Origin of the sequence: Pseudomonas sp. TYF_14, assembly GCF_043105275.1 — a bacterium.
GTDB lineage: Bacteria > Pseudomonadota > Gammaproteobacteria > Pseudomonadales > Pseudomonadaceae > Aquipseudomonas > Aquipseudomonas alloputida.
On record NZ_JBICLK010000055.1, the window covers coordinates 1 to 55,297 of the forward strand.

Annotated in this window: 53 protein-coding genes, 1 other RNA gene and 1 pseudogene (1 of these 55 cut by a window edge); 18 read left to right on the forward strand and 37 right to left on the reverse strand. The window is 62.7% G+C overall.

What is annotated here, in order from left to right; translation table 11 throughout:
- Window positions 1-20: 20 nt before the first annotated feature.
- On the reverse strand, window positions 21-497 hold the full coding sequence (locus ACF8O8_RS14650; RefSeq protein ID WP_392509897.1) for a DUF4399 domain-containing protein: 477 nt from the start codon (window positions 495-497) through the stop codon (window positions 21-23).
- Window positions 498-720: 223 nt separating this feature from the next.
- On the opposite strand from ACF8O8_RS14650, the gene ACF8O8_RS14655 reads away from it, so the two are divergent.
- Complete coding sequence (locus ACF8O8_RS14655; protein WP_104886929.1) at window positions 721-1,209, forward strand: transporter substrate-binding domain-containing protein; 489 nt, start codon at window positions 721-723, stop codon at window positions 1,207-1,209.
- A 119-nt stretch (window positions 1,210-1,328) separates the two neighbouring features.
- Here ACF8O8_RS14655 and ACF8O8_RS14660 read toward each other — a convergent pair whose 3' ends face one another.
- Window positions 1,329-1,832, reverse strand: coding sequence for a DUF523 domain-containing protein (locus tag ACF8O8_RS14660; protein ID WP_350298458.1), 504 nt, complete (start codon window positions 1,830-1,832; stop codon window positions 1,329-1,331).
- Window positions 1,819-2,451: a 2OG-Fe(II) oxygenase gene (locus tag ACF8O8_RS14665; protein ID WP_049588366.1), complete on the reverse strand. Its 633-nt coding sequence runs from the start codon at window positions 2,449-2,451 to the stop codon at window positions 1,819-1,821. Before ACF8O8_RS14665 ends, ACF8O8_RS14660 begins: the two co-directional genes overlap by 14 nt.
- 113 nt (window positions 2,452-2,564) lie before the next feature.
- On the opposite strand from ACF8O8_RS14665, the gene ACF8O8_RS14670 reads away from it, so the two are divergent.
- The gene (locus tag ACF8O8_RS14670; RefSeq protein ID WP_010955691.1) at window positions 2,565-3,317 is read left to right on the forward strand and encodes a DUF2059 domain-containing protein; all 753 of its coding nucleotides are present in this window, start codon (window positions 2,565-2,567) and stop codon (window positions 3,315-3,317) included.
- On the opposite strand, the gene ACF8O8_RS14675 is transcribed toward ACF8O8_RS14670, so the two are convergent.
- Entirely contained in the window at window positions 3,318-4,244 is a 927-nt protein-coding gene (locus ACF8O8_RS14675; protein ID WP_049588323.1) for an alpha/beta hydrolase, read from the reverse strand.
- A gap of 142 nt (window positions 4,245-4,386) precedes the next feature.
- Between ACF8O8_RS14675 and ACF8O8_RS14680 the strand changes: the two genes are divergently transcribed.
- Complete coding sequence (locus ACF8O8_RS14680) at window positions 4,387-4,956, forward strand: DUF6436 domain-containing protein (protein WP_010955693.1); 570 nt, start codon at window positions 4,387-4,389, stop codon at window positions 4,954-4,956.
- Here the strand turns inward: ACF8O8_RS14680 and ACF8O8_RS14685 are convergent.
- Window positions 4,935-5,501: a sugar O-acetyltransferase gene (locus ACF8O8_RS14685; RefSeq protein WP_004575846.1), complete on the reverse strand. Its 567-nt coding sequence runs from the start codon at window positions 5,499-5,501 to the stop codon at window positions 4,935-4,937. The two genes, ACF8O8_RS14680 and ACF8O8_RS14685, sit on opposite strands and share 22 nt — an antisense overlap.
- An 86-nt stretch (window positions 5,502-5,587) precedes the next feature.
- Here ACF8O8_RS14685 and ACF8O8_RS14690 point away from each other — a divergent pair, with 86 nt between their 5' ends.
- The gene (locus tag ACF8O8_RS14690; protein WP_392509898.1) at window positions 5,588-7,954 is read left to right on the forward strand and encodes a penicillin acylase family protein; all 2,367 of its coding nucleotides are present in this window, start codon (window positions 5,588-5,590) and stop codon (window positions 7,952-7,954) included.
- A 119-nt stretch (window positions 7,955-8,073) separates the two neighbouring features.
- Here ACF8O8_RS14690 and ACF8O8_RS14695 read toward each other — a convergent pair whose 3' ends face one another.
- From ACF8O8_RS14695 to ACF8O8_RS14745, 11 genes are all read right to left on the reverse strand, one after another.
- Window positions 8,074-8,859 carry a MetQ/NlpA family ABC transporter substrate-binding protein gene (locus ACF8O8_RS14695; RefSeq protein WP_010955695.1) on the reverse strand — a complete coding sequence of 262 codons (786 nt, stop codon included), beginning with the start codon at window positions 8,857-8,859 and terminating at the stop codon, window positions 8,074-8,076.
- Between the two features lie 175 nt (window positions 8,860-9,034).
- On the reverse strand, window positions 9,035-9,865 hold the full coding sequence (locus tag ACF8O8_RS14700; RefSeq protein WP_010955696.1) for a sigma 54-interacting transcriptional regulator: 831 nt from the start codon (window positions 9,863-9,865) through the stop codon (window positions 9,035-9,037).
- Between the two features lie 64 nt (window positions 9,866-9,929).
- A complete protein-coding gene (locus tag ACF8O8_RS14705; RefSeq protein ID WP_010955697.1) occupies window positions 9,930-10,511 on the reverse strand; it encodes an alpha/beta hydrolase in 582 nt (193 codons plus the stop codon).
- Between the two features lie 210 nt (window positions 10,512-10,721).
- On the reverse strand, window positions 10,722-11,711 hold the full coding sequence (locus ACF8O8_RS14710; protein WP_003248965.1) for a sulfate/molybdate ABC transporter ATP-binding protein: 990 nt from the start codon (window positions 11,709-11,711) through the stop codon (window positions 10,722-10,724).
- 3 nt (window positions 11,712-11,714) lie between these two features.
- Window positions 11,715-12,587, reverse strand: coding sequence for a sulfate ABC transporter permease subunit CysW (cysW, locus tag ACF8O8_RS14715; protein ID WP_010955698.1), 873 nt, complete (start codon window positions 12,585-12,587; stop codon window positions 11,715-11,717).
- Between the two features lie 11 nt (window positions 12,588-12,598).
- Window positions 12,599-13,417 (reverse strand): sulfate ABC transporter permease subunit CysT, encoded by an 819-nt coding sequence (gene cysT, locus ACF8O8_RS14720; protein WP_003248961.1) that lies wholly within the window; start codon window positions 13,415-13,417, stop codon window positions 12,599-12,601.
- Window positions 13,418-13,601: 184 nt separating this feature from the next.
- Entirely contained in the window at window positions 13,602-14,609 is a 1,008-nt protein-coding gene (locus ACF8O8_RS14725) for a sulfate ABC transporter substrate-binding protein (protein ID WP_350298456.1), read from the reverse strand.
- 50 nt (window positions 14,610-14,659) lie between these two features.
- Window positions 14,660-14,842 (reverse strand): sulfur starvation response protein OscA, encoded by a 183-nt coding sequence (gene oscA / locus ACF8O8_RS14730; RefSeq protein ID WP_003248957.1) that lies wholly within the window; start codon window positions 14,840-14,842, stop codon window positions 14,660-14,662.
- A 233-nt stretch (window positions 14,843-15,075) separates the two neighbouring features.
- On the reverse strand, window positions 15,076-18,129 hold the full coding sequence (locus tag ACF8O8_RS14735; RefSeq protein WP_010955701.1) for an efflux RND transporter permease subunit: 3,054 nt from the start codon (window positions 18,127-18,129) through the stop codon (window positions 15,076-15,078).
- A complete protein-coding gene (locus ACF8O8_RS14740; protein ID WP_010955702.1) occupies window positions 18,126-19,193 on the reverse strand; it encodes an efflux RND transporter periplasmic adaptor subunit in 1,068 nt (355 codons plus the stop codon). Before ACF8O8_RS14740 ends, ACF8O8_RS14735 begins: the two co-directional genes overlap by 4 nt.
- Window positions 19,190-20,278, reverse strand: coding sequence for an efflux RND transporter periplasmic adaptor subunit (locus ACF8O8_RS14745; RefSeq protein WP_010955703.1), 1,089 nt, complete (start codon window positions 20,276-20,278; stop codon window positions 19,190-19,192). The genes ACF8O8_RS14740 and ACF8O8_RS14745 overlap by 4 nt, the downstream gene beginning before the upstream one ends.
- A gap of 253 nt (window positions 20,279-20,531) precedes the next feature.
- Here ACF8O8_RS14745 and ACF8O8_RS14750 point away from each other — a divergent pair.
- Window positions 20,532-20,986 (forward strand): annotated as a pseudogene (locus tag ACF8O8_RS14750) (transposase).
- 106 nt (window positions 20,987-21,092) lie between these two features.
- On the opposite strand, the gene ACF8O8_RS14755 reads toward ACF8O8_RS14750, so the two are convergent.
- The 7 genes from ACF8O8_RS14755 to ACF8O8_RS14785 form a co-directional block, all read right to left on the reverse strand.
- Window positions 21,093-21,986, reverse strand: a complete 894-nt coding sequence (locus ACF8O8_RS14755; protein WP_010955705.1) for an ABC transporter permease subunit — start codon at window positions 21,984-21,986, stop codon at window positions 21,093-21,095.
- Window positions 21,983-22,903, reverse strand: coding sequence for an ABC transporter permease subunit (locus ACF8O8_RS14760; RefSeq protein ID WP_003253736.1), 921 nt, complete (start codon window positions 22,901-22,903; stop codon window positions 21,983-21,985). Before ACF8O8_RS14760 ends, ACF8O8_RS14755 begins: the two co-directional genes overlap by 4 nt.
- Window positions 22,900-24,042 (reverse strand): polyamine ABC transporter ATP-binding protein, encoded by a 1,143-nt coding sequence (potA, locus tag ACF8O8_RS14765; protein ID WP_010955706.1) that lies wholly within the window; start codon window positions 24,040-24,042, stop codon window positions 22,900-22,902. Before potA ends, ACF8O8_RS14760 begins: the two co-directional genes overlap by 4 nt.
- Before the next feature lie 71 nt (window positions 24,043-24,113).
- Complete coding sequence (locus ACF8O8_RS14770; RefSeq protein ID WP_010955707.1) at window positions 24,114-25,208, reverse strand: polyamine ABC transporter substrate-binding protein; 1,095 nt, start codon at window positions 25,206-25,208, stop codon at window positions 24,114-24,116.
- 156 nt (window positions 25,209-25,364) lie between these two features.
- Window positions 25,365-26,462: a polyamine ABC transporter substrate-binding protein gene (locus ACF8O8_RS14775; RefSeq protein WP_392509899.1), complete on the reverse strand. Its 1,098-nt coding sequence runs from the start codon at window positions 26,460-26,462 to the stop codon at window positions 25,365-25,367.
- 168 nt (window positions 26,463-26,630) lie between these two features.
- Window positions 26,631-27,992, reverse strand: a complete 1,362-nt coding sequence (locus ACF8O8_RS14780) for an aspartate aminotransferase family protein (protein ID WP_392509900.1) — start codon at window positions 27,990-27,992, stop codon at window positions 26,631-26,633.
- A 48-nt stretch (window positions 27,993-28,040) separates the two neighbouring features.
- Complete coding sequence (locus ACF8O8_RS14785; protein WP_010955710.1) at window positions 28,041-29,399, reverse strand: glutamine synthetase family protein; 1,359 nt, start codon at window positions 29,397-29,399, stop codon at window positions 28,041-28,043.
- A 41-nt stretch (window positions 29,400-29,440) separates the two neighbouring features.
- Between ACF8O8_RS14785 and ACF8O8_RS14790 the strand changes: the two genes are divergently transcribed.
- Together ACF8O8_RS14790 and ACF8O8_RS14795 are read left to right on the forward strand one after the other, a co-directional pair.
- The gene (locus tag ACF8O8_RS14790; protein ID WP_350298453.1) at window positions 29,441-29,701 is read left to right on the forward strand and encodes a hypothetical protein; all 261 of its coding nucleotides are present in this window, start codon (window positions 29,441-29,443) and stop codon (window positions 29,699-29,701) included.
- A gap of 272 nt (window positions 29,702-29,973) precedes the next feature.
- Window positions 29,974-31,350 (forward strand): glutamine synthetase family protein, encoded by a 1,377-nt coding sequence (locus ACF8O8_RS14795; protein WP_010955711.1) that lies wholly within the window; start codon window positions 29,974-29,976, stop codon window positions 31,348-31,350.
- Window positions 31,351-31,502: 152 nt separating this feature from the next.
- Here ACF8O8_RS14795 and argA read toward each other — a convergent pair whose 3' ends face one another.
- Together argA and argE are read right to left on the reverse strand one after the other, a co-directional pair.
- Window positions 31,503-32,801, reverse strand: a complete 1,299-nt coding sequence (argA, locus tag ACF8O8_RS14800) for an amino-acid N-acetyltransferase (protein ID WP_003253723.1) — start codon at window positions 32,799-32,801, stop codon at window positions 31,503-31,505.
- A gap of 124 nt (window positions 32,802-32,925) precedes the next feature.
- Window positions 32,926-34,068 (reverse strand): acetylornithine deacetylase, encoded by a 1,143-nt coding sequence (gene argE, locus ACF8O8_RS14805; RefSeq protein WP_392509901.1) that lies wholly within the window; start codon window positions 34,066-34,068, stop codon window positions 32,926-32,928.
- 116 nt (window positions 34,069-34,184) lie between these two features.
- Here argE and ACF8O8_RS14810 point away from each other — a divergent pair, with 116 nt between their 5' ends.
- Window positions 34,185-35,552 carry an inorganic triphosphatase gene (locus tag ACF8O8_RS14810; protein WP_392509902.1) on the forward strand — a complete coding sequence of 456 codons (1,368 nt, stop codon included), beginning with the start codon at window positions 34,185-34,187 and terminating at the stop codon, window positions 35,550-35,552.
- A 94-nt stretch (window positions 35,553-35,646) separates the two neighbouring features.
- Here the strand turns inward: ACF8O8_RS14810 and ACF8O8_RS14815 are convergent, their stop codons facing one another.
- On the reverse strand, window positions 35,647-36,117 hold the full coding sequence (locus ACF8O8_RS14815; RefSeq protein WP_010955714.1) for an Lrp/AsnC family transcriptional regulator: 471 nt from the start codon (window positions 36,115-36,117) through the stop codon (window positions 35,647-35,649).
- A gap of 126 nt (window positions 36,118-36,243) precedes the next feature.
- Here ACF8O8_RS14815 and ACF8O8_RS14820 point away from each other — a divergent pair, with 126 nt between their 5' ends.
- From ACF8O8_RS14820 to ACF8O8_RS14830, 3 genes are all read left to right on the forward strand, one after another.
- Window positions 36,244-36,549 carry a hypothetical protein gene (locus tag ACF8O8_RS14820; RefSeq protein ID WP_350298450.1) on the forward strand — a complete coding sequence of 102 codons (306 nt, stop codon included), beginning with the start codon at window positions 36,244-36,246 and terminating at the stop codon, window positions 36,547-36,549.
- 107 nt (window positions 36,550-36,656) lie between these two features.
- A complete protein-coding gene (locus ACF8O8_RS14825; RefSeq protein ID WP_392509903.1) occupies window positions 36,657-38,330 on the forward strand; it encodes a GspE/PulE family protein in 1,674 nt (557 codons plus the stop codon).
- An 88-nt stretch (window positions 38,331-38,418) separates the two neighbouring features.
- Window positions 38,419-38,733, forward strand: coding sequence for a DUF2388 domain-containing protein (locus tag ACF8O8_RS14830; protein ID WP_003253711.1), 315 nt, complete (start codon window positions 38,419-38,421; stop codon window positions 38,731-38,733).
- 65 nt (window positions 38,734-38,798) lie between these two features.
- On the opposite strand, the gene gcvP is transcribed toward ACF8O8_RS14830, so the two are convergent.
- The 10 genes from gcvP to ACF8O8_RS14880 form a co-directional block, all read right to left on the reverse strand.
- A complete protein-coding gene (gcvP, locus tag ACF8O8_RS14835; RefSeq protein WP_064491260.1) occupies window positions 38,799-41,672 on the reverse strand; it encodes an aminomethyl-transferring glycine dehydrogenase in 2,874 nt (957 codons plus the stop codon).
- A 196-nt stretch (window positions 41,673-41,868) separates the two neighbouring features.
- The gene (gene gcvH, locus ACF8O8_RS14840) at window positions 41,869-42,252 is read right to left on the reverse strand and encodes a glycine cleavage system protein GcvH (RefSeq protein ID WP_020191591.1); all 384 of its coding nucleotides are present in this window, start codon (window positions 42,250-42,252) and stop codon (window positions 41,869-41,871) included.
- 51 nt (window positions 42,253-42,303) lie between these two features.
- A complete protein-coding gene (gene gcvT / locus ACF8O8_RS14845; protein WP_010955719.1) occupies window positions 42,304-43,386 on the reverse strand; it encodes a glycine cleavage system aminomethyltransferase GcvT in 1,083 nt (360 codons plus the stop codon).
- Window positions 43,387-43,513: 127 nt separating this feature from the next.
- Complete coding sequence (locus ACF8O8_RS14850) at window positions 43,514-45,136, reverse strand: iron ABC transporter permease (protein ID WP_274143909.1); 1,623 nt, start codon at window positions 45,134-45,136, stop codon at window positions 43,514-43,516.
- Between the two features lie 152 nt (window positions 45,137-45,288).
- Window positions 45,289-46,290: an extracellular solute-binding protein gene (locus ACF8O8_RS14855; RefSeq protein WP_004575832.1), complete on the reverse strand. Its 1,002-nt coding sequence runs from the start codon at window positions 46,288-46,290 to the stop codon at window positions 45,289-45,291.
- Between the two features lie 115 nt (window positions 46,291-46,405).
- Complete coding sequence (locus tag ACF8O8_RS14860) at window positions 46,406-47,623, reverse strand: 2-octaprenyl-3-methyl-6-methoxy-1,4-benzoquinol hydroxylase (protein ID WP_164721831.1); 1,218 nt, start codon at window positions 47,621-47,623, stop codon at window positions 46,406-46,408.
- Window positions 47,624-47,632: 9 nt separating this feature from the next.
- Complete coding sequence (locus ACF8O8_RS14865) at window positions 47,633-48,115, reverse strand: DUF4442 domain-containing protein (RefSeq protein ID WP_010955722.1); 483 nt, start codon at window positions 48,113-48,115, stop codon at window positions 47,633-47,635.
- Window positions 48,112-49,311, reverse strand: coding sequence for a 2-octaprenyl-6-methoxyphenyl hydroxylase (ubiH, locus tag ACF8O8_RS14870; RefSeq protein WP_010955723.1), 1,200 nt, complete (start codon window positions 49,309-49,311; stop codon window positions 48,112-48,114). Before ubiH ends, ACF8O8_RS14865 begins: the two co-directional genes overlap by 4 nt.
- On the reverse strand, window positions 49,308-50,642 hold the full coding sequence (pepP, locus tag ACF8O8_RS14875; protein ID WP_274143906.1) for a Xaa-Pro aminopeptidase: 1,335 nt from the start codon (window positions 50,640-50,642) through the stop codon (window positions 49,308-49,310). The genes ubiH and pepP overlap by 4 nt, the downstream gene beginning before the upstream one ends.
- A 21-nt stretch (window positions 50,643-50,663) precedes the next feature.
- Window positions 50,664-51,218, reverse strand: coding sequence for a YecA family protein (locus tag ACF8O8_RS14880; RefSeq protein ID WP_010955725.1), 555 nt, complete (start codon window positions 51,216-51,218; stop codon window positions 50,664-50,666).
- Between the two features lie 181 nt (window positions 51,219-51,399).
- Here ACF8O8_RS14880 and ACF8O8_RS14885 point away from each other — a divergent pair, with 181 nt between their 5' ends.
- From ACF8O8_RS14885 to ACF8O8_RS14900, 4 genes are all read left to right on the forward strand, one after another.
- Window positions 51,400-51,582: a TIGR02449 family protein gene (locus ACF8O8_RS14885; protein ID WP_029886233.1), complete on the forward strand. Its 183-nt coding sequence runs from the start codon at window positions 51,400-51,402 to the stop codon at window positions 51,580-51,582.
- The gene (locus ACF8O8_RS14890) at window positions 51,579-51,899 is read left to right on the forward strand and encodes a cell division protein ZapA (protein ID WP_010955726.1); all 321 of its coding nucleotides are present in this window, start codon (window positions 51,579-51,581) and stop codon (window positions 51,897-51,899) included. Before ACF8O8_RS14885 ends, ACF8O8_RS14890 begins: the two co-directional genes overlap by 4 nt.
- A gap of 17 nt (window positions 51,900-51,916) precedes the next feature.
- A non-coding RNA gene (gene ssrS / locus ACF8O8_RS14895) (6S RNA) lies at window positions 51,917-52,096 on the forward strand.
- Window positions 52,097-52,221: 125 nt separating this feature from the next.
- Complete coding sequence (locus ACF8O8_RS14900) at window positions 52,222-52,830, forward strand: 5-formyltetrahydrofolate cyclo-ligase (protein WP_010955727.1); 609 nt, start codon at window positions 52,222-52,224, stop codon at window positions 52,828-52,830.
- A gap of 22 nt (window positions 52,831-52,852) precedes the next feature.
- On the opposite strand, the gene ACF8O8_RS14905 is transcribed toward ACF8O8_RS14900, so the two are convergent.
- The gene (locus tag ACF8O8_RS14905; RefSeq protein WP_003253683.1) at window positions 52,853-53,005 is read right to left on the reverse strand and encodes a hypothetical protein; all 153 of its coding nucleotides are present in this window, start codon (window positions 53,003-53,005) and stop codon (window positions 52,853-52,855) included.
- Between the two features lie 178 nt (window positions 53,006-53,183).
- Between ACF8O8_RS14905 and ACF8O8_RS14910 the strand changes: the two genes are divergently transcribed.
- The 3 genes from ACF8O8_RS14910 to rbbA form a co-directional block, all read left to right on the forward strand.
- The gene (locus tag ACF8O8_RS14910) at window positions 53,184-53,633 is read left to right on the forward strand and encodes an EVE domain-containing protein (RefSeq protein ID WP_010955729.1); all 450 of its coding nucleotides are present in this window, start codon (window positions 53,184-53,186) and stop codon (window positions 53,631-53,633) included.
- A gap of 95 nt (window positions 53,634-53,728) precedes the next feature.
- On the forward strand, window positions 53,729-54,688 hold the full coding sequence (locus ACF8O8_RS14915) for an HlyD family efflux transporter periplasmic adaptor subunit (protein ID WP_350298444.1): 960 nt from the start codon (window positions 53,729-53,731) through the stop codon (window positions 54,686-54,688).
- On the forward strand, window positions 54,685-55,297 hold the beginning of the coding sequence (gene rbbA / locus ACF8O8_RS14920) for a ribosome-associated ATPase/putative transporter RbbA (protein ID WP_392509904.1). It continues 2,108 nt past the right edge of the window; 613 of the gene's 2,721 nt are visible here — the first part of the coding sequence; the start codon lies at window positions 54,685-54,687; its stop codon lies beyond the right edge, outside the window. The genes ACF8O8_RS14915 and rbbA overlap by 4 nt, the downstream gene beginning before the upstream one ends.

A 55,297-nucleotide genomic window follows, 5' to 3' on the forward strand; every position in this document is an offset into this window, starting at 1 on the left:
GCCCTGGTGGCCTCCCTTTTTTATTTCACTTCAACCGTGATCTTCTTCGACTCGACGCTAGGCTTGAATGGCACATGATACTGGTCACCCAGAATCAGTTGCAGGGTGTGCTTGCCCGGGGTCAGGGTAATGCTGGTTTCGGTCTGTGCCTTGCCGAAGTGCAGCACTTGCGGTCCCTTCGGCAGTGCGACGCCGGCCTCTGGCATCAGGCTGGTCGGCAGCGGCATGTCAGCCACCGGCTCTTTGTCGACATCCACCAGCAGATGGTGGTGCCCGGTGTGCGGGGTTTGGTCACCCGCAGGTTTGAGGCCCATACCCTCGATACCGAACTTGACGGTGAAGGTCTTGTCGACCGTGGCACGATCGGCGGGGGAAACGATGAAGACCTTCGCCTCCTTGGGCGGCTCCTGGCTCTTCAGGGCGTCTGCGGCACTGGCGAACACCGACGCTCCCATCAGCAGACCGGCAACGGCAGCACGCGAAAATAGGCTGTTCATTCACTTCTCCTGTGGTTCACTTATTGACCGCAGCCTGTCATCCAAACGCGGCGGTAGTTCACCTTAGTTGAAATAACCGCCAAGGTGTTCACATTGCCTGACAGAAATATTTCCGTCAGGGTTAAACAATGCCGAGGCTTGAAGGTCATAGGCTGCGCTCGATCACGGCGAGGAAGAAAGCCGTGGCGATCGATTTCAAACTGCTAAAAGAAAAGGGGCATACATGCGTTCGACCATAGGGGTACTGCTGGCAGTACTGATCAGTCCATTGGCTCAGGCGGAGCTGATCGACGAAATCGCCGACCGGGGCGAACTGCGCATTGCCGTACAGGCCGAGAACTCGCCATACGCCTTCAAGCAAGACGACCACCTGACAGGTTTCGACATCGAATTTGGCCAGGCCCTGGCCAAGGAACTGGATTTGCGCGCCGAGTTCGTCGAAGCCCCGGCTACCGAAGTGCTGGCGGGTGTCGAGAGTGGCAAGTACGACATCACATTCACCCCGTCGAGTGAATCGCTCACAGGCGACGGCCCGCTCGATGTAAGCCTGCCGATTGGCGAGAAGAAGCTGGTGATCCCGTTCCAGAAGGACAACCCGGCTTTTGAAAGTGCCGTAAACAATGCGTTGCAACGTTTGAAAGACAGTGGCCGGACTGCCGAACTTGAGCAGAAGTGGTTCAAGGGTGTGCAGGAGACTGCAGGCGGGCAGTAAGGTCTTGTTTGCAACCTGTGCTGGCCTCTTCGCGGGTAAACCCGATCCTACGGCGGCCTAGGTCCAACCCTCGACGTGTGTCCATCAGCGGGTTCACCCGCGAAAGGGCCGGCACAGGTTCAAGCAGATATATCAGCCAAAGCCCGCTGCGCCTGGTCCAGTTCCAGCTCGCTGAACACCTGCACTCCCGCCCGCCGCAGCAGCGCCGTGGTTACCCCTTCCCCCGCCACTTTCACACCACTGAAGGTGCCATCATAGGTCAACCGGTTGCCACACGAAGGGCTGCCAGACTTCAGCACCGCTACACGAATGCCATGCTGCCGCACCAGTTCCAGCGCCAACTGCGCTCCGGCCAGAAACGCGGCACTGACATCTTCACCCGTCACTGTCAGCACCTGTGTGTCACCCTCGAGCACTGCGCTGCCCTGCCCTCCCGGGATCTCCGCTGGCGGCCGTGGTGTCGGCAAGCCGCCTGCTACCTCGGGGCACAACGGCACCACGTGCCCTTCGGCCTGCCACTGCTGCAACAAATCGGGATGGCCGCTGGCCCGGCCGTCATAGCGAACTGGCTGCCCCAACAGGCAGGCGCTCACCAGCACCTTGGGCCTATCAGAACGGGTCATTGCCACGCCGCCTGAACCAGCCGGTCAATGACAGCCGCTCACGCCCGGCCGGCAGTACTTCGTGAGGCACTTCGCCCGACAGGAATACCACCAGGCAACCGGCCACTGGCTCGACATCGTGCTCGACACCGTCGGCCAGGAACATGCGCAACTGGCCACCGTCATGCGGTTGCCAGCCTTCATTGAGGTAAAGCACCGCCGAGACCATGCGCCGGTCATCGTCGCGAAAACGATCCAGGTGCCGGCGATAGAATGCCCCCGGTGGATACAGGGCAAAGTGGCATTCGAAGTCTTCCAGGCCCAGGAAAAGGCCTTGGTTGATTGCCAGGCGCAGCTGATCCATGGCCGCTAGGTACTGGTCGCAGGCCTCGGCCTGCCCCGGGTCGATCCACTGGATCTGGTCACCGCGAATGGTTTCGCGCACCTCCTGGGTAGCTCCCCGCCCAACCCCTGCGGGGTTGAGTTCGCCTTCGGCATCACGGCGCCGGCACTCGGCTGCAAGTGCGCGCACCAGGTCGGCAGGCAGAAAGTGCGCCTGCTGGGACCAGCCATGGGTGGCCAGATCGTCGACGACGGCCGCAAGCATCGGGTGTTCAGGGGATATGTGCATGGCGCGCATCATATCCATTCGCCCTGTCGCCGCACAGCGCCACTTGGCCGAGAAACACGCGGATATCTCGACAAACCGGCGCCGGGCCAAGGACAATAGCCACCTGCCGACAGGAGTCCTGAATGCGCCGTCTGTTTTCCCTGATTCTGCTGATGATCTGCACCATGCCTGTCTGGGCAGACAACCTGGATCAACTGTATAAGGCTGCCGGCTGGCCCGACCAGCGCGCCCACTTCAACGATGCCCTGACCGCTGCCCAGGAGCGCTACCGCAACAGTTTGCCACCCGCCGTGTACCAGGCGCTGGTCAACAACAGCAACCAGCGCTTCCAGGCCCAGGCGGTGGACCGTCGCGCCCAGGCAAAGCTGCGCGCCACCCTGGCCGACCCGGCACCAGCCCTGGCCTTCTTCCAGTCGCCGCTGGGGCGCAAAGTGGTGGCGGCCGAGCTCAAGGCCACCCGCAAGGACGAACTGGCCAAGAACGCCAAAGGCCTGCCCAAGATCCAGGCCAGCGACGATCGTCTGCTGATCATCGGCCACCTGGCCCAAGCCCTGCCTGCGCGGGAAGCCGGCGCCGAAGTCAGCCTTGCCATCGCCGGTGTAGCCGCCGACAGCCTCAGCTCGATGATCCCCGGCCTGTTCGGCGGCGGCCAGGCCCAGAGCCTGCTGGATGGCCAGCGCCAGCGGTTGATGGGGCAGATTGGCGAAGACCTGAACAACACCCTGCTGTACGTCTACCGCGACCTGTCCGATGCCGAGCTGGAAGCGTTCGCCACCTTTGCCGAGTCGCCCGAGGGCAAGGCTTACTACCAGGCGGCCCTGGCCGCTGTACGTGCCGGCCTGGCGGTTGGCCAGAGCACCAACGACCTGAAGTGATCAGCCCAGGCGCTGGTCGATGAAGTCGAAGTAGCGCTGGCGGATTCCCGGCAACTCGTTGGCCAGGTGGTGACGGGCTTCGGGCAGCATCAGGATCTGTGGCTCGGCAAACTTGGCCTTGAGCACTTCGAGGTTGTGGGGCCAGTCCACCGTGCCATCCGCCTCCCCCTGCACGATCAATGGCCGACGCGCACTGCGCGGCGCGGCCTCGATGCGTTTGACCCAGGCGATCAGTGCGCCCACCCAGGCCGTTGGCAGGCGACGCGGTTGCAGCGGGTCGGCCTCCAGGAACGGCAGAAAGGCCGGGTCGTTGGTGTTCTCACTGAAGCGCCGTTCGATGCCATTGACGAAGTGGCGCAGCACGCAATAACTGAACTTCGACCAACGCCAGGAACTTGGCCGCACCAGCGGGGCCAGCAGGATGACCTGGCCATCGACGGGGCTGCGTGCACCCTGGTGCAGCAGATGGTCCACGGCAATCGCCCCCCCCGTGCTCTGCCCACAAAGGTGCCACGGGTGCGGCAGTTGCAGCGTGTGCGCCTGTTCGAACAAGGCCTCCAGCACCTGCTGGTACACCGCGAAGTCAGTGATGCTGGCCCGCTCGCCGCTGGACAGGCCGTGGCCGGGCAGGTCACAGCTGATCACGGCGAAACCCTGCTTGAGTGCCCACTCGATCACATGTCGGTAGAGGCCCATGTGGTCGTAATAGCCGTGCAGCAGGAACAGCGTCGCGCTTGGCTGCTCGGGCAGCCATGCCTGCCCGACCAGGTCGAACCCCGCTGCCTGAAAGCTACCCAGCCAGCTGTGTGCCGGCAGGTTCAGGCCATAGAAGCGCTGGTAGTCCTGCGCTTGTGCCGACAGTGGCTGGCGAGTGGTGAACGGCGCCAGGCGGGTGCGCAGGCGGTCGGGGTGAAAGGCAGGGGGCATCGGGTACATCCACATTGATGCAAGTATTGATCTGGAATCTTCAGCTCTGGCCGGCGCCATGGCAAGCTTGCTCACCTCGAACAACCAGCATCGAACTAATTGCGGGAGCGGCCTTGTGTCGCGAAAGGGCCGCCGACTCTTCATGAATAGCCGAATCATCAAACCGCTGTGCACGGTCATCGCCTTGTTGGTCGGCGCCGTAATCCTCTGGCAGGCCTACAGCGCCTTTCAGGCTCGCTACCTGCGCCCGTTCGACAACCAGGCCACGCTATTCGACGGCAGCCAGTTACAGCTACCTGCCGAGCTGGCCGGTGCTGGCCCGATCCGCGTCGTGCATTTCTGGGACCCGGCCTGCCCATGCAACGTCGGCAACCAACAGCACCTGGGCGACCTTATCAGCCAGTTCGCTGGCCACGACGTTACCTTCCATGTGCTGCAAAAACCCGGCAGCCACGGCCAGCTGCCGGCCAATATCGGCAGCTTGCAACCCATCACCCACCTGCCCGGCAGCGAGCACCTGCCTGCGTCCCCGGCCGTGGCCATCTGGGACCGGCAAGGCCGCCTGGCTTATTTTGGCCCCTACAGCGAAGGTGCCGTGTGCAACGCCAGCAACAGCTTCATCGAGCCAATCCTCAAGGCTTTGCTCGACGGCCGCCAGGTCAACGCCTCCAATACCCTGGCGGTAGGCTGCTACTGCCCTTGGTCGGGCTGACGGACCCTCGCCGGGTTACCCACCACCGTCGCGCCCGCGGGCACATCCCGGGTCACCACACTGCCGGCGCCGACGATGGCATTATCACCGATGGTCACCCCCGGCAGGATGATCGCCGCACCGCCAATCCACACGTTGTCGCCGATGGTTACCGGCCGCCCGCTCTCCAGCCCGCTGCGCCGCACTTCAGGATCGAGCGGATGGTCGGCGGTATAGATCTGCACGTTGGGACCGATCTGGCAGTCCTCGCCGATACGCACCGGCACCACGTCGAGGATCACGCAGTTGAAGTTCATGAAAGTATTACGGCCAACGCTGATGTTGTAGCCGTAGTCGCAATAGAACGGCGGGCGAATCACAGCGCCTTCGCCAACCTGGCCAAAGTGCTCCACAAGCAGCCCGTGGCGTGCGTCGTTGAGCAGTTCGACACTGTTGTTGTAGCGGTGCATCCAGTGCTTGTTGGCGATCTGCTCGGCCTGCAGTTCAGGGCAGCCAGCATGGTAGAGCTGGCCGGTGAGCATTTTGTGTTTTTCGCTGAGGGACATGGAAACTCCTTCCTGGGGCTATGCTCTGTTCGCGAATCCGCCGATGATCGGACCACATTTTTCGTTTGAATGCACAAGGAGTCTGAATGAAGCGCAGCCTGACCCTGCTGGCGGTGGTAGTCACCGTTTCCGCTGGCGCCGCCGGTTACTGGTACGTGCAGGGGAAGCTGCCGCAGCGCGAGGGCGAGGTCGCCATTACCGGCCTGCAAGCACCGGTCAGCGTGCGCTACGACGCCCGCGGCGTGCCACACCTGCAAGCACAGAGCGAGCCGGACCTTTACCGTGCACTGGGCTACGTGCATGCCCAGGACCGGCTGTTCCAGATGGAGATCCTGCGCCGCCTGGCCCGTGGCGAACTGGCTGAGGTGCTCGGCGACAAGCTGCTGCCCACCGACACCCTGTTCCGCAGCCTGCGCATACGCGAGCAGGCCGCGCTGATGGCCAAGCGGCAGGATCCGCAGGCGCCGGCATGGCAGGCCCTGCAAGCCTACCTCGAGGGGGTCAACAGTTGGCAGGCCAGCCACCCCAAGCCCACGGAATTCGACCTGCTCGGCATCACCCCGCGCCCGTTCACCGCCGAGGACACGCTGAGCATCGCCGGCTACCTGGCCTACAGTTTTGCCGCCGCGTTCCGCACCGAGCCTGCTCTGACCTACATCCGCGACCAGCTGGGTCCTGACTACCTGAAAATATTCGACCTTGGCTGGCAACCCGAGGGCGCACTGGGCACGCCACTGGCCGCTGCCGACTGGCAAAGCCTGGAAGCACTTGCGCGCTTAAGCGATGAGGCGCTGGGCGACGCCGGCATCCCGCAGTTCGAAGGCAGCAACGCCTGGGCGGTCGCGGGTAGCCGCACCCGCAGTGGCAAGCCGTTGCTGGCTGGCGACCCGCACATCAGCTTTGCCGTACCTGCGGTGTGGTACGAGGCCGAGCTGTCAGCGCCCGGCTTCAACCTCTACGGCTTTTTTCAGGCACTCAACCCATTCGCTCTGCTCGGCCACAACCGTGACTTCGGCTGGAGCCTGACCATGTTCCAGAACGACGACGTCGACCTGATCGCAGAAAAGACCAACCCTGCCAACGCTGACCAGGTCATGGTCGATGGCCAGTGGCGCACACTGGAAAAGACCGAGCAACAGATTGCAATCAAAGGCGAGCAACCGGTCACCATCAACCTGCGCCGCTCACCCCACGGGCCAATCGTCAACGAAGTCCTCGGCGCCACGGCAGGGGCCACGCCGATTGCCATGTGGTGGGCGTTCCTCGAAACCGAGAACCCGATCCTCGAAGGCTTCTACCAGCTCAATCGCGCCGACACCCTGGGCAAGATGCGCGAAGCGGCTGCCAAGGTGCAGGCGCCGGGGCTGAACTTCGTCTGGGCCAATGCCCGTGGCGATATCGGCTGGTGGGCGGCGGCGAAACTGCCGATTCGCCCGGACGGTGTGAACCCGGCGTTCATCCTCGACGGCGCCAGCAGCCAGGCCGACAAACCCGGCTTTTACCCCTTCAGCGTCAACCCGCAACAGGAGAATCCGGCCAGCGGTTATATCGTCTCGGCCAACTACCAGCCACCCGCCGTGGTGCCGATACCCGGCTACTACAACCTCGCCGACCGCGGCCGCCAGCTCGATCGCCAGCTGGCCAACCCGGAGGTGAAATGGGACATGCAGAACAGCCAGGCGCTGCAACTCGATACGGCCAGCGATTACGGCCCGCGCACCTTGGCACCGCTGCTAGCGACGTTGCGTCAGATCGCCCAGGGTGACGAGGAAGAGGAACTGGTCGAGCAGCTGGCTGCCTGGCGCGGCGACTATCCACTGGACTCAACCAGCGCCACGCTGTTCAACCAGTTCCTCTACGAGCTGGCCTATGCCGCGTTGCATGACGAATTGGGCGATACCTGGTTCCCGGTGCTGATCAGCACCCGTGCCATCGATGCTGCGCTGCCGCGCCTGGCCGCCGATGCCGAGTCGCCCTGGTGGAACACCCGCGGCGCCAACCAGCGCACTGACCGCAGCTCGATCGTGCGCGAAGCCTGGCAGAAGAGCCTTGGCCACTTGCGCGACACCCTCGGCAAGGACCCAGCCAGCTGGCAATGGGGCAAGGCCCATACCCTGACCCACAACCATCCGCTTGGGGTGAAAAAGCCGCTGAACCTGCTGTTCAACGTTGGGCCATTCGCCGCACCCGGTACCCATGAAGTGCCGAACAACCTCTCGGCGAAGATCAGCTCTGCGCCATGGCCGGTGACCTATGGGCCGTCGACGCGGCGGCTGATCGACTTTGCCGATGCCGGGCAGGCGCTGACCATCAACCCGGTCGGGCAGAGTGGCGTGCCGTTCGACCGGCATTACGCGGACCAGGCCGAGGGGTATGTGCAGGGGCAGTATCAGCGGGCGCAGATGGGGGTGATTCCGGCGCAAAGTACCTTACGGCTGGTACCCCCGAAGTAAGAGGCTGCTTTGCGGCCGCTTCGCAGCAAAAGGCTTCTACGGTGCTGTGCGGGCAGGGCTGAAGAAAAACGCCGACACAAGGTGTCGGCGTTGGCACATATCAGGCGTTGCTAGCGAAATCAGAACGCCGGCAGTACGGCACCTTGGTACTTCTTGGCAATGAATGCCTTGACTTCCGGGCTGGTCAGGGCCTTGGCCAGTTTCTGGATGGCCTCACTGTCCTTGTTGTCCGGGCGGGCCACCAGGAAGTTCACGTAAGGCGAGTCGGCACCTTCGATCACCAGTGCATCTTTAGCCGGGTTCAGGCCAGCTTCCAGGGCGTAGTTGGTGTTGATCATGTCCAGGTCGACCTGGTCCAGCACACGGGGCAGCATGGCCGACTCAAGCTCGCGGAACTTCAGCTTCTTCGGGTTCTCGGCGATATCCTTGGGGGTGGCCAGGGCATTCTTCGGGTCTTTCAAGGTAATCAGGCCGGCCTTCTGCAGCAGCAGCAGCGCACGGCCGCTGTTGCTGCCCTCGTTAGGGATGGCAACGGTTGCGCCTTCTTTCAGCTCGCTCAGGGCCTTGACCTTCTTCGAGTAGCCACCGAAGGGCTCTACGTGTACACCCACCACGGTTTCCAGGTGGGTGCCCTTGCCTTCGTTGAAGTTCTGCAGGTACGGCAGCGTCTGGAAGTAGTTGGCGTCCAGACGCTTCTGGTCCACCTGCACGTTCGGCTGCACGTAATCGGTGAAGACCTTGATCTGAAGGTCCACGCCTTCTTTTGCCAGGGTCGGCTTGATCAATTCGAGGATTTCGGCGTGCGGTACCGGGGTAGCGGCAACCACCAGTTTCTCGGCAGCAGCGGCCAGGCCGGAGAACGACAGGGCAGCAGCCAGGGCAGTGGTCAGCAGGGTCTTCTTCATGGTGGTCCTTGTTCTGAATCTGGGCCATCGACGATGGCGAATCGGGTGCCCAACCGGTTCACCAGTGGGCGTGAGGCGGACGATACCCAAATTTTTTATTCCGCAACAATATCTTTTACTTAGCTGCTTATTCCAAAAACAGAATTACATAAGCCTCCTTACTCAGGAGCGATATCTAACGTGCGGGGTCAGGCAGGTCGAGGTCTTCGGGCAGGATCTCTTCGCCGTCATTGACCAGCAATGCAAAGTGGATGACGTTCTCCAGTTCGCGGGTATTGCCGGGCCAGAAATGCCCCTCCAGAACCCGCTGCGCCGCCTCGCTCACCAAGGGCACAGGCCGTTGCAGGCGCACGCTGTAGATGCCCGCAAAGTACTCGGCCAGCGGCAGGATATCGCCCGGCCGCTCGCGCAGCGGCGGCAGTTCCAGCGCGCCCTCGCGCAAATACTGGTACAGGCGCTCGTTGAAGCGCCCTGCACGCACCACACGGGCCAGGTCGATGCTGGTGGCGGCTACCAGACGCACATCCACCGGCTGTGGCTGCTGCGCGCCCACCCGAGTGACCTCGCGGTTTTCCAGGGCCGCCAGCAGCTTGCCCTGGATGGCCAACGGCAAGTCGGCAATCTCGTCCAGGTACAAGGTGCCGCCGCTGGCCGAACCGAACCAGCCGGCGCGGCTGCTGGCCGTACCGCCATGGCTGCCGGCGCTATAGCCAAACAGCTCGGCATCGGCGTAGGTGGGGCTGATGGCCGCGCAGTTGACCGACACGAACAACCCTCCACGGTCGCTGGTACGGTGGATCTGCCGGGCCAGCAGCTCCTTGCCGGTGCCGGTTTCGCCACGGATCAGCACCGGCAAAGGTTGTGGCGCCAGGCGCTCAAGGTCCTCGCGCAGCTGCTGCGAGCGCGGGTCGATGAACACCAGCGCCTTGGCACGAATGCTCAGCGGGCTCTTGTCCAGCTCGGGAAAGGTCAGTAGCGGCTGGCCGAACGGGTTTTGAAACGTCATGACGAACTCCCGCCCCAGGCCCGTAATGGCCAGGCGTCAGGCAAAGGGTGAACAGTAAGGGCGATCAGGCGCGGCGCAGTGCGCGCTGCTCAATCCGGCTCTGCAGGCGATACAGGTAGGCGAAACCTTGTTCCCAGCGCTCATGACCGGACTTGACGTTGATGTGCCCGGCATTGCTCAGCAAACCCGCTTCGGCGCCCCATGCCTGGGCCAGGTACAGCGCCCGTGGCACGTTCACGGCTGGGTCGTTGTCCGAGCTGACAACCTGGCTAGGGAACGGCAGCACCTCGGTAGGGATCGGCGCAAAGTTGCGCAGCACGGGTGCGCACGTGGGCCGTTCGACATCTGCCGGCGCCACCAGCAGTGCACCACGCACCTGCCGTAGCAAGGCCGGGCTTGCCTGCGCTGCCCAATGGGCGACAGTGATGCAACCAAGGCTGTGGGCAATCAGGATCACCGGCGAGCGCTCGGCGGCAATCGCCTGCTCCAACGCGTGCACCCAGTCCTGCCGCTGCGGGGTGAGCCAGTCTTGCTGTTCAACCCGTGCACTGTTGGGCAGGGTGCGCTGCCAGTGACTCTGCCAATGGTTGTCTGGCGATCCTTGCCAACCCGGCACAATCAGGTAGCGAATCGACTCATTGCGCATGGGGACGCCTCCAGTAAGTTTGCGTGCTTGGAGACAAGTATAGGGAGGGCGAAATATTCGTAAAGGAATAAGAAGATATTTATTAATACCCATATTGCATAACAAGCAGGCTACAGCCACTCGCTTGAGAAAGGCTGTAAAGCTGCCCTGTCACGCGTTCAGGCAAGAAAAACCCGGGACCATGCCCGGGCTCTCTTTGCCTTGTGCGACTTAGATATCCGCCACCTTCTGCCACACCTTCGGCCGGAAGAACAACGTCTCTCCCCGCGCCAACCCGGTCAGGCTGTCATGGTCTTTCACCACTTCGGCCTCGATCAGCTCACTCTGCCCTTCCACCTTCAAGGTCACCCGCGTGGTTGCGCCCAACGGCCGAATGTCGCGCACCTCGGCCGCATGGTGCCCTTCGGTCTCGTGCCGCGACAGCGACACCTCGTGCGGGCGAAACAGCACGTGATGCCCTTCGCTCAAGGCCAGGCGGTTGGAGTCACCGAGGAAGTGGTAGACGAAATCGTTGGCCGGCTGATCGTACACTTCACCCGGCGAGCCGATCTGCTCGATCACGCCCTTGTTCATCACCACGATGCGGTCGGCTACTTCCATGGCTTCTTCCTGGTCGTGGGTAACGAACACCGACGTCAGGTTGATATCCTCGTGCAGCCGCGCCAGCCAGCGACGCAGCTCCTTGCGCACCTTGGCATCCAGCGCACCGAATGGCTCGTCCAGCAGCAGCACCTTCGGCTCCACCGCCAGGGCACGGGCCAGGGCGATACGCTGACGCTGGCCACCGGAAAGCTGCTCGGGGTAGCGGTCGGACAGCCAGTCCAGTTGCACCATGTTCAGCAGCTCATGCACCTTCTCGGCAATCTTGCTCTCGCTCGGGCGCTCGCCCTTGGGCTTCATGCGCAGGCCGAAGGCAACGTTGTCGAACACGCTCATGTGGCGGAACAGCGCGTAGTGCTGGAACACGAACCCGACGTTACGGTCACGCACATCATGGCCGGAAACGTCCTCGCCATGGAACACGATGTTGCCCTGGTCCGGGGTTTCCAGGCCGGCAATGATGCGCAGCAGGGTGGTCTTGCCACAGCCGGACGGGCCGAGCAAAGCCACCAGCTCGCCGCTGTTGATGTCCAGGTTGATAGCGTTCAGGGCCTGGAAGCTGTTGAAGCGCTTGCTGACGTTACGAACTTCGATCGACATGAATCATTCCTCCGCGGCGCTGTGGCGCAGGCGGTTAATACGGTTCTCGCTCCACTGCTTGAGCAGCAGGATGAAGAGCGCCAGGATCAGCAACAGGCTGGCCACGCTGAAGGCCGCGACGTGGTTGTACTCGTTGTAGAGGATCTCCACATGCAGCGGCAAGGTGTTGGTCACGCCACGGATGTGGCCCGACACCACCGACACCGCGCCAAACTCGCCCATGGCCCGCGCGGTACACAGCACCACGCCGTAAATCAGGCCCCATTTGATGTTCGGCAGGGTCACGTGCCAGAACATCTGCCAGCCGTTGGCACCGAGCAGCCGTGCGGCCTCCTCCTCTTGCGTGCCTTGCTCCTGCATCAGCGGGATCAGCTCACGGGCCACGAACGGTACGGTCACGAAAATGGTCGCCAGGACAATGCCCGGCAGGGCGAACACTATCTGGATATCGTGGTCCTGCAGCCACGGCCCGAGCAGGCCTTGCGCGCCGAACATCAGCACGTAGACCAGGCCGGCAATCACGGGTGACACCGAGAACGGCAGGTCGATCAGGGTGACCAGGATGCTCTTGCCACGGAAGGTGTACTTGCTCACGCACCAGGCAGCGCTTACGCCAAATACCAGGTTCAGCGGCACCGAGATAACCACGGCGAGCAGGGTCAGCTTCAGCGCCGACAACGCATCGGGTTCGAATATCGCCTCGAAGAAGGTGCCAAAACCGTTCTTCAGCGCCTGCGATACCACGATCACCAGCGGCAGCAGCAGGAACAGGGCGAACACCAGCCAGCCAAGGCCGATCAGGATACGCCGTGACGTGGCGCTGCCACGGCGGGCGGCGTTGGCTGCGGCACTTGCACTCAGGGATGAACTGGACATGCCGGCCTCCTTCAAGGGGTTTCGATGCGGCGCTGCAGCAGGTTGATCAGCAGCAGCAGGATGAAGGAAACCACCAGCATCAACACGCCGATGGCGGTCGCGCCGGTGTAGTCGTACTGGTCGAGCTTGACCATGATCAGCAGCGGCAGAATCTCGGTCTTCATCGGCATGTTGCCGGCAATGAAGATCACCGAACCATACTCGCCCACGCCACGGGCGAAGGCCAGGGCAAAGCCGGTGAGCCATGCCGGCAGCAGGGCCGGCGCCAGGATGTGGCGAAACACCTGCAGTGGCTTGGCCCCCAGGCAGGCTGCGGCCTCTTCCACTTCACGCGGGATGTCGGCCAGTACCGGCTGCACCGTACGCACCACGAACGGCAAGGTCACGAAGGTCAGTGCCAGGGTGATGCCCAGCGGGGTGTAGGCGATCTTGAAGCCCAGGTCGGTGGCGAACTGGCCGACCCAGCCCTGCGGCGCGTACAGGGCCGTTAGGGCGATACCGGCAACCGCGGTGGGCAAGGCAAACGGCAGGTCAATCATCGCATCGATGATCTTGCGCCCGGGGAAGGTGTAACGCACCAGCACCCAGGCCAGCAGGGTACCGATCACACCGTTGATGATGGCGGCGAACAGGGCGGTGCCGAAGCTCAGCTTGAGCGCAGCGATCACTCGCGGCGCACTGATGATGGTCCAGAACTGCTCGAAGGTCAGCTGCGAGGCATGGATGAACATGGCCGCCAGCGGTATCAGCACGATCAGGCTGAGGTACACCAAGGTGTAGCCCAGCGTCAGCCCGAAGCCGGGTATGACGGGGGAGATACGACGCGACATAAATATCCCTGGTTGAACGCACTCAGCCCGGAAACAATCCCGGGCCGGTGCAAGCTTTTGAATCCTGGGGCTGCTTGGCAGCCCATTCGCGACACAAGGCCGCTCCCACAGGAGATCATGGTTCCTTGTGGAAGCGACCTTGTGCCGCGAATGGGCCGCACGCGGCCCCGCTTTCCTTTGGCGCTTACTGTGCCTGATAGATCTGGTCGAACACACCGCCATCATTGAAGAATTTCGGTTGTGCAGTCTTCCACCCACCAAAGTCCTTGTCGATGGTCACCAGGTCCAGTTTCGGGAACTGCTTGCCGAACTGCGCAGCGACTTTCTCGTCACGCGGGCGGTAGAAGTTCTCGGCGGCAATCTTCTGCCCGGCCGGGCTGTACAGGTGCTTGAGGTATTCGATGGCAATCTCGGTATTGCCCTTCTTCTCGGCGTTCTTGTCGACCACGGCCACTGGCGGCTCGGCCAGGATCGACAGCGACGGCACGACGATCTCGAACTTGTCGGCACCACCGTCTTCCTTCAGGGCCAGGAAGGCTTCGTTTTCCCAGGCCAGCAACACGTCGCCCTGGCCATTGTTGACGAAGGTGATGGTCGAACCACGGGCGCCGGTATCCAGCACCGGTACATGCTTGAACAGCTCCTGCACATAGGCCTTGGCCTTCTCTTCGCTACCGCCAACCTTCAGGCCGTACGCCCACGCTGCGAGGAAGTTCCAGCGCGCACCGCCGGAGGTTTTCGGGTTCGGGGTGATGACCGACACGTCCTTCTTGATCAGGTCGCCCCAGTCCTTGATGCCTTTCGGGTTGCCCTTGCGCACCAGGAACACGATGGTCGAGGTGTACGGGGTGCTGGCGTCAGGCAGGCGGGTCTGCCAGTTCTCGGGCAGGGTCTTGCCAAGCTTGGCCACTTCGTCGATGTCACCGGCCAGGGCCAGGGTCACCACGTCGGCGCGCAGGCCGTCGATCACCGCACGGGCCTGCTTGCCCGACCCCCCATGGGATTGCTGGATTTTCACCTTGTCACCCGGGTGGGCCTGTTGCCAGTGTTTGATGAACTCGGCGTTGTACTGCTGGTACAGCTCACGGGTCGGGTCATAGGACACGTTGAGCAGTTCGTAGTCCTTGGCGATGGCGGAACCGGCAAAAACAGCACTGGCCAGGGCGGCGAGCGCATAACGGCGGATGGACATGGTGAAGCTCCCGATTGGCATTTTTCTAGTTTTGGATGTTGTGGCGCCGATCAGCCGGGCTTGTTGCCGGGCTGTTGCAGGCGGAACTTCTCCTTGCGCTCGATCTGTACGACCTGAGCGTTGTGCACGGTGATCTCCACCGCACCGAAACGCAGGTCGCGCAGGGCGCTCTGGATTTCACGCAAGATGGTGGCTTCGTCCTGACCGTCGATGCTACGCAGAGATGCACTCATGCTCGTTCTCCTTGGAGTGAGGGCGCCGGGCAGAGGTTTGAAGGGGTTTTGCGCCTGGCTTGAGGGCAATAGTAGTGAGGCGGGATTATTCTTAAAAATACTGTTTAAGAATTTTTATATAACCATTTAAGAGAACACGCCTCTGGTAGGAGCGGGTTTACCCGCGAATACGGTGGTCGATGCACCATCGCATTCGCGGGTAAACCCGCTCCTACCAGGGGCCATATGGGCCTTCAGGCGTGTTTCTGCGGCTCGCGGATCTTGTACCAGGCCACGTACAGCGCCGGCAGGAACAGCAGCGTCAGCAAGGTCGCCACGATGATCCCGCCAATCATGGCGTAGGCCATGGGGCCCCAGAACACCTCGCGTGCAATCGGGATCATGCCCAGGCTCGCCGCCGCCGCGGTCAGCAGGATCGGCCGGCGTCGGTGGTTGGTGGCCTCCACCACCGCATCCCACGGCGACAAGCCCTGGGCTTCGAACTCGTCTATCTGGGTCACCAGAATCACCGAGTTACGAATGATGATGCCCGCCAGCGCGAGGATGCCGAGGATCGCCACAAAGCCCATCGGCGTACCCGTAGGCACCAGCGCCAGCACCACCCCGATCAGCCCCAACGGCGCCACGCTGACCACCAGAAACAGCTTCTGCACGCTGTGCAACTGGATCATCAGGAAGGTCGCCATCAGGAACAGCATCAGCGGGATAACCTTGCGGATCGGCCCTTGCGCCTTGGCACTCTCCTCCACCGTACCGCCGGTAGCCACTTCGAAGCCTACCGGCAACTTGCTGGCGAATTCGTCGATTTTCGGCTTCAGCTGGGCCACCAGGTCAGTGGGCTGGATCTCGCCATTGACCGAGGCCTTGATGGTGATGGTCGGCTTGCGGTCGCGGCGCCACACCAGCGGCTGTTCCAGTTCGTAGCGCACGGTGGCGAACGACAGCAGCGGGATCGACGTGCCGTTAGGGGTAAGAATTTGCAGGTTCTGCAGCGTATCAGGTGAGCCACGCTCGCTGTCTTCGGCGCGGGCGACCACATCGACCAGGTAGATATTGTCGTTGACCTGGGTGATCTGCACGCCACTTACGATGCTGTTCATCACATTGGCAACATCTTCGGACGACAGCCCCAGCTGGCGTGCCTTGTCCTGGGCAATTTCCACGCGCAGCACCTTACCCGGCTCGTTCCAGTCGTAGATCATCTCGCCGATGTGCTCGTTCTGGTCGAGCAAGGTGGCCAGCTCGATGGCGTGTTTGCGCACCTGGTCGATGTCGGCACCGCTGACCCGGTACTGAATCGGCCGGCCCACCGGCGGGCCCATCTCCAGCGATTGCACGTTGGTGCCGACGCCGACGAATTCTTCATGCAGGATCTTCTGCAGGCGGTCCATCATGGCCTGACGCTCTTCGAAGCCCTTGCTGACAATCACCAGCTGCGCGTAGTAAGGGTTCTGCAACTGCTGATCGAGGGGCAGGTAGAAGCGGATCGCGCCCTGGCCGATGTAGGTACTCCAGTGCACCAGGTCCGGGTCGTCCTTGATCCGCGCCTCGAAACGGTCGACCACCTTGCGCGTCTCCTCGATCGAAGCGTTCTGCGGCAGGTTGAGGTCGACGAGAATTTCCGGGCGGTCCGAGGACGGGAAGAACTGGTTCTGCACAAAACGCATGCAGAAGATCGCCAGGGCGAACAGCACCACGGTGCCGATGATGGTCAACCAGCGGTTGCGCATGCACCACAGCAACCCGCCTTCAAATGCCCGCCCGACCCGGCCAGGCTCAGCCTCGTGAGCCTTGAGCTTGTCGCCTTTGAGAATATGCACGCCAAGCACCGGCGCGAAGAACACAGCCACCACCCACGACACGATCAGGGCCACGGCAATCACCGCGAACAGGGTGAAGGTGTATTCACCCGCAGAACTGGCGTTGAGGCCGATAGGCACGAACCCGGCCACGGTCACCAAGGTGCCGGTAAGCATGGGGAAGGCTGTGGAGGTGTAGGCGAACGTCGCCGCCTGCTCCTTGCTTTCACCCATTTCCAGCCGCGTGACCATCACCTCCACGGTAATCATCGCATCGTCCACCAGCAGGCCTAGCGCAATGATCAGCGCACCCAGCGAGATCCGCTGCATGGTGATGCCGCTGTACTCCATGAACACGAACACCATGGCCAGCACCAGTGGGATCGAGCAGGCCACCACCAGCCCGGCGCGCACGCCAAGACTGACAAAGCTCACGGCCAGCACGATCACCACCGCTTCGAACAGTGCGCTGGTGAAACCGCCTACCGCCTGCTTGACCACCACGGCCTGGTCAGAAACGGTGTGTACACCGACACCCACCGGCAGGTCCTGGACCACCTGGTCCATGCGCTTTTTCAACGCCGCACCGAACACCTGGATGTTGCCGCCGGCCTTCATGCCGATGGCGAGGCCAATGGCTGTCTGGCCGTTGTAACGGAACATTGGCGAAGGCGGGTCGACGTAGCCGCGCTCGATGTCGGCGATATCGGCCAGGCGGAAGAAGCGGTCGTTGATCCTCAAGTTGACGGTTTGCAGGTCTTTTTCCGAGGCAAACTGCCCGGACGTACGCACCGAGATGCGCTCCGGGCCGGCCTCGATCATGCCGGCCGGCGTTACCGCGTTCTGCGCTTGAAGTGCCTGCATCACCTGGCGCTGGTCAATGCCCAGGGCTGCCAGCTTGCGGGTGGAGAAGTTCAGGTACAGCACTTCGTCCTGGGTGCCGACCAGCTCGATCTTGCCGATGTTGGGTACATCGCGGACCTCGGCCCGTGCCTGTTCCACGTAGTCCCGCAGTTGGCGCAGGGTCAGGCCGTCAGCGGTAAAGGCATAGATCGAGCCGAATACATCACCGAATTCGTCGTTGAAGCCCGGCCCCTGGATACCGGCGGGAAATTCGCCACGAATATCCTGGATTTTCTTGCGCACCTGGTACCAGATATCCGGAATGTCCTTGGCCTTGGTGGTATCGCGAAGGTACACGTAGACCGTGGATTCGCCAGGGCGGGTGTAGCTTTTGGTGTAGTCGAGCGAGTCGAGTTCTTCGAGCTTCTTCTCGATGCGGTCGGTAACCTGGTACAGGGTTTCGTCCTGGGTCGCACCGGGCCACCGGGTCTGGATGACCATGGTCTTGATGGTGAACGACGGGTCTTCCTCGCGGCCCAGGTTGAAGTAGGAAAAAATCCCCATCAACAGGCTAACGAACATCAGGTACCAGACGAACGATTGATGCTTGAGTGCCCAGTCGGACAGGTTGAAGCTTCCTTTCATTGCGCATCCTCGTCGAAGGTGACCTTCTGGCCAGGCTTGAGGCTGTTGACGCCGGCGGTGACCACGCGCTCACCGGGCTGCACACCGGCGCTCAGCACGATGCTGTCAGCGGTGCGGTCGATCAGCGCCACGTCACGGGTGGCCACGGTCTTGTTCTGCGTATCGATCACCCACACCTGGGTCTTGCCATCACGCTCGAGCAAGGCACTCAAGGGCAGTTCGCTGCGCGGGGACACTTCCGAGCTAAGGGTCACACTGATGGCGGTGCCGAGGTGAAAGGCCGCCGGTGTGCTGGCCAGGGTCAGGCGAGCGCGGCGGGTACGGGTGGTAGCATCAGCCTGGGGCTCCAGTTCACGCAGGCTGGCCGTGGTGTTGATGGTCGGGTCCAGTTGCGAGGCAACGGTGAAGGTCAGGCCTTTGCTCAACTGCTCGGCCAGGCCGATCGGCAGGTCGATTACCGCCTCCTTCACGTCCGGCCGGGCCAGGGTCACCACGGCTTGCCCGGCGGTAACGGTTTGCCCGGCTTCGGCCTGCCACGCGGTAATCACGGCAGCGTGGTCTGCACGCAGGGTGCTGTAGTCAAGCTGGTCACGGGCCTGGCTGACGGCGGAGCGCGCCTGCTCCAACGCCGCACTGGTGGTTTTCAGGTTGGTCTGGGCGATATCCAGCTGTGCCTGGGCGCCTACCCCACGGTCATACAACTGCTGCTGGCGACGGGCATCGGCCTGGGCGTTGATCCACTGTGCCTGCACCTTGGCCAGATCGCCTTCGGCGGCGCGCAACTGGTTCTGCTGGTCGGTCGGGTCCAGGGTGGCCAAGGTGTCGCCCGGCTTCACCTGGGCGCCCACGTCCAGCCAGCGTCGGGCAATGCGCCCGGAAACCCGGAAGCCCAAGGTGCTTTCGAAGCGCGCCTGGATACTGCCGGCGAAGCGGCCCAGCTGCGACTGCACCTGAGGTTCGACCTTGACCGACAGCACTGGCCGGATCACCTCTGGTGCCTCTTCTTCACTAGTGCAACCGACCAGCAGCACAGCGGCCGAGAGCATCAGCAACAGACGCTTCATAGCTCACCCCCCGGGCCCTTGGCGTCGACCTTCAGTACCTGCATGCCGGGGTGCAGCAACTGGCCGCCGTTGACCACTACGGTCTCGCCGCCTTTCAGGCCGCTGGCGACCACGATCTTGCCGGTGAGGTAACGGCGGATTTCGACCTTGCGCAGTTCCACCTTGTCGCCCTCGCCCACCACCCACACGGCAGGCTCATGCAAGGCCTTGGTCAGTGCCGACCATGGCAGCTCGATGCTGGGCCGGCCCTGGGCGTTGGTGGTGGCAGTAACCGGTGCCCCCAACTGCATCCCGGGCGGCACGTCCTTGAGCCCTACCTTGACCTGTACGGTGCCGCTTTGCGCCGACACCGTGGGGGTGATTTCACGTACGAAGCCATGGGCCTGGACCTTGGGATCGTCCAGCAGGCTCACGACTACCCCGGCATCGCTGGGCGGCGCCACCAGCAGCGACTCGTAGACGTTGAACACCGCATCGCGGTCGCCATCGACGGCCAGGCTGAAGATCGGCATGGTCGCCTGCACCACCTGGCCAACCTCGGCCTGACGCTCGGTGATCACCCCGGCGGCCTCGGAGACCAGTGCGGTGTAGCTGAGTTGCTCGTTGGCATTGGCCAGTTGCGCCTGGGCGGCCTTGAGTGCGCTCTGATTGCTGCGCAGCGCGGCCTCGGCAGCATCGTACTCGCTCTGGCTGGTGTAGCCCTTGGGCAGCAGTTTTTGCTGGCGCACGAAGGCCGCACTGGTCTGGGTGACCCGCGCCTGCGCGGCGAATACCTCGGCCTTGGCCGAGTCGACATTGTTCTGCAGGTCTTTCGGGTCAAGCCGGGCGAGCACCTGGTTGGCCTTGACGTGATCGCCCACGTCGACGCTACGCGAAATGATCTTGCCGCCGACGCGGAATGACAAATCGGTCTGCACCCGCGCCTGCACGTCGCCGGTCAAAGTGACCCTGGCAGCGAAATCGGTGGGTTGTACCTGCTGCACACCCACCCGAGGCAGTGTCTCGGGGACCTCTTCCTTGCTACAGCCGGTGAGCATGTACAACAGCCCCAGGCAGACAACCGACAGCGGACGCATCAACGCCATGCTGGCTCCTTGCTTGTGCACAAATGATTTGTGGGATGCGACTGTGAGCGTAGTTCAGGGTTCGATAAACATCACTGACGGGGGCCATGCTGGCATTTTTGGTGCCTGCGGGGGCCTCTTCGCGGGCGAGCCCGCGAAGAGGCCTCCACAGCCATGTATCAGTATCTGCCATATCCAGAAACCATCAGGCATCGGCCATCCCCGTTCCAACCGCTACCTTTCACAGGGAGGCTCACATTCAAGGAAGATCAAAATGCCGTTAGCCGAATGCCACCGATTGCGCCGTGGGCGCTTCTCCGAGCCCGGCAGGCTCTACAGCTGACCACCATCACGCATCAACGCAAACCACTGTTCCGCGACTTCCACCATGCCCGTCTGGTGGTCAAACACCTTCGGGCCTCAGATGACATTCAGGACTGCCAATCGTTGGCCTGGGTAGTGATGCCGGACCATCTGCATTGGCTGATTGAGCTGAAAGAAGTGACATTGGGAACGTTGATGCGCAAGTTCAAATCACGCACAGCGATTGCCTTGCGCAAGGCCGGTGTCGGGCACAAGCCGATATGGCAACCGGGTTACCAGGACCATGCGCTGCGGCAGGAAGAGTGTGTGGTTCATGTAGCCCGGTACATTGTTGCCAATCCCTTGAGGGCTGGATTGGTCAGAAGTATCAGGGACTATCCACATTGGGATGCGGTATGGCTTTGAATCGGTGCTGGAGCCTTCGCGGGCATGCCCGCTCCCACAGGGCTCACCACAACCCTGAAGGCTGTGAGGTCCCTGTGGGAGCGGGCGTGCCCGCGAAAGGGCCAGGTCAGGCCGACGCAGCCACCTGCGCCGGGCGCTTGACCTGCGGCTGCGAAGCGTTGGCTGCAGCACCCTCTTCGATCGCCTGCTGAATCGCCTTGCGACGACGCTCTTCGGCCTGGCGGCTGAAGTACCAGACGAAGAAGGTCACCAGCGATACCGACAGCAAGATCAGGCTGGCCACGGCGTTGATCTCAGGCTTCACACCCAGGCGCACCGCCGAGAACACTTCCATCGGCAAGGTGGTCGAGCCAGGCCCAGAGACGAAGCTGGCCAATACCAGGTCGTCCAGCGACAGGGCAAACGACATCATGCCGCCCGCCGCCAGCGATGGCGCGATCATCGGGATGGTGATCAGGAAGAACACCTTCCACGGCTTGGCACCCAGGTCCATCGCCGCTTCCTCGATCGACAGGTCCAGCTCACGCAGGCGAGCCGACACCACCACCGCCACATACGCCGCACAGAACGTTGTATGGGCGATCCAGATGGTGACGATACCCCGCTCCTGAGGCCAGCCGATCATCTGCGCCATGGCCACGAACAGCAGCAACAGCGACAGACCGGTGATCACTTCGGGCATTACCAGCGGCGCAGTGACCAGGCCACCGAACAGCGTGCGGCCCTTGAAGCGGGTGACGCGGGTCAGCACGAAGGCCGCCAGGGTACCCAGCGCCACTGCCGCCACCGCCGTGTAGCAAGCGATTTCCAGCGAGCGCATCACCGAACCCATCAGCTGGGAGTTGTCGAGCAGGCCGACGTACCATTTGATCGACCAGCCGCCCCACACCGTCACCAGTTTGGAGGCGTTGAACGAGTAGATCACCAGGATCAGCATCGGCAGGTAGATGAACAGCAAGCCGAGCACCAGCATCAGCTTGGAGAAACTGAAGCGTTTCATGCGCGGCCCTCCATCTCTTTGGCCTGGCTACGGTTGAACAGCAGGATCGGCACGATCAGGATTGCCAGCATCACCACCGCCAGGGCGGATGCCACCGGCCAGTCACGGTTGTTGAAGAACTCCTGCCACAGCACTTTACCGATCATCAGGGTTTCCGGGCCACCCAGCAGTTCCGGGATCACGAACTCGCCCACCACCGGGATGAACACCAGCATGCAGCCGGCGATGATGCCGTTCTTCGACAACGGTACCGTGATCTTCCAGAAGCTGTTGAAGGTGCTCGAACCCAGGTCGGAGGCAGCTTCGAGCAGGCTCGGATCATGCTTAACCAGGTTGGCGAACAGCGGCAGGATCATGAACGGCAGGTACGAATAGACCACGCCGATGTACACCGCCAGGTTGGTGTTGAGGATCTGCAACGGCTGGTCGATCAAGCCGGTCCACAGGAGGAAACCGTTGAGCAGGCCGTTGTTGCTGAGGATACCCATCCAGGCATAGACGCGGATCAGGATCGCGGTCCAGGTTGGCATCATGATCAGCAACAGCAGGACCGTCTGGGTCTCCTTCTTGGCGTTGGCAATGGCGTAGGCCATCGGGAAGCCGATCAGCAGGCACAGCAGGGTGCTGAAGAACGCCATCTTCAGCGAACCCAGATAGGCCGAGAGGTACAGCTCATCCTCGGTCAACAGCCCGTAGTTGGCCAGGTTGAGGACCAGCTGGATCTTGTCTTCGACGTAGGTGTAGATCTCGGTATACGGCGGAATTGCCACGTCAGCTTCGGCAAAACTGATCTTCAGGACGATGAAGAACGGCAGCATGAAGAACAGGAACAGCCAGATGAACGGCACGCCGATCACCAAGTGCCGCCCCTCCGGGACCAGACGCTGGAAGGCTCGCTTGAGCTTGCGCAGTTTCATGACCGCAGTACCACGCCGCTGTCGTCTTCCCACCATACGTACACTTCATCGCCCCAGGTAGGACGGGTACCTTGGCGCTCGGCGTTGGCAACGAACGACTGGACGACCTTGCCGCTCGGCAGCTCGACATAGAACACCGAGTGGCCGCCCAGGTAGGCGATGTCGTGGATCTTGCCGCGCGACCAGTTGTGCTCGCAGGTTGGCTGCTGGGTGGTGACCAGCATCTTTTCCGGGCGCAGGGCGTAGGTGATGTGCTTGTCTTCCACCGAGGTGGTGATGCCGTGGCCCACGTAGATCTTGCGCTCCAGCTCCGGGCTGGCAATGATCGCGTAGCCTTCGGCGTCGTCGACCACGTCACCTTCGAACAGGTTGACGTTACCGATGAACTCGCACACCAGGCGGCTGGTAGGTGTCTCGTAGATGTCCACTGGCGAGCCGATCTGGGCGATCCAGCCCAGGTGCATGATGGCGATGCGCTGGGCCATGGTCATGGCCTCTTCCTGGTCGTGGGTCACCATCACGCAGGTTACACCCACGCGCTCGATGATCTCGACCAGCTCCAGCTGCATCTGCGAACGCAGTTTCTTGTCCAGTGCACCCATTGGCTCGTCGAGCAGCAGCAGTTTAGGGCGCTTGGCCAGCGAGCGGGCCAACGCCACACGCTGACGCTGGCCGCCCGACAACTGGTGCGGCTTGCGCTTGGCGTACTGGGTCATGTGCACCAGCTTGAGCATCTCGGCCACGCGGGCATCGATCTCGGCCTTGGGCATCTTGTCCTGCTGCAGGCCGAAGGCGATGTTCTGCGCCACGGTCATGTGCGGGAACAGTGCGTAGGACTGGAACATCATGTTGATTGGCCGCTCGTAGGGCGGCATGTCGGTGATGTCGACGCCATCGAGGAAGATCCGCCCTTCGGACGGGCGCTCGAAGCCGGCCAGCATGCGCAGCAAGGTGGACTTGCCGGAACCGGAGCCGCCCAGCAGGGCGAAGATCTCACCCTTGCGGATTTCCAGGGACACATCGTCCACGGCTACCGTTTCGTCGAACTTTTTCGTGACCCGGTCGATCTTGACCAGCACCTGCTTGGGTTGCTGGCCACCCTCGAGGGCTTTTTTATAGGCACCGGAGGCAACTGCCATGAGTGAAACTCCCAACAAGATTTTTGTGCCCGCGTGGCCTGTTCTACGGCGCCGTCGCGGGTCTGGATTTTTTACTTGCCCGACTTGACCTTGGTCCAGCTGCGGGTCATCAGCCGTTGCACCTTGGGTGGCAACTCTGAGTTCACGAACATCTTGTCCAGCACTTCCTGCGGTGGGTAAACCGCGGCGTCAGTCCTTACGGCCTGGTCCATCAGGGCGCCAGCCTTGGGGTTCGGGTTGGCGTAACCGACGTAATCACTGACCTGGGCGATAACCTCAGGTTTCAGCAAATAGTTGATGAAGGCATGCGCCTCTTTGACGTTCTTGGCGTCCTTGGGGATCGCCAGCACGTCGAACCAGAGGTTGCCGCCTTCCTTGGGAATGGCGTAGGCCAGGTTCACACCCTTCTTCGCTTCTTCAGCGCGGGCCTTGGCCTGGAATACATCACCCGAGAAACCTGCCGCGACGCAGATGTCGCCATTGGCCAGGTCGGTGATGTACTTGGACGAGTGGAAGTAGGTCACGTACGGGCGCACGGCCAGCAGCTTCTGCTCGGCCTTGGCGTAATCCTTGGGGTCGGTGCTGTTCGGGTTGAGGCCCATGTAGTTGAGCACCGCTGGCAGCATTTCGTCCGCCGAGTCGAGGAAGGCCACACCGCACTTGGAGAGCTTCTTCATGTTTTCGGGTTCGAACAGCACGGCCCAGGAGTCGATGGTGTCCACGCCCAGCGCGGCCTTGACCTTGTCGACGTTGTAACCGATGCCGTTGGTACCCCACAGGTAAGGCACCGCGTACTGGTTGCCCGGGTCGTTCTTTTCCAGGCGCTTCATCAACGCCGGGTCGAGATTGGAATAGTTGGGCAGCAGGTTCTTGTCGAGCTTCTGGAAGGCGCCCGCCTTGATCTGCTTGCCGAGGAAATGGTTGGACGGCACCACCACGTCATAGCCGGTGTTACCGGCCAGCAGCTTGCCTTCCAGGGTTTCGTTGGAGTCGAACACATCTTGCACAGGCTTGATGCCCGTGGCTTTCTCGAAGTCCGCGAGTGTGGTGGGGCCGATGTAGTCGGACCAGTTATAGAAGTGCACCGTCGGCGCCGCTTGGACGCTGCATGCCAGCGTCAGGCCCGCGCCAGCCATCAAGGCCTTGCGGAATACAGAAATAGACAAGTGGGGGTCCTCACAATCAGTGCCTGGGTAGCGACAATGCTGCCGCACACGCAAAACCGGCGCGCAACTTAACTTCGCAGCTTCGATGCCGCAATCATCAATTACCTTTCAATGGCTCTGGGCCGAAAAACCCGGCCCAGAGCTGTCGCATCGGGCTTACTTGCCCGACTTGATCTTCGTCCAGCTGCGGGTGATCACTCGCTGCACAGAAGCGTCAGGCGCAGCGATCGCGTACAGCTGCTTCTTCACTTCGGCAGGCGGGTAGATGCTTGGGTCGCTGGTGATGTCTTTGTCCACGAACAGGGTGGCAGCAGCGTTACCGTTCGGGAAGCGCACGGCGTTGGTGATTTCAGCCATGATTTCCGGCTGCATCAGGAAGTTCATGAACTGGTAGGCAGCGTCTTTATGTTCGGCATCTTTCGGGATGGCGACCATGTCGTAGAAAGTACCGGCACCTTCCTTCGGAATGACGTAGTCCACTTTGACCTTGTCGCCCGCTTCATGGGCACGGGCCTTGGACTGCTCCAGGTCACCCGAGTAACCGACGGCTACACAGATGTTGCCGTTGGCCATGTCGCCGATGTACTTGGACGAGTGGAAGTAGGTGATCGAAGGACGGATCTTGAGGAACAGGTCCTCGGCGGCCTTCAGGTCTTCTTTCTTGGTGCTGTCGGTCGGCTTGCCGAGGTAGTGCAGCGCAGCCGGGAGCATTTCGGTCGGGGCGTCGAGGAAGCTCACGCCGCAGCTCTTGAGCTTGGCGATGTTCTCAGGCTTGAACACCACGTCCCACGAATCGATCTTGTCCACGCCCAGCGCAGCCTTGACCTTCTCCGGGTTGTAGCCGATGCCGATCGAGCCCCACATATAAGGGAAGGCATGCTTGTTGTCCTTGTCGCTGGCATCGCCAACGGCCTTGAGCAGGTCAGGATCGAGGTTCTTCCAGTTCGGCAGCTTGGAACGGTCCAGCTCCTCGTACACGCCCGCCTTGATCTGCTTGGCCAGGAAATTGTTCGAAGGCACGACGATGTCATAGCCCGACTTGCCTGCCAGCAGCTTGGCTTCCAGGGTTTCGTTGCTGTCGAAGACGTCGTACTTGACCTTGATCCCTGTCTGCTTCTCGAACTTGGCGATGGTGTCCGGAGCGATGTAGTCAGACCAGTTATAGACGTTCAACACTTTGTCTTCAGCCTGAACAGCGGAGGCCATGGCACCCATCAGGGCGGCGGCCAGCAACGTCTTGCCCATTTTATTCATGCGTAATGCTCCAGAATTTTTATTTAGCAACTGTCCAGCAGCCAGAACCCACGGTGCAGAGCGCGCGGCGACTGAAACAGTCGCTAGTCTGGCAAGTTACAAGGCCCTGTATCAAGGAAAGCAGGGCCATGTAACGACTTAATGTCACAACGCTAGCCTAGCAAACGCTTATTGAATCGCCTCAAGGGTCAGGTCCAGGCACTTGCGCGCCTTTTCCACCAGTTCGTCGATCTCCGCATGGCTGATTACCAGCGGCGGCGCGATGATCATGGTGTCACCCACCGCACGCATGATCAGGCCGTTCTCGAAGCAGAAGGTGCGACAGATCATGCCAACGCCATTGCCCTCGTAACGGCTGCGGGTTGCCTTGTCCTTGACCAGCTCGATCGCTCCCAGCATGCCCAGGCCGCGCACTTCACCCACCAGTGGATGGTCTTGCAGCTCGCGCAAACGCTTTTGCAAATACGGTGCCGCTTCCGTGCGCGCCTTCTCGACAATTTTCTCGTCACGCAGAATGCGCAGGTTTTCCAGGCCCACCGCGGCCGCCACCGGGTGGCCGGAGTAGGTGAAACCGTGGTTGAAGTCGCCGCCTTCGCTGATCACCTTGGCCACGGTGTCACGCACGATCACACCGCCCATGGGGATGTAACCGGAGGTCAGGCCTTTCGCGATGGTCATCAGGTCGGGCTTGAGGTCGTAGTAGTCCGAGCCGAACCACTCGCCGGTACGGCCGAAGCCGCAGATCACCTCGTCGGCGACGAACAGGATGTCGTACCTGGCGAGGATCTCCTTCACCTTCGGCCAGTAGGTTTCCGGCGGGATGATCACGCCACCAGCGCCCTGGATCGGCTCGGCGATGAAGGCCGCGACGTTGTCTTCGCCGACTTCGAGGATCTTCTTCTCCAACTGCTCGGCGGCCCAGACACCGAATTCGTCAGGGGTCATGTCGCCTCCCTCGCCGAACCAGTACGGCTGAGGGATGTGCACGATGCCCGGGATCGGCAGGCCACCCTGCTCGTGCATGCCGCTCATACCGCCCAGGCATGCACCGGCGAAGGTGGAGCCGTGGTAACCGTTGATGCGGCCGATGATGGTCTGCTTGTGCGGTTTGCCCTTCAGCGCCCAGTAGTGACGCACCATGCGCAGCACAGTGTCGTTGCCTTCGGAGCCGGAGCCGGTGAAGAACACATGGGTCATACCTTTCGGCGCCACGTCGGTGATCGCCTTGGCCAGCTCGAGCGCAGGCGGGTGAGCGGTCTGGAAGAACAGGTTGTAGTACGGCAGCTCGCGCATCTGTTTTTCCGCCGCCTGCACCAGCTCTTCACGTCCGTAGCCGACCGCCACGCACCATAGACCGGCCATGCCGTCGAGGATCTTGTGTCCCTCGCTATCCCACAAATGCACACCCTGGGCCTTGGTGATGATGCGCGGCCCCTTCTCCTTCAGCTGCTTGTAGTCACTGAAAGGTGCGAGGTGATGCTCCCCGCTCAGGGTTTGCCATTCACGGGTTTGCGGGTTGTTGACGCTCATGTGCTTCTCCGTTATTGGACCGCCGCGCTCCTGCGGCACCAGGGTTGATCAGACAGCGAACAGCAGGAACTCACGCTCCCACGAACTGATGACGCGCTTGAAGTTTTCATGCTCGGCGCGCTTGGTAGCGACATACCCGGTGATGAATTTCTTGCCCAGGTACTGCACCAGCGCACGGCTGTTTTCCATGCGTTCCAAGGCGTCCTCGATGGTCAGGGGCAGGCGCAGGTTGCGGCGTTCGTAGCCACGGCCCTGCACTGGCGCGCTGGCCTCGATACCTTCGACCATGCCGATGTAGCCACACAGCAGGCTGGCGGCGATGGCCAGGTACGGGTTGGCGTCGGCGCCCGGCAGGCGGTTCTCGACGCGCCGGCTTTGCGGGCCGGCATCCGGTACGCGCAGGCCGACGGTGCGGTTTTCTTCGCCCCACTCCACGTTCACCGGCGCCGAAGTGTCGGGCAGGAAGCGGCGGAACGAGTTGACGTTGGGCGCGAACAGCGGCAGCGCCTCGGGGATGAACTTCTGCAGGCCGCCGATGTGGTTGAGGAACAGCGCGCTCATGCTGCCGTCTTCATTGCTGAAGATGTTCTTGCCGGTGGCCACGTCGACCACACTCTGGTGCAGGTGCATGGCACTGCCCGGCTCGCCGGTCATCGGTTTGGCCATGAAGGTGGCAGCCACGTTGTGCTTGAGCGCCGCCTCGCGCATGGTGCGCTTGAACACCAGGATCTGGTCGGCCAGGTGCAGGGCGTCGCCGTGACGGAAGTTGATTTCCATCTGCGCCGTGCCGTCTTCGTGGATCAGCGTGTCGAGGTCCAGCTGCTGCAGCTCGCACCAGTCGTAGACGTCTTCGAACAGCGGGTCGAATTCGTTGGCAGCTTCGATCGAGAACGACTGACGACCGGTTTCCGGGCGACCGGAACGGCCTACCGGGGGCTGCAGCGGAAAGTCCGGGTCTTCGCTGCGCTTGGTCAGGTAGAACTCCATCTCGGGGGCGACGATCGGCTGCCAGCCCTTGTCGGCGTATAGCTTGAGCACTTTCTTCAGCACGTTGCGCGGCGACAGTTCGACCGGGTTGCCCTTCTTGTCGTAGGTGTCGTGGATGACCTGTGCGGTCGGCTCGATGGCCCACGGCACGAGGAACACAGCGTTCTCATCAGGGCGGCAGATCATGTCGATGTCTGCCGGGTCGAGCAGTTCGTAATAGATGTCGTCGTCGACGTAGTCGCCGGTCACGGTCTGCAGCAGCACGCTCTCGGGCAGCCGCATGCCTTTTTCAGCGATGAATTTGTTGGTTGGCGAAATCTTGCCGCGCGTGATGCCGGTCAGGTCGCTGATCATGCATTCGACTTCGGTGATCTTGTGCTCTTTCAACCAATCGGTGAGCTGGTCGAGGTTGTTACTCATAAATACCTCAGGAGGTAAGGTGGTCCGCGACTTGATTCTGGATGGAGTCGATTGCTAAAGCAAAAACCCACGCGCAGAGCCACAGTGGATACACTGAAATCAGCTGTGTCCGTAATGAGTTCAAAAGGCAGGAAGGTGAAGCGAAAGGCGGCAAGCCGCTGCGAGGACCGGTCCGGGAACGCGAAACGTCAATTATTGCGGCCAGGGCGACCACGCCATTGACGAAGCTTGCAAAAACGACGGAGGTACCCGATGGCACTGCGCAGGCAATGCTTTCAGGTCGCGGCAAGCGGACCATGTGACCCTCGTATTATTGTGTTTTGGGTTGAAACCGAGCTTAGCCTTGTTCATTTTTTTACACAACACCTCCGTAAAAAATAAAACACGGCGCACCGGAGATAGCCCTTTACCCGGGAAATAGCGGATAATGGATTGCCCCGATATGCAGCAAATCTGCCGTAGATGTGCCATTTCAGGGCATCATGGGGTCGGCTTGACATCAGTATCTCTTTTCGATTGACTGGTCTTGCAAGCCCCCCTTGATTGATATTTTTAACAACAAAGGTGTTGCATCATGTCGGTACCCCCGCGTGCCGTTCAGCTTAACGAAGCGAACGCGTTCCTTAAGGAACATCCTGAGGTTCTCTACGTTGACCTTCTGATTGCAGATATGAATGGTGTGGTGCGTGGCAAGCGCATAGAGCGCACCAGCCTCCACAAGGTTTACGAGAAAGGCATCAATCTGCCGGCCTCCCTCTTTGCCCTGGACATCAACGGTTCCACCGTCGAAAGCACCGGGCTGGGCCTGGACATCGGCGATGCTGACCGCATCTGCTATCCAATCCCCGACACGCTCTGTAACGAGCCATGGCAAAAGCGCCCCACCGCCCAGCTGCTGATGACCATGCACGAGCTGGAAGGCGAGCCGTTCTTCGCCGACCCGCGCGAAGTGCTGCGTCAGGTGGTGACCAAGTTCGACGAACTGGGCCTGACTATCTGCGCCGCATTCGAGCTGGAGTTCTACCTGATCGACCAGGAGAACGTGAACGGCCGCCCGCAGCCACCACGCTCGCCAATTTCGGGCAAACGCCCGCAGTCGACCCAGGTGTACCTGATCGACGACCTCGACGAATATGCCGACTGCCTGCAGGACATCCTCGAAGGCGCGAAAGAACAAGGCATCCCGGCCGACGCCATCGTCAAGGAAAGCGCCCCGGCGCAGTTCGAAGTCAACCTGCACCACGTGGCCGACCCGCTCAAGGCCTGCGACTACGCGGTACTGCTCAAGCGGTTGATCAAGAACATCGCCTACGACCATGAAATGGACACCACCTTCATGGCCAAGCCCTATCCGGGCCAGGCAGGCAACGGCCTGCACGTGCACATTTCCGTGCTGGACAAAGATGGCAACAACATCTTCACCAGCGAGGATCCCGAGCAGAACGCCGCGCTACGTCACGCTGTCGGCGGTGTGCTCGAGACCCTGCCCGCGTCCATGGCCTTCCTTTGCCCGAACGTCAACTCGTACCGCCGCTTTGGCGCGCAGTTCTACGTGCCGAACGCGCCAAGCTGGGGCCTGGACAACCGCACCGTAGCGCTGCGCGTACCGACCGGCTCGGCCGATGCCGTGCGCATCGAGCACCGCGTCGCCGGTGCCGACGCCAACCCGTACCTGATGATGGCTGCCGTACTGGCTGGCGTGCACCATGGCCTGACCAACAAGATCGAGCCAGGCGCGCCGATCGAAGGCAACTCGTACGAGCAGCTGGAGCAGAGCCTGCCGAACAACCTGCGCGATGCCCTGCGCGAGCTGGACGACAGCGAGATCCTGAACAAGTACATCGATCCGAAGTACATCGACATCTTCGTCGCGTGCAAGGAAAGCGAGCTGGAAGAGTTCGAGCACTCGATCTCCGACCTCGAGTACAACTGGTACCTGCATACCGTGTAAACGAAAACGCCGCCCCTCAAGGGCGGCGTTTTTGTTTGAGACCGGTGTCGCCCTCTTCGCGGGCACGCCCGCTCCCGCAGGGTAATTTCGAAGGCTGAAGCCTGTGACTTACCTGTGGGAGCGGGCGTGCGCGCGAAGAGGGCGGCCCAGGCTTACAGGGGCTTCTCGAAAATCTTCGAATTGCGCTGGTAGTTGTACAGCGAAGCCCGCGCCGCCGGCAGCCGCTCCACGCCACTCGGCGCAAAGCCGCGCTCGCGGAACCAGTGCGCAGTGCGCGTAGTCAGCACGAACAAAGTACTCAAGCCCATCTGCCGTGCCCGGCTTTCGATGCGTTCCAGCAGCTCATCGCCACGCCCGCCATGGCGGTACTCCGGGTTCACAGCCAGGCAAGCCAGCTCCCCTGCTTCGGAATCGGCAATCGGGTACAGCGCCGCACAGGCGATGATCATGCCCTCGCGCTCGACCACGCTGAACTGCTCGATCTCTCGCTCCAGCACTTCGCGCGAGCGGCGCACCAGGATGCCCTGCTCTTCCAGCGGGCTGATCAATTCCAGCAGGCCACCGACGTCCTCGATGGTCGCCTCGCGCACCACTTCGAACTGCTCCTGCGACACCAGCGTACCGCCACCGCCCCGTGTGAACAGCTCGGTGAGCAGCGCGCCGTCCTCGGCATAGCTGACGATATGGCTGCGCGCCACACCGCCTTTGCAAGCCTCGGCCGCAGCATCCAGCAGTTCGCCCTGGTAATCGCTGCCTAGACGCTGCAGATGCGGAGCTACCTGCTGCGGGCGCAGTTCGCGCACCAGCCTACCGTCAGCGTCCAACAGGCCCGGCTCGGCGCCGAACAGCAGCAACTTGTCGGCGCCCAGTTCGATGGCCGCGCGGGTAGCCACGTCTTCGCAGGCCAGGTTGAAGATTTCCCCGGTAGGCGAGTAGCCCAAGGGCGACAACAGCACGATGGAACGCTCGTCGAGCAGGCGGCTGATGCCCTTGCGGTCGACCCGGCGTACTTCGCCAGTGTGGTGGTAGTCCACGCCTTCGAGCACGCCGATCGGCCGCGCGGTGACCAGGTTGCCGGAGGCCACGCGCAGGCGCGAGCCCTGCATCGGCGAAGCGGCGATGTCCATCGACAGCCGCGCTTCAATGGCCAGGCGCAGGGCGCCGACGGCATCGATCACGCAGTCCAGGGTGGCCGCATCAGTAATACGCATGCCCCGGTGGTAGTGCGGGGTCAGGCCGCGATCGGCCAGCCGGCTTTCGATCTGCGGGCGCGAGCCATGCACCAGCACCAGCCGCACGCCGAGGCTGTGCAGCAGCACCAGGTCGTGGACGATATTGCCGAAATTAGGGTGTTCCACCCCATCGCCAGGGAGCATGACCACGAAGGTGCAGTCGCGATGGGCATTGATATAGGGGGATGCATGACGCAGCCAGTTGACGTAATCGGGCATGACAGGGCCTGTGGATAAGTGGACGGAGAACGGCGATGCAGGGGGCGTTCAGGATCATCGTCGGAACAGGCTTGCGGTCACGCGCGGTCTCCTCTAGGCAGGAACGAATCAGTTCGATTGACGTTTAGTGCAGGCAATAGTGCCGGATCAGGTCACGCAATAGACGCACGGTAGGCTCGATTCGTGACATTTCAAGGTATTCGCCGGGCTGGTGGGCACAGGCAATGTCGCCAGGGCCCAGCACGATGGTCTGGCAGCCCAGTTGCTGAAGATAAGGTGCTTCGGTGCCGAACGCCACCGCTTCAGCGCGATGGCCAGTCAGGCGCTCCGCGACCTGTACCAGTTCGACATCGGCTGCCTGCTCGAACGGCGGCACCTCCGGGAACAGCGGCGCATAGTCGATGCGCACCTCATGGCGCTCGGCCACGGGTACCAGCTTTTCGCGAATGGCCGCGCGCAGCTGGTCCACGTCCATGCCCGGCAGCGGCCGCAGGTCGAACTCCAGGGCGCACTGGCCGCAGATACGGTTGGGGTTGTCACCGCCGTGGATGCAGCCGAAGTTCATGGTCGGGGTCGGCACGGTGAATTGCGGGTTGCTATAGGTTTGTTGCCACTGCTGGCGCAGGCCCATCAGCTCGCCCATGACCGCATGCATGGCCTCCATGGCGCTGCGGCCCAGGCTTGGGTCCGACGAATGGCCGCTGCGACCGAGGATGTCGATGCGGTCCATGAGGATGCCCTTGTGCATGCGGATCGGCCGCAGCCCGGTAGGCTCACCGATGATCGCTGCACGGCCCAGTGGCTGGCCGGCCTCGGCCAGGGCACGGGCGCCGGACATGGAGCTTTCTTCATCGCAGGTGGCAAGGATCAGCAGCGGCTCCTTGAAGTCGTGCTCCAGCAGCGGGATGACCGCTTCGATGACCAGGGCGAAGAAGCCCTTCATGTCGCAGCTGCCCAGGCCGACCCAACGGCCATCGGTCTCGGTCAGCTTCAGCGGGTCGCTGGCCCACAGCTGTTCGTCATAGGGAACGGTATCGCTGTGCCCGGCCAGCACCAGCCCTCCCGGGCCGGTGCCACGGCTGGCCAGCAGGTTGAACTTGCCGGGGCTGACCTGCTGGATATCGCACTTGAAACCCAGGTCGCCCAGCCAACCGGCCAGCAGGTCGATAACCTGGCGGTTGGAGTGGTCCAGCGCAGGTTGGGTACAGCTGACCGAAGGCGCGGCGATCAAGGCGGCAAACTGGTCTTTCAGCGTCGGCAACGGCATGCGCGTACTCCTCGGAAACGTTGCCCATCATAGGACTATCCGCTGTCTGGAATAAACCGTTGAGGGCTGACTGCTGTAGACTCTCTGCCAACCACGCCCCCTCTTTCGAGTCTGTGATGCACAAAGAAACCGAACTGAAGCTCCGCGCCAGCCGCGAGACCCTTGCCGCCCTGCGCGAGCACCCTCTGCTGAAAAAGCGCAACAAGTCCGGCTGGCAGACCCGTGAACTGCTCAACCAGTACTTCGACACCCCCGAGCGTGAGCTGTCCGCCGCCCGTGTCGCCCTGCGCCTGCGCCGCGATGGCGACGCTGTCATCCAAACCCTCAAGTGCCGCGGCCAGAGCGTGGCTGGCCTGTCAGAGCGCAACGAGTACGAATGGAATCTGGACAAGGTCAAGCTCGACCTGAAGAAGCTGGACGCCACCTGCTGGCCCGAGCAACTGGCCAACCTGGACAAGAAAACCATCAAGCCGCTGTTCACCACCGACTTCAGCCGTGAATACGCTGAAATCGCCTGGGGCCGTGGCAAGAGCAAGGTGGTGATCGAGGCTGCACTGGACCAAGGCTTCGTGATCGCCGGCAAGCGCAAGGAAGAGATCTGCGAGCTGGAGCTGGAGCTGCGTGAAGGTGGACCGCAAGCACTGCTGGAACTGGCTGCAGAACTGGCCGCCAGCCTGCCACTGATGCCGTGCGACATCAGCAAGGCTGAGCGCGGTTACCGCCTGCTGGAACCGGACAGCTACGAGCTGGACCTGCCGCACACCGCGCTGGACGCCGAAATGGCCCTGGACGACGCCTATGCCGCCCTCGCCTGGCAGCTGCTGGGCAGCAGCCAGCGCCTGGCCGAGCAGTACCGCCACAACGGCCACTGGCGCCTGCTCCAGGACTGGGTCGAGTGCCTGAGCGAGCTGCGCGCGCTCACCGCCAGCCTGGGCCAGGCAGCACCGCGCGCCACCACCCGCGACCTGCGCGCCAGCCTTGATGCCTTGCTTGAGGACTGGCGCCCGCTGGTGCAGGCCGGCAACGATGACGAAGACATCCGTCGCGCCGCGCCCGAGCAGTTTGCCGAAGAGCTGGAAGACGTACGCTGGGGCCAGTTCTCGCTGGAAACCTCACGCTGGCTGATGGCCCGGACCTGGACCGCAGAGCGCAAGGGCCGCGGCGAACGCCAGGGCAAGGCGCAACTGGCCAGCTGGCTGGGGCACCTGCTGGGCGAGGAAGGCCGCGCGCTGAAGCTGCCGCTGTACACCCAGCGCCCGGAAGACCTGGCCGAGCAGCTGCCACGTATCGAGCAACTTCTGGCCTGGCTGCACCACGCCCGCCAGGTGCTGGAAGCGCCGCAAATGGACCGCTTGTACGGCGACCTGAAAAAGCTGCACGAGCTGGCCGAGCAGCCCATCAGCGATGAAGTGCTGGAAGCGCGTATCGAACAGGCTCGGGCGGTGGACCAGAGCCGCGGCTGGAAGCACCTGCTCAAGGCGTGATACCGCGTCGCCTGCTTCGCGGGTAAACCCGCTCCTACAAAGGTTCGCGCCAGGCGTGAGGCCGGTGTAGGCGCGGGTTTACCCGCGAATGGCCTCACCGCGGTAGCGGCAGGCTAGTGGTGGACTTGATCTCGGAAAGCGCCACAATCGAGTTCACCTCCTGAATCCCCGGCACGTTCGACAGTTTTTCGAAGAAGAACCGCTCGTAGGCCTCGATGTCCGACGTGACGATTCGCAGCAGAAAGTCCACGGCCCCCATCAGCACATAACACTCCAGCACCTCAGGGAACCCGCGGATCGCCTCGGTGAACTCGGTAAAGTTGGAGCGCCCATGGGCGTTCAGTTTCACTTCGGCGAAAATCTGCGTGTTCAGGCCGACCTTCTTGCGGTCCAGCAAGGTCACCTGCCCACGAATCACCCCCTCTTCCTTCAAGCGCTGAATGCGCCGCCAGCACGGCGATTGCGACAGCCCGACGCGCTCTGCGATCTGTGCACTGGACAGCGAAGCGTCCTCCTGCAGCAGCTCGAGGATGCGACGGTCGTAGGCGTCCAGCTCGCTGTGCATTATTTATTCTCCACACCATATTTTCTTGAATAAAAAAAATCGCCAAGTGGGCGAAATCACCCAATCATAGCGAAAAAATACCGCCAGCAACGTGCAAGAATTTCTCCCTCATTTGCGGAGACCAGTATGAACGCACAGCCCCGTACCGACGCCTGGGCCGCCAACAACGCCCACAGCACCGTGCACTATCGCCTGCAGGCCGAGGCCGAGCCCGATTGCCTGTGCCGGGTGCTCAACCTGTTCGCCTTGCAGTTCCTGACCCCGCATAGCGTGCAGGTCAGCCAGCAGGATGACTGGCTGGATATCGAAATCGGCATTGGCGGGTTGAGCTGGCACCGGGCCGAGGTCATTGCACAGAAACTGCGTAACCTGGTGTGTGTGGGTGAGGTGAGCCTGACCAACTTGCAGCGAGTGGCGTTGGCAGTGGTCTGAGCGTCCGGCACCGACGCAGCAAAATCCCGAAACCCTTCAGCTCCGATCGCTTTTCGCCGCCCGGCTAGCCTTGATCAGCACTACCCGATCAGGCACGGACGCCAACCATGCACACCCCCGACAACCCCGCACTCGACCTCAAGCGCGTGCTCCAGGCCCTGCTCGCTGACCAGCACCTGCACGCCAGCGATACCCTGCAAGTACTCGAACACGCCGCTGCCCACCCCGCTAGCCACCCGTTGGAGCACATCGCCGCCTGCAGCCTGGAAAGCCGCCAGCACCCCGGCCAGCCCCTGGACCTGGAGTACCTTTGCCAATGGCTGGCCGACAAGGTCGGCCAACCCTACCTGCGCATCGACCCCATGCAACTCGACCTGCCCCAGGTCACCGGCCTGCTCTCCCCAGCCTTCGCCCAGCGCCACGGCATCCTCATCGTCGCGGCTGATGCCTCCAGCGTCACCGTCGCCAGCGCCCAGCCTTTCCAGGATGACTGGCAGGCCGACCTGGCCCGCAGCCTCGGCCGGTCGATCCGTCGCGTACTGGCCAGCCCGCAGCAGATCCGTCAGTCAGCGCAGTCGTTCCACCGCCTGGCCCAGTCGGTAAAAGGCGCGCAATACCAGCAGTCGGCGAGCCTGGGGGAACTTGAGCAATTGCTTGAGCTGGGCAAACGCCAGACCGAGGCCAGCGCAGACGACGCGCATATCGTGCATATCGTCGACTGGCTGTTGCAGTACGCCATCGAGCAACGCGCCAGCGATATCCACCTGGAACCACGCCGCGAACAGGGCCAGCTGCGCTACCGTATCGATGGCCTGCTGCACACCGTCTACGCCTTCCCCGCCGGGGTCACCCTGGCCCTCGTCAGCCGCCTGAAACACCTGGGCCGCATGGACGTTGCAGAGAAGCGCCGGCCGCAGGACGGCCGGCTGCAAAGCCGCCTACCCGGTGGTGGCGAAGTGGAGCTGCGGCTTTCGACCCTGCCCACCCCATTTGGCGAGAAACTGGTGTTGCGCCTGTTCGACCCGCACCAGTTGCAAGAGGGCTTCGACCGCCTTGGCCTGCACGGCCAGCAACTGGCCCAATGGCAGCGCCTGCTTCGTCAGCGCCAAGGCATCATCCTGGTCACCGGCCCCACCGGCTCCGGCAAGACCAGCACGCTGTACACCAGCCTCAAACTGCTGGCCACACCACAGGTCAACCTGTGCACCATCGAAGACCCGATCGAGCGCCTGGAGCCAGCCTTCAACCAGTTGCAGGTGCAGCCCGCGCTGGACCTGGGGTTTGCCAACGCGGTCAGGGCCATGCTGCGCCAAGACCCCGACATCATCATGATCGGCGAAATCCGCGACCGCGAAACCGCCCTGGTGGCGGTGCAGGCAGCGCTGACCGGGCACCTGGTGCTATCGACCCTGCATACCAACGACGCCTGCGCAGCAATCACCCGCCTGCAAGAGCTGGGTGTGGCCGACTACCTGATCAAGGCAACGCTTATCGGGGTGATGGCCCAGCGCCTGGTGCGGACTGTCTGCACCGACTGCCAGGCAGGTTCATCAGCCACCTGCCGAGCCTGCCGCGGCACCGGTTTTCAGGGGCGCACGGGATTATTCGAACTGCTCGAGCCCAGCGACACCTTGCGCGCATTGATCGGCCCTGATGCCGACCTGACCTGTTTGCGGCGCCAGGCGCTGGCCGATGGCCTGGTTGACCTGCGCCGTTGCGGCGAGGCCAAGGTGGCCGCTGGGCAGACCCGTGCCGAGGAAGTGCTGCGCGTCTGCAACTGACGAAAAGTCCTTTGTATTCAAGGAACTTGCCTTGCCCGAAAAGATCCAAGCGCGCATCTTCAACCATCACCCTTCGAGGTGTTTCAACATGCGTCTCAAAACCGCCATTGCCGCCGCTACCTTGCTTTCGCTGCCTCTTGGCTCGGCCATGGCCGATACCTTCTGGCGTAACGTGATGACTTCCGGTGCTACCACGGCGTCGAGCTACCTGACCTCGCGGGATCACAAGCTGGTAGTGGCCGCGCAGGATGACGCCAGCAGCTTCGTCGCCAGCGAAGGCGCGATCCGCGGGCCGTTCCTGGAAGCGGCCATGCGCGAGGCACGGGCAGAGAACCCAGGGATGCAGGCTTCCGACATGGAGTTGGCCAATGCCATCCTGGCCAAGAATGCGGTAGCCGAGTAACTGCGTCGCCTGCTTCGCGGGTGAACCCGCTCCTACAGGCACCCGCGAAGCATCCAACACCAACCTCAGCGATAAGCCTCTACCGGCACACACGCACAGAACAGGTTCCTGTCCCCATACACGTTGTCTACCCGGTTCACCGCCGGCCAGTATTTGTGCTGGCGCACGTGAGCACTGGGGGCCACCGCCTGCTCCAGGCTATACGGTCTGTCCCATACCCCCAAGACATCAGCCAAGGTATGCGGTGCATGTTTCAGCGGGTTGTTCTCCGCTGGCCAGTTGCCCTGCTGTACTTCGTCAATTTCCGCGCGAATCGCCAGCATCGCTTCGACAAACCGATCCAGCTCAGCCTTCGATTCACTCTCGGTCGGCTCCACCATCAGCGTGCCCGGCACTGGGAAGGACATGGTCGGTGCGTGGAAGCCATAGTCCATCAGGCGCTTGGCCACGTCCTCTTCGCTGATGCCTGTCAGCGCTTTCAACGGCCGCAGGTCGAGGATGCATTCATGCGCCACGCGCTGGTTGCGCCCGCGGTAGAGCACCGGGAACGCCGCGCCCAACTGGCTGGCCAGGTAGTTGGCCGAAAGGATAGCCACCTCGCTGGCGTCGGCCAGCTGCGGGCCCATCATGGCGATGTACATCCAGCTGATCGGCAAGATGCTTGCGCTGCCCCAGGGCGCGGCGCTGACCGCGCTGTTGTTCGGGTCCAACCCAGGCACCGGCACCACCGGATGGCTGGCGACGAACGGCTTGAGGTGCGCGCGGATACCGATCGGCCCCATACCCGGGCCGCCGCCGCCGTGGGGAATGCAGAACGTCTTGTGCAGGTTCATGTGTGAAACGTCGGCCCCAATGTCTGCGGGGCGCGCCAGGCCCACCTGGGCGTTGAGGTTGGCACCGTCCATGTAAACCTGGCCGCCGTACTGGTGCACCACATCGCAGATTTCGCGTATCCCCTCTTCGTACACGCCGTGGGTCGAGGGGTAGGTAATCATCAGGCACGACAGACGCTCCCCGGCCGCATGCGCCTTGGCTTTGAGGTCAGCCAGGTCGACGTTGCCATCGTTGTCGCAATCGACGATCACCACTTCCATGCCGGCCATCTGTGCCGACGCCGGGTTGGTGCCGTGGGCCGACGACGGGATCAGGCACAACGTGCGCATCGGCTGGTGGCGGCTGCAGTGATAGCGGGTAATGGCCATCAGGCCGGCGTATTCACCCTGAGCACCGGAGTTGGGCTGCATGCAGATCGCATCGAAGCCGGTGATCGCGCACAGCCAGCTTTCCAGTTCGTCGATCATCGCCTTGTAGCCCGCTGCCTGGGCCGCCGGGGCGAACGGGTGCAGCTGGGCAAAACCGGGCCAGGTGATGGGGATCATCTCACTGGTGGCGTTGAGCTTCATGGTGCACGAGCCCAACGGTATCATCGACTGGTTCAGCGCCAGGTCCTTGTTCTCTAGCTGCTTGAGGTAGCGCAGCATCTCTGTTTCGCTGTGATGCAGGTTGAACACCGGATGGGCGAGGAATGGCGTGCGTCGCACCAGGCTGGCGGGGATGCCTTCAGGCAGGGCCAGCTGGTCGAGGGCGGTGATTTCCAGGCCATGATCCACCCCCAGGAAGATGTCGAGCAGGCGCAGCACCGTCTGTTCGGTGCAGGTTTCGTCCAGGCTCACCCCCAGGTGCCCGCGACCGAGAATGCGCAAATTGATGTGCGCGGCCTCGGCGCTTTCAATGATGGCCGCCTGGGCACCGCCAACATTCAGGGTAAGGGTGTCGAAGAAGTGCTGATTGAGGCGTTTGATGCCTTTGGCCTCAAGGCCGGCTGCCAGGATGAAGGTCAACCGGTGCACACGCTGCGCGATGCGTTGCAGGCCTTCCGGGCCGTGGTACACCGCGTAGAAGCCGGCAATGTTGGCCAACAGCACCTGGGCCGTGCAGATGTTGGAGTTGGCCTTTTCGCGGCGAATATGCTGCTCGCGGGTCTGCAGGGCCATCCGTAATGCGGTGTTGCCACGGGCATCGCGGGACACGCCGATGATGCGACCCGGCATTGCCCGCTTATAGTCGTCGCGACAGGCGAAATAGGCCGCGTGAGGCCCGCCGTAGCCCATCGGCACACCAAAGCGCTGGGTCGAACCCAGCACCACATCGGCGCCCAGCTCTCCGGGCGGTGCCAACACCACCAGGCTCAGCAGGTCAGCGGCTACGCAGGCCAAGGCCTGTTGGCCGTGCAACTGGTCGATCAGCGGGCGCAAATCGCGCACTTCGCCGTGGGTGTCCGGGTACTGCAGCAAGGCGCCGAACACCGAGTGCTTGGCAAGGTTATCCACAGAATCGACGATCAGCTCGAAGCCGAAGCCTTCGGCGCGGGTCTTGAGTACCGATAGGGTCTGCGGATGGCAGTGCTCGTCGGCAAAGAAGGCGTTGCTCTTGTTGCGTGCCACCCGCTTGGCCAGGGCCATGGCTTCGGCGGCAGCGGTGGCTTCATCTAGCAGCGAGGCATTGGCCAGAGGCAGGCCGGTGAGGTCGATGACCATTTGCTGGAAGTTCAGCAGCGCCTCCAGCCGGCCTTGGGCAATTTCGGGTTGGTAGGGCGTGTAGGCGGTGTACCAGCCAGGGTTTTCCAGCACGTTGCGCAGGATGACCGTGGGGGTGATGGTGCCGTGGTAGCCCATGCCGATGAGGCTGGTCCAGACCTGGTTCTGTTCGGCGTAACCGGCGAGCTTGGCCAGGGCGGCTTGCTCGTCCAGTGCCGCTGGGAGGTCGAGGGGGCGATTGAGGCGGATGTCTGGCGGAACGGTCTGCTCGATCAGCTCGTTGCGGCTGGCGATACCCAGCGCGTTGAGCATGGCCTGCTGCTCTGTGGCATCGGGGCCCAGGTGGCGACGCAGAAACGGGTTGAGCTCTTGCAGTTGATGCAGGGATGGCGACTGGGACATGACGACGCTCTCTTCCTAGACCAGGCCTCATGGAAACTTACAAGTCTAGGAAGGGATTGCCGATTGTGCGGGGAAACTTGTTTGCAGGCCCGGCCTCTTCGCGGCTAAAGCCGCTCCTACAGGGGCTGCACCCGTCTCGAATGCAGCGCTGTACCTGTGTAGGAGCGGCTTTAGCCGCGAAGCAAGCAACGCGGTCTTACTCGCCAATCAGCGCCTGGTAGCCAGCCGCATCCAGCAACTTGTCCAGCTCGGCCGGGTTGCTTGGCTTCAATTTGAAGATCCACGAACCGTAAGGCTCTTCGTTCAGCAGTTCCGGGCTATCGGCCAGCTCTTCGTTGACCGCAATCACTTCGCCACCGACCGGGGCATAGATGTCCGAAGCGGCCTTGACCGACTCCACCACACCTGCAGCGTCGCCAGCGCCAAACACTTTGCCGACTTCAGCCAGCTCGACGAATACCACATCACCCAAGGCTTGCTGGGCGTGATCGCTGATACCCACGGTCACACTGCCGTCGGCTTCCAGGCGAGCCCACTCATGGCTTTCGGCAAAACGCAGTTCGGCGGGGATATTGCTCATGTCTTGAATTCCTCGATTGGCTCAGCGGTACGCCCGCCGGTTATAAATTGTTCAGATCAGAATCTTGCCGTGGCGCACGAAGGTCGGTTTGACCACCCGCACCGGGTACCACTTGCCGCGAATTTCCACCTCGGCCCGATCACCGGTAGCCATAGGCACACGCGCCAACGCAATGGACTTGCTCAGCGTAGGCGAGAAACTACCACTGGTGATCTCCCCTTCGCCAATGCCGGCTACACGCACGACCTGATGGGCGCGCAGTACACCGCGCTCTTCCAGCACCAGACCCACCAGCTTTTCCTGCACGCCGTGCTCGATTTCCGCAAGCAGGCCGACACGGCCGATGAAGTTGCGCTCGGCCGGTTCCCAGGCGATGCTCCAGCCCAGGTTGGAGGTGAGCGGGGTGTGGTTTTCGTCGATGTCCTGGCCGTACAGGTTCATGCCGGCTTCCAGGCGCAGGGTATCGCGGGCGCCCAGGCCGCTTGGGGCGATACCGGCGCCGACCAGGTCGTTGAAGAAGGCCACCGCCTGATCGCCCGGGAAGATGATCTCCAGGCCGTCCTCACCGGTATAGCCGGTGCGGGCAATGAACCAGTCGCCGTCGGCAACGCCCTCGAACGGGCGCAGTTCGCGGATGAGTGCAGCGCGCGCGGGGCTGAGCAGGGCCGCCACCTTTTCGCGGGCACGCGGCCCCTGGATGGCAAGGATGGCCAGATCAGGGCGGACCTGGAAGTCCACGGAAAAACCGGCGCGTTGCAATTGCAGCCAATCGAGCACCTTGGCACGGGTGGCGGCATTGGTGACCAGGCGATAGCCGGTTTCAGTGCGGTAGACAATCAGATCATCGATCACCCCGCCCTGTTCGTTCAGCAGCGGGCTATACAGCGCCTTGCCGGGGTCGTCGAGGCGGGCCACGTCGTTGGCCAGCAGGCGCTGCAGCCAAACTGTGGCATCAGTGCCGTCGACATCGATCACGGTCATATGAGAAACATCGAAGACGCCGCAATCGCTGCGCACCTGATGGTGCTCCTCGACCTGCGAGCCATAGTGCAGGGGCATGTCCCAGCCACCGAAATCGACCGTCTTGGCGCCTAGCGCCAGGTGCAGGTCATACAAAAGCGTGCGCTGTCCCATGGGTTTCTCCTTCCGGGCGTGGCGAAGCGGCGGCGGTCGATGACGTTGGGTCGTCAGCTTTTCTTGTTACTCACACCCGCCGCGCGAATGCCGCGCATTGTAGCCGCAAGGTCGCAAACTGACATCCTCAGTGACTGTGACCGGGTCGACGGGCCGAACGGCGAATCAGGCCGATGACCGGCAGCAGGCCCACCAATACCAAGGTCAGTGCCGGCAGCGAGGCGCGCGCCCACTCGCCCTCGCTGGTCATCTCGAACACCCGCACGGCGAGGGTATCCCAGCCGAACGGCCGCATCAGCAACGTGGCGGGCATTTCCTTGAGCACATCGACGAACACCAGCAGCGCGGCGCCAAGCGCCCCCGGCACCAGCAGCGGCAGATACACCTTGAAAAACAATCTTGCGCCGCCAACACCCAGGCTGCGCGAGGCTTCAGGGAGTGAAGGGCGGATGCGCTCCAGGCTGCTCTCCAGCGGCCCGTAGGCCACCGCGATGAAGCGCACCAGGTAGGCCAGCAGCAACGCCGAGAGGCTACCTAGCAGCAGCGGCTTGCCGGCGCCGCCCAGCCAACTGGACAACGGGATGACCAGGTGGTTGTCGAGGTAACTGAAGGCCAGCATGATCGATACCGCCAACACCGAACCGGGCAGGGCATACCCCAGATTGGCCAGGCCAACCCCGGCGCGGATACCGCCCGTCGGTGCCTGGCGCCGGGCAAAGGCCAGCAGCAGCGCCACGCATACCGTGACCAGCGCCGCCATGCTGCCCAGGTACAGGGTGTGCAGCACCAGGCCGATATAACGCTCATCCAGGTCATGCCGACCGCGTTGCCAGAACCACACCAGCAACTGCAGCAGCGGGATGACGAAAGCGCAGGCGAACACCAGCAGGCACCAGCCACTGGCCAACAGCGCCTTGAGGCCGCGCAGGTGATACAGCGCCTGCGCGCGCGGCCGTTCGTTGCCGCTCCGGCTGGCACCGCGGGCGCGGCGCTCGCCGTACAGCACCAGCATCACCGCCAGCAGCAGCAGGCTGGCCAACTGGGCCGCACTGGACAAGCTGAAAAAGCCGTACCAGGTCTTGTAGATGGCCGTGGTGAAGGTGTCGAAGTTGAATACGGCCACTGCACCGAAGTCGGCCAGGGTTTCCATCAGCGCCAGGGCGATACCGGCGCCGATCGCCGGCCGTGCCATGGGTAAGGCCACCCGCCAGAAAGCCTGCAGGGGCGATAACCCGAGTACCCGCGCCGCCTCCATCAGGCCCTTGCCCTGAGCCAGGAAAGCCGTGCGCGCCAACAAGTAGACATAGGGATAGAAGACCAGCACCAGGACGGTGATTACCCCACCGGTGGAACGCACCCGAGGCAGGCGCATTGGCCCGAACACCTCGCGCAGGGCGCTTTGCACCGGGCCGGCAAAGTCCAGCAGGCCGACGAAGACGAACGCCAGCACGTAGGCCGGGATGGCGAACGGTAGCATCAGCGCCCAGTCCAGCCAGCGTCGACCGGGGAAGTCGCAGAGGCTGGTAAGCCAGGCCAGGCTGACGCCCAGCACGGTGACACCAATGCCCACGCCCACCACCAGGGTCAGGGTATTGCCGAGCAGGCGCCCCATCTGGGTGTCGAGCAGATGAGACCAGATCTGCAGGTCGATGGATTGCCAGGACAACAGCAGCACGCTCAGGGGCAGCAGCACCAAGGCGGCGATCAGGGAGACCGGGAGGTACCAGCGGCGTTGGGGGGTGTGGGGCAAGGCTGAAATCTCGAGTGCGATGGCGACCGCTGCGCGGTCGTTCGCGGGTAAACCCGCTCCTACGGGGACCGCGCAAGGCAGTGCAGATCCTGTAGGAGCGGGTTTACCCGCGAAAGGGCCCTAACGGGCCCAAAGAGGATAAAGCCTGGCGCTTAGTTGTAGCCAGCCCGATCCATCAGGCGAATGGCTTCAGCCTGGCGCTTGCCGGCAATTTCCACCGGAATGCTGTCGGCCTTGAAGCTGCCCCACGCCGCCACTTCCTCCGATGGTTTCACCTTCGGGTTGGCCGGGAACTCCTGGTTGATATCAGCAAACAGCTTTTGCGCTTCTTCGCCGGTCATCCATTCCACCAGTTTCTTCGCGGCTTCCGGGTGTGGCGCATGCTTGGTCAGGCCGATGCCCGACAGGTTCACGTGCACGCCACGGTCACCCTGGTTGGGCCAGAAGATCTTCACCGGCAGGTTCGGGTTCTGCTTGTGCAGACGGCCGTAGTAGTAGGTGTTGACCACGCCCACATCACATTGCCCGGCCTCGATGGCCTGGATCACCGCGTTGTCGTCGGAGAACACATCGGTGGACAGGTTGTTGACCCACCCTTTGACGATTTGCTCGGTCTTGGCCTCACCGTGGGTTTCGATCAGGGTGGCGGTCAGCGACTGGTTGTACACCTTCTTGGCCGTGCGCAGGCACAGACGGCCTTCCCACTGTTTGTCAGCCAGGGCTTCGTAGGTGCTCAACTCCTCGGGTTTGACCCGCTCGGTGGAGTAGATGATGGTGCGGGCGCGCAGGCTCAGGCCGGTCCAGTCATGGGACGAGGCGCGGTACTGCGCCGGGATATTCTGGTCGATGACGTCGGACTCGATCGGCTGCAGAATGCCCATCTGCTCGGCCTGCCACAGGTTGCCTGCATCGACGGTCAGCAGCAGGTCGGCAACGCCGTTGTCACCCTCGGCCTTGATGCGCTGCATCAGCGGGGCTTCCTTGTCGGTGATGAACTTGATCTTGACCCCGGTCTTGGCGGTATAGGCATCGAACACCGGCTTGATCAGCTCGTCGATGCGCGAGGAGTACACCACCACTTCGTCCGCTGCCTGGGCAGTGCCGCCGAACAGGGTCAGGGCCAAGGCGGCCAGTAGGGGCTTGCGTGGCAACATTTTAAGCACTCCTCGATCGTATGAGAGGTGCGAATGGTAGTGAATCCCATTTTCTGGCTCACCTACCTAGGCGTTACCGGATGTTGCAAAGGACTGCTACGCAGCCCCGCCACGCTCAAGCCTTGGCCAGATCCGGCAGGTCACCACTCAAACCCAACGCCTGGCGCACAAACAGCGCCTTGGCCTCCGGCATCTGCTCCACCAGCTTCAACCCGCTGTTGCGCAACCAGCGCAACGGCAGCGGATCGGCCTGGAACAACCTCTCGAAGCCCTCCATCGCCGCCATCAACGCCAGGTTGTGTGGCATACGCCGGCGCTCGTAACGGCTCAGCACCTTCACATCGGCCAGCCTCTCACCGCGCTCGCAAGCATTGACCAGCACCTCAGCCAGCACCGCCGCGTCGAGGAAGCCGAGGTTCACACCCTGCCCGGCCAGTGGGTGAATGGTGTGTGCAGCATCACCGATCAAGACCAGGCCTTCATCCACGTAGCGCTTGGCGTGTCGCTGGCGCAGCGGCACGCACACCCGTGGGTCGGCCTGAAGCACCTCGCCCAGACGCCCTTCGAAGGCCCGCTCCAGGGCCTGCAGGAAGGCCGCTTCATCCATCGCCATCAACTGCTCGGCATGCTCCGGGGTGGTCGACCAGACGATCGAGCACCAGTCCTGCTGGCCATCGCGGGTCAAAGGCAGGAACGCCAGCGGACCTTCGTCAGTGAAGCGCTGCCAGGCCGTGGCCTGGTGCCCGGCGCTGCAACGCACGCTGGTGACAATGGCATGGTGCAGGTAATCCCACTCGCGGGTTTCGCAGCCGGCCAGACGCCGCACCGCCGAATTGGCACCGTCGGCAGCGATCACCAACGGTGCCCGCAGTTGCCGGCCATCCGCCAGGGTCAGCAGCCACTCATCGCCCGAGCGACGCAATTGCTCCAGCCTCGCATTGGCCAGCAGGCCGATGTCGCTGTCGTGCAGGCGCTCCAGCAGGCCGTCCTGCACCACCCGGTTCTCGACGATATGGCCGAGCACCTGGGCATGCACACTGGCCGCCGAGAAGTGAATCTGCCCGGTGCCGCTGCCATCCCACACATGCATGTCGGAATACGGCGTGGCGCGCCGCTGGGCAATGCCGTCCCAGGCGCCAAGGCGCTCGAGGATGCGCTGGCTGGCCGCCGATAGCGCGCTGACACGCGGCTCGAACGGGGCCTGGGCATCGAAGGGTACGACCGTCAGCGGGCCACCATCGAGCAACAAAATTTGCAGGCCACTGTGGCGCAACGCCAAGGCCAGGGCGCTGCCCACCATACCGGCACCGACAATCAACAGATCTGCGCGCATTTCCATGCCTTACGCCTGCCTCGCTTGCGGCTTGAGCCGCACGTATAGGGTTTTATCGACCCGCGCCACCAACTCGCCGGCGCCATCGCGGATATCGACCTGCAAACGCGGCAGGCATTTCTTGCCGGTGGCGGCCTGCTGGCGGATTTCGTCCAGCAGCGCATCATCGACGTGGAATTCGGCATAAACCGGGCCTTTGCCCGGCGAGATGAAATCGATGCTGGCGGCCTTGTCCCAGACGATGTAGTCGCGCCCCAGCTGCTCGATCAGCAGCAGCATGTAGAACGGGTCGACCATGGCATACAGGCTGCCACCGAACTGGGTACCGACGTAATTGCGGTTCCAGCGAGTCAGTTTCATCGCCACCTTGACGCTACGCAGGTCCGGGCTGATGTGCTGCACACGGATACCGGCACCCAGGTACGGTGGGTAGAGGTTCAGCATCCAGCGCAGCATGCGCGCCCGGCGCGCCAGTTTACGCGGGTTGCTCATGCCTGGCCCCGCGGATCAGGGCGGGTGCCCAGGCCCATCGCCTGGCGGGCGAACCAGCTTTTTGCCGGTGGCAACAGGTCGAGCCCGAGCAGGCCAAGGTTGCGCCCGGCCGTCAGCAACGGCTGATTGCTGCCGAACAGGCGGGTGACCTGGTCGGAGAAGCCGATGGTCATAGCCTGGTCCAGGCGCTGGCGCTGGTGATAGGCCTGCAGCGTGGTCAGGTCGCCAGGCTGCTGTGGGCCCGCCAGCAGCGCTTCGGCCAGGGCCTGCACATCACGCAACGACAGATTGAAACCCTGGCCCGCGATGGGGTGCAGGCTGTGTGCTGCGTTGCCCAGCACCACCAGGTGCGGCCGCACCTGCTCCTGGGCCTCGATCAAGGACAGCGGGTAGAGGTGCCGTGCGCCAACTTGGCGCAGCGCGCCCAGGCGGTAGCCGAACACGCCCTGCAGTTCGCGCAGGAAGCTACGCTCGTCGATGTCGGCCAGGCGCCGCGCATCCATGCCCTGACGGGTCCACACCAGTGCGCAGCGGTTTTCCGGCAACGGCAGCAAGGCCATGGGGCCCTCTTCGGTGAAGCGCTCGAAAGCCTGGCCGCCGTGGGCCTCACCCGGGGTAATGTTGGCGATCAACGCGCTCTGCTGGTAAGGCGTGTGGCGTACATGGATACCCAACTGCTCGCGCAGGCCAGAGCGGCCACCATCGGCCAGTACCGCCAGGTCACATTCCAGCTGGGTGTCGTCGTTCAGCCGCAGGCGGTAACCGCGTTCGATGGCCTGCATCGAGGTCACTTCGGCCGGGCAGCGCCAGCTCACCACCTCGCTGTCCAACCCTTGCCACAGGCACTGGCCGAGCCAGGCGTTTTCCACCACGTAACCCAGCGCCGGCACGCCCTCTTCCAGGGCATCCAGGCGGGTGGCGCCAAAACGACCACGGTCGGACACGTGAATCTGGCGAATAGGCTCGGCGCGGCGGCCGATGGCCTGCCACAGGCCCAGTTGCTGATAAATCTGCTGGGTGCCGAATGACAATGCCGAAGAGCGCGCATCATAGCTGGGCTGGTAGCTGTCACCGGGGGCGAACGGCTCGATCAGCAGGATCTTCCAGCCGCGCGCCCTGGCGCCGGCCTGCAGGGCCAACGCCAGGCTTGCGCCAACCAGGCCACCGCCGATGATCGCCAGGTTTACCCGGCTCATGCCACGGCCTTGCGGGCAGCCTGCATCAGCGCCTCGATCTCGGCGACCGTACGCGGCACGCCCGAAGTCAGGATTTCACAACCTTGCCTGGTCACTACCACGTCGTCCTCGATCCTTACCCCAATGCCGCGCCACTTTTTGGCCACGGCCTGATTGTCGGCGCCAATGTAGATACCCGGCTCCACGGTCAGCGCCATGCCGGGTTCCAGTACCCGCCACTCGCCGCCCACCTTGTACTCGCCCACGTCGTGCACATCCATGCCCAGCCAGTGCCCGGCGCGGTGCATGTAGAAGGCGCGATAGGCTTCGCTTTCGATCAGCGCCTGCACATCACCTTCGAGCAAGCCCAGCTCCACCAGGCCCGCGGTGATGACCCGCACGGTCGCCTCATGGGCGTGGTTCCAGTGCTTGCCGGGGGCTATTTCGGCAAACGCCGCCGCCTGTGCCTTTAGCACCAGCTCGTAGATGGCCTTCTGCTCGGGCGAAAACCGCCCACTGACCGGGAAGGTGCGGGTGATGTCGCTGGCATAGCAGTCGATTTCGCAGCCAGCGTCGATCAGCACCAGGTCGCCATCCTTGAGCGGCGCGTCGTTCTGTTGATAGTGCAGGATGCAGCCATTGCGCCCGGCCGCAACGATCGAGCCGTAGGCCGGCATCTTCGCCCCACCCTTGCGGAATTCGTAGTCCAGCTCGGCTTCCAGGCTGTACTCGTGCAGCCCGGCGCGGCAGGCCTGCATGGCCCGCACATGGGCCCGCGCAGAAATGTCCGCGGCAGCACGCATCACCTTTACTTCCGCCGCCGATTTATACAGGCGCATATCGTGCAGCAGATGATCCAGCGCAACGAACTCGTTCGGTGGCTGGGCGCCCAGGCGTGCCTTGGAGCGGATCACGTTGATCCAGTCCATCAGCCGGCGGTCGAACTCCGGGTTGCTGCCCATGGCGCTGTAGACACGCTCGCGGCCTTCGATCAGGCCAGGCAGGATCTCGTCGATATCCGTGATGGGGAAGGCATCGTCGGCGCCGAAATCACGCACCGCCCCTTCCTGGCCGGCCCGCAGGCCGTCCCACAGCTCGCGCTCAGGGTTGCGTTCACGGCAGAACAGCACGTACTCGCCATGCTCGCGCCCTGGAATCAACGCAATCACCGCCTCGGGCTCCGGGAAGCCGCTGAGGTACTGGAAATCGCTGTCCTGGCGGTACACGTGCTCGACGTCGCGGTTGCGGATGGCAACCGCAGCGGCGGGCAGAATGGCGATGCTGTTGGGGACCATCTGCGCCATCAGCGCCTTGCGCCGACGGGCATACTCGGCCTTGGGAATGTGGCTCATGGGCAGACTACCCTTGGTTGATCAGTGCAGCGAGGGCTTGGGCGCGGGTGCGGCCGGCTTGGCCAGTTCGGAGAACAGCAGCAGGGGCGCCACGCGCAGGTATTCCATGACTTCCATGTAGTCGCTCTCGCCGTCTTCGGACTCTTCGAGCGCTTCCTGGACCTGCGAAATGGCCACCAGGTCCTGCAGCACTTCCTTGGCCTCGTCGGACAAGTCCTTCCCGCCAGCGTTCAGGCCGAAACCGGTCACGAAGCCTTGGCACCACTGGCCCAGCGCGGTGGCGCGGTCGCTCAGTGCAGCATCATCGGTAGGCAGCAGCAGGACGATCGCCATGTCGTCGCTGGTCAGCTCGCCCTTGACCATTTCCTGCAAGCCGACCAAGGCATTGCGGACACTGTCACCAGGCTCGATTTCCAGCAGTTGGGCGGCATCGGCCAACCAGGCATCGGCATCGAAGCCGGCGCCGGCGCAGCTGCGGCCAATCAGCAGGCCGTGCAGTTCGGCCGGGGTGACAGGATGGCCATTGCTCGAGAGCAGCATGGCGAAAGCGTTGTAGGGCGATTGAGTATTGGGCATGGGCAGCTAGGCGCCAGACGGCGCAATGTCTAGAATGAAGACCTTGTATCCTAGCACCGGCAGGCGCGCCAAGACCATCGGCACTGGCCGTTGCCGCCCAGGGAGAGGCATCATCGCCAGGTGAGTCAACGACGGAGCGAATCGAGTGCAACCCACGCAAGAGAACGACCTGCAGGCACTGATGAGCCGATTCGAGTTGCTGATCGAACGCGTCGAGCAACTAAAACGGCAAAATGCACTCCTAGTAGCTCAGGAAAAATCCTGGCGCGAAGAGCGCGCCCACCTCATCGAAAAGAACGAGATCGCCAAGCGCAAAGTCGAGTCGATGATTTTACGCCTCAAGGCTCTGGAGCAAGACTCATGAGTTCAAGCAATAGCGTCACCGTGCAGATCCTCGACAAGGAATACTCGATCATCTGCCCGCCGGAAGAGCGCAACAACCTGGTCAGCGCTGCGCGCTACCTGGACGGCAAGATGCGCGAGATTCGCAGCAGCGGCAAGGTGATCGGTGCCGACCGCATCGCGGTCATGGCGGCGTTGAACATTACCCACGAAATGCTGCACCGCCAGGAAGACCGCAACGATGCGCCGGTCACCGGCACGAACCGCGAACAGGTGCGCGACCTGCTGGATCGGGTGGATAAGGCTTTGTCCGACGACACGGATACCAAAATCGGCTGAGATTGGTATACTGGCGCCACTCCCTGGGGGATGCGCCAGTCGGTTATGTCCCTGAGCCGATACGCACAACCACGGGGGTTGCACGCTGGGGCCGGTGTGCATGTCCGCCCGACGGAAAGCCTTAACGCCCCCTGCAATCTCCACCTTGAACTTTCGGGTTCAAGGGCTACACCGATAGCGGTCTTATCGGGGAGCCTGAATTTTCTTGCCCGCCCCCCCGGCGGGCAATTCGTTTTGGCCGACTTTATTCAAGCTTTGTACGACGATTCACCGCGCAGGCACTGTTCGTACTAAAGCCAGCACATCTGGGATCGCCCGTGCCATGACCGAAAACGTGCCGCTCACCCGCCCCCAGCTTCGTCGCCTGCTTCGCAATGCCCGCCGCGCCCTTACCCCTGCCCAGCAACGCCAGGCCACCCTCGGCCTGTACCGCCAACTGGCGCAACACCCCTTGTTCCGCCGCGCCCGCCACATCGCCCTGTACCTGCCCAACGACGGCGAAATCGACCCTCGCCTGCTGATGCGCGAAGCCCAGCGTCGCGGCAAGTGCATCTACCTGCCGGTGCTGCATGCCTGGCCGCGCACGCGCATGGTGTTCCAGCGTTTTGAGCAGGGTGAGAAGCTCAAGCCCAACCGCTTTCGTATTCCAGAGCCGATTATCGATCGCAAACGCCAGCGGCCAATCTGGGCGCTGGATCTGATTCTGCTACCGCTGGTCGGCTTTGACGAAGTGGGCGGCCGCCTGGGTATGGGCGGTGGCTTCTATGATCGCAGCCTGGCCTACCAGGCGCGTCGGCAAACCTGGAAAAAACCCTTGCTGCTGGGGCTGGCGCATGAATGCCAGAAGGTCGAGCGGCTGGCGCAGGCCAGTTGGGATGTTCCGCTGCAGGGCACGGTCTCGGACCGTGGCTGGTACCTGGCGCCACGTTGAGCGGCGCCAGCGGGGGGGGGTATCAACGTTGTGGCTGGCTGGCGTCGACCGGCATCTGATAGGCGTTGTCCAGCTTGCGCTCCCAGAAGCCTTGCGCATAACCGGTAGTGACCACACCCAGGCCGAAAATGAACACCAGGATCCACAGCAGATCCGGCTTTTTACGTTGATTCATCGAAGATTGCCCCCCAGGCAAACTGTTCAGTACTCGGCGATATTCTGGGTACCGCCGGCGCACGCGCTTTAAACGGGGCGCATTTTCCGACAACATGCGTCCGCACGCAAACCTTGACGCCAACCGGCTGTCGGTTTCGTGCAACAGGTTATTTCAAACCTTTTCAGGAGCAGCATTCATGGCTTACTGGCTGATGAAATCCGAGCCCGACGAGCTCTCCATCGAGGCCCTTGCACGCTTGGGTGAAGCGCGCTGGGACGGCGTGCGCAACTATCAGGCGCGTAATTTTCTGCGGGCCATGAGCGTGGGTGACGAATTCTTCTTCTACCACTCCAGCTGCCCGCAACCCGGCATAGCCGGCATTGCCAGAATCACCCGCGCGGCCTACCCCGACCCGACCGCGCTGGACCCTGAAAGCCATTATCACGATGCCAAGGCCACGACCGACAAGAACCCGTGGAGCGCGGTGGATGTGGCCCACGTACAAACCTTTCCAAGGGTGCTGGAACTGGGGCGACTGAAACAGCAGGCCGGTCTGGTCGAGTTGCCGCTGGTGCAAAAAGGCAGCCGCCTGTCGGTCATGCCGGTAACGCCCGAGCAATGGGCGGTGATTGTCGCATTGCGCTGAATAGGCAGCTAAGGTCAAGGGCTTGACCGACATCAACACGCCACACATGGCCGCCAGGCATGATGTACCGTGCATGACCGCAAGGATGCAGAACGATGAACCGATATGCCCCTAGAATCTTCGCCACTGCACTGATCGCACTGCTCGCTGCAGCCGGCGGGCTGGGGTACTGGAAGTCGCTCCACGACCAGTTGCCCGAAGGCCTGAGCATGGGCAACGGGCGCCTGGAAGCCACCGAAGTGCAGATCGCCAGCAAGATCCCCGGTCGCCTGGCCGAAGTACTGGTCGATGAAGGCGACAACGTGATCCGTGGCCAGCTACTGGCGCGCATCGACACCCGCACCATGGAAGCCCAGCGCAGCCAGGCCGAAGCCGAAGTGCTGCGCGCCCGGGAAAACTACGCCGCCGCACAGGCCACCGTGCAACTGCGCCAGAGTGAACTGCTGTTGGCCAGCCAGGAGCTCAAGCGCGTACGCGAAATCTTCCAGCGCAAGTTCGCCAGCCAGCAGTTGCTCGACCAACAGCAGGCGCGCTTTGACACGGCCAACGCAGCAGTAGTCGCTGCCCGCGCCCAACTGGCAGCGATCAAGGCCGCCATTGGCGCCGCCGAAGCCCAAGTGGCGCAGCTCACCAGCGAAATCGACGACAGCAGCCTGCGTGCGCCCATCAACGGCATCATCCAGCTGCGCCTGGCCGAACCCGGTGAAGTGCTGGGTGCCGGCGGCCGTGTGCTGATGCTGATCGACCCCAGCGACCAGTACATGAACCTGTACCTGCCGGCGTCCACCAGCGGCCGGCTGACCGTAGGCGACCAGGCGCGCATCGTGCTCGACGCCCTGCCCGAGCGCGCGCTGCCGGCCAAGGTGGCCTTTGTCGCAGCCAAGGCCCAGTTCACCCCCAAACAGGTGGAAACCCGCGACGAACGGCAAAAGCTGGTGTTCCGGGTCAAACTGCGCCTGAGCGACCCAGGCGCCGTGCCGCAAGCCAAACCAGGCATGCCAGGCGCCGGCTATGTACGCACGGCTGAGGTGGACTGGCCGGCCAACCTGCAATGAACGCCCCGGCACTGCTGGCCGAAGGCATCAGCCACCGTTACGGCGACCTGATAGCCCTCCACCCACTAGGCTTCAGCCTTCCTGTGGGTACCCGATGCGCGCTGATCGGCCCTGACGGGGCTGGCAAATCGACCCTGCTGGGGCTGATCGCCGGCGTGAAACGCCTACAGCAGGGAGAGCTGCAGGTGCTGGGTGGCTCGATCCGCCAACGCCGCCATCGCACGGCGCTCTACCCCAAAGTGGCGTTCATGCCGCAGGGGCTGGGCAACAACCTGTACCCGGAACTGTCGATCAGCGAGAACATCCGTTTTTTCGCCACCCTGTTCGGGCTGGGCCGCCGCGAGTGTGAACAGCGCATGGCCAATCTGTTGCAGGCCACCGACCTGCAGCGCTTTGCCCAGCGCCCGGCCGGCAAGCTGTCGGGTGGCATGAAGCAGAAGCTGGGCCTTTGCTGCGCGCTGATCCACGAGCCAGACCTGCTTATCCTGGACGAGCCGACCACCGGCGTCGACCCACTGTCGCGGCGGCGCTTCTGGGAGCTGGTTGAACAGGTTCGCGCACAACGCCCGCAACTGACCCTGCTGGTGGCTACCGCCTACATGGAAGAAG

Excerpts from the sequence above, each read along its gene's own strand:
- gcvH (WP_020191591.1), bottom strand. The coding sequence starts at position 42,252 with ATGAGCAATATCCCCGCCGAACTGCGTTTTGCCGAAAGCCATGAGTGG.
- ACF8O8_RS14665 (WP_049588366.1), bottom strand. The coding sequence starts at position 2,451 with ATGCGCGCCATGCACATATCCCCTGAACACCCGATGCTTGCGGCCGTC.
- ACF8O8_RS14690 (WP_392509898.1), top strand. The coding sequence starts at position 5,588 with ATGAAGCGCAGCCTGACCCTGCTGGCGGTGGTAGTCACCGTTTCCGCT.
- ACF8O8_RS14885 (WP_029886233.1), top strand. The coding sequence starts at position 51,400 with ATGAGCCGATTCGAGTTGCTGATCGAACGCGTCGAGCAACTAAAACGG.
- ACF8O8_RS14705 (WP_010955697.1), bottom strand. The coding sequence starts at position 10,511 with ATGCGCAATGAGTCGATTCGCTACCTGATTGTGCCGGGTTGGCAAGGA.
- ACF8O8_RS14890 (WP_010955726.1), top strand. The coding sequence starts at position 51,579 with ATGAGTTCAAGCAATAGCGTCACCGTGCAGATCCTCGACAAGGAATAC.
- ACF8O8_RS14725 (WP_350298456.1), bottom strand. The coding sequence starts at position 14,609 with ATGTCCATCCGCCGTTATGCGCTCGCCGCCCTGGCCAGTGCTGTTTTT.
- argE (WP_392509901.1), bottom strand. The coding sequence starts at position 34,068 with ATGCCGTTGCCGACGCTGAAAGACCAGTTTGCCGCCTTGATCGCCGCG.
- ACF8O8_RS14830 (WP_003253711.1), top strand. The coding sequence starts at position 38,419 with ATGCGTCTCAAAACCGCCATTGCCGCCGCTACCTTGCTTTCGCTGCCT.
- ACF8O8_RS14860 (WP_164721831.1), bottom strand. The coding sequence starts at position 47,623 with ATGCGCGCAGATCTGTTGATTGTCGGTGCCGGTATGGTGGGCAGCGCC.
- ACF8O8_RS14795 (WP_010955711.1), top strand. The coding sequence starts at position 29,974 with ATGTCGGTACCCCCGCGTGCCGTTCAGCTTAACGAAGCGAACGCGTTC.
- gcvP (WP_064491260.1), bottom strand. The coding sequence starts at position 41,672 with ATGTCCCAGTCGCCATCCCTGCATCAACTGCAAGAGCTCAACCCGTTT.
- ACF8O8_RS14695 (WP_010955695.1), bottom strand. The coding sequence starts at position 8,859 with ATGAAGAAGACCCTGCTGACCACTGCCCTGGCTGCTGCCCTGTCGTTC.
- ACF8O8_RS14740 (WP_010955702.1), bottom strand. The coding sequence starts at position 19,193 with ATGAAGCGTCTGTTGCTGATGCTCTCGGCCGCTGTGCTGCTGGTCGGT.
- ACF8O8_RS14650 (WP_392509897.1), bottom strand. The coding sequence starts at position 497 with ATGAACAGCCTATTTTCGCGTGCTGCCGTTGCCGGTCTGCTGATGGGA.
- ACF8O8_RS14855 (WP_004575832.1), bottom strand. The coding sequence starts at position 46,290 with ATGTTGCCACGCAAGCCCCTACTGGCCGCCTTGGCCCTGACCCTGTTC.
- ACF8O8_RS14825 (WP_392509903.1), top strand. The coding sequence starts at position 36,657 with ATGCACACCCCCGACAACCCCGCACTCGACCTCAAGCGCGTGCTCCAG.
- ACF8O8_RS14735 (WP_010955701.1), bottom strand. The coding sequence starts at position 18,129 with ATGAAAGGAAGCTTCAACCTGTCCGACTGGGCACTCAAGCATCAATCG.
- ACF8O8_RS14815 (WP_010955714.1), bottom strand. The coding sequence starts at position 36,117 with ATGCACAGCGAGCTGGACGCCTACGACCGTCGCATCCTCGAGCTGCTG.
- ACF8O8_RS14880 (WP_010955725.1), bottom strand. The coding sequence starts at position 51,218 with ATGCCCAATACTCAATCGCCCTACAACGCTTTCGCCATGCTGCTCTCG.
- argA (WP_003253723.1), bottom strand. The coding sequence starts at position 32,801 with ATGCCCGATTACGTCAACTGGCTGCGTCATGCATCCCCCTATATCAAT.
- ubiH (WP_010955723.1), bottom strand. The coding sequence starts at position 49,311 with ATGAGCCGGGTAAACCTGGCGATCATCGGCGGTGGCCTGGTTGGCGCA.
- ACF8O8_RS14745 (WP_010955703.1), bottom strand. The coding sequence starts at position 20,278 with ATGGCGTTGATGCGTCCGCTGTCGGTTGTCTGCCTGGGGCTGTTGTAC.
- ACF8O8_RS14755 (WP_010955705.1), bottom strand. The coding sequence starts at position 21,986 with ATGAAACGCTTCAGTTTCTCCAAGCTGATGCTGGTGCTCGGCTTGCTG.
- pepP (WP_274143906.1), bottom strand. The coding sequence starts at position 50,642 with ATGAGCCACATTCCCAAGGCCGAGTATGCCCGTCGGCGCAAGGCGCTG.
- ACF8O8_RS14790 (WP_350298453.1), top strand. The coding sequence starts at position 29,441 with ATGGAGTCGATTGCTAAAGCAAAAACCCACGCGCAGAGCCACAGTGGA.
- ACF8O8_RS14910 (WP_010955729.1), top strand. The coding sequence starts at position 53,184 with ATGGCTTACTGGCTGATGAAATCCGAGCCCGACGAGCTCTCCATCGAG.
- ACF8O8_RS14820 (WP_350298450.1), top strand. The coding sequence starts at position 36,244 with ATGAACGCACAGCCCCGTACCGACGCCTGGGCCGCCAACAACGCCCAC.
- ACF8O8_RS14675 (WP_049588323.1), bottom strand. The coding sequence starts at position 4,244 with ATGCCCCCTGCCTTTCACCCCGACCGCCTGCGCACCCGCCTGGCGCCG.
- ACF8O8_RS14655 (WP_104886929.1), top strand. The coding sequence starts at position 721 with ATGCGTTCGACCATAGGGGTACTGCTGGCAGTACTGATCAGTCCATTG.
- ACF8O8_RS14760 (WP_003253736.1), bottom strand. The coding sequence starts at position 22,903 with ATGAAACTGCGCAAGCTCAAGCGAGCCTTCCAGCGTCTGGTCCCGGAG.
- ACF8O8_RS14780 (WP_392509900.1), bottom strand. The coding sequence starts at position 27,992 with ATGAGCGTCAACAACCCGCAAACCCGTGAATGGCAAACCCTGAGCGGG.
- oscA (WP_003248957.1), bottom strand. The coding sequence starts at position 14,842 with ATGAGTGCATCTCTGCGTAGCATCGACGGTCAGGACGAAGCCACCATC.
- ACF8O8_RS14900 (WP_010955727.1), top strand. The coding sequence starts at position 52,222 with ATGACCGAAAACGTGCCGCTCACCCGCCCCCAGCTTCGTCGCCTGCTT.
- ACF8O8_RS14660 (WP_350298458.1), bottom strand. The coding sequence starts at position 1,832 with ATGACCCGTTCTGATAGGCCCAAGGTGCTGGTGAGCGCCTGCCTGTTG.
- ACF8O8_RS14785 (WP_010955710.1), bottom strand. The coding sequence starts at position 29,399 with ATGAGTAACAACCTCGACCAGCTCACCGATTGGTTGAAAGAGCACAAG.
- cysT (WP_003248961.1), bottom strand. The coding sequence starts at position 13,417 with ATGTCGCGTCGTATCTCCCCCGTCATACCCGGCTTCGGGCTGACGCTG.
- ACF8O8_RS14865 (WP_010955722.1), bottom strand. The coding sequence starts at position 48,115 with ATGAGCAACCCGCGTAAACTGGCGCGCCGGGCGCGCATGCTGCGCTGG.
- ACF8O8_RS14700 (WP_010955696.1), bottom strand. The coding sequence starts at position 9,865 with ATGACGTTTCAAAACCCGTTCGGCCAGCCGCTACTGACCTTTCCCGAG.
- gcvT (WP_010955719.1), bottom strand. The coding sequence starts at position 43,386 with ATGGGACAGCGCACGCTTTTGTATGACCTGCACCTGGCGCTAGGCGCC.
- cysW (WP_010955698.1), bottom strand. The coding sequence starts at position 12,587 with ATGTCCAGTTCATCCCTGAGTGCAAGTGCCGCAGCCAACGCCGCCCGC.
- ACF8O8_RS14670 (WP_010955691.1), top strand. The coding sequence starts at position 2,565 with ATGCGCCGTCTGTTTTCCCTGATTCTGCTGATGATCTGCACCATGCCT.
- potA (WP_010955706.1), bottom strand. The coding sequence starts at position 24,042 with ATGGCAGTTGCCTCCGGTGCCTATAAAAAAGCCCTCGAGGGTGGCCAG.
- ACF8O8_RS14680 (WP_010955693.1), top strand. The coding sequence starts at position 4,387 with ATGAATAGCCGAATCATCAAACCGCTGTGCACGGTCATCGCCTTGTTG.
- ACF8O8_RS14685 (WP_004575846.1), bottom strand. The coding sequence starts at position 5,501 with ATGTCCCTCAGCGAAAAACACAAAATGCTCACCGGCCAGCTCTACCAT.
- ACF8O8_RS14710 (WP_003248965.1), bottom strand. The coding sequence starts at position 11,711 with ATGTCGATCGAAGTTCGTAACGTCAGCAAGCGCTTCAACAGCTTCCAG.
- ACF8O8_RS14775 (WP_392509899.1), bottom strand. The coding sequence starts at position 26,462 with ATGAATAAAATGGGCAAGACGTTGCTGGCCGCCGCCCTGATGGGTGCC.
- ACF8O8_RS14905 (WP_003253683.1), bottom strand. The coding sequence starts at position 53,005 with ATGAATCAACGTAAAAAGCCGGATCTGCTGTGGATCCTGGTGTTCATT.
- ACF8O8_RS14810 (WP_392509902.1), top strand. The coding sequence starts at position 34,185 with ATGCACAAAGAAACCGAACTGAAGCTCCGCGCCAGCCGCGAGACCCTT.
- ACF8O8_RS14915 (WP_350298444.1), top strand. The coding sequence starts at position 53,729 with ATGAACCGATATGCCCCTAGAATCTTCGCCACTGCACTGATCGCACTG.